Source organism: Novosphingobium sp. BL-S-20, assembly GCF_055521635.1.
On the sequence record NZ_CM145494.1, the window covers coordinates 2824495 to 2879006 of the forward strand.

Here is a 54512-nt window from a genome sequence, read left to right on the forward strand (position 1 = left end):
GGCTCGGGTCTGGTGAAGGCGCAGGCCGAGGCCGAGGGTCTCGACAAGATCATCATCGAAGCAGGCCTCGAATGGCGCGAACCGGGCTGCTCGGCCTGCCTCGCCATGAACCCCGACAAGGTTCCGGCGGGCGAGCGCTGCGCCTCGACCAGCAACCGCAACTTCACCGGGCGCCAGGGCCCCGGCAGCCGCACCCACCTGATGAGCCCCGCCATGGCCGCCGCCGCCGCGGTGACCGGCAGGCTCACCGATGTCCGCGAACTGGTAGGATAAGCAAGACATGTCGAACGATTCGGAAAACAATCTGGCCGGCAAGGCCGCTCTCGCTGCCGGTGCCGCCATCGGTTCCGCCGCGATCGCCGCCGCCCTGCTCTTCGTGAAGCGCCGCAAGGCCCGCCAGAACGAAAAGCCGCTGCACCCCGAACAGGCCCCCGAGACCGACTGATGAAGGCGATCTCCCACGTTGCCGGACGGGCCATCCCGTTCGGCCGCAAGAACGTCGACACCGACGTCATCATCCCGGCGCACTGGCTCAAGACCATCACCCGTGAAGGTCTGGGCAAGGGCGCGTTCGAGGCGGTGAAGAAGGAAGAGGGCAACGTCTTCGAGGACCCCGAGTTCTCGGGCGCGCCGATCCTGATCGCGGGCGACAACTTCGGCTGCGGCTCCAGCCGCGAACATGCCGCCTGGGCCCTGCTCGACATGGGGATCACCAGCGTGATCGCGCCGAGCTTCTCGGACATCTTCTCGGGCAATGCCTTCAAGAACGGCATTCTCACCGTGGCCCTGCCGCAGGAGGCGATCGACCGGCTGATGGAAGTGGCGCAGACCGATCCGATCGAGATCGATCTGGAGACCCAGACCGTCACCACCCGCTTCCAGGACCGCTACAGCTTCGAGATCGACCCCTTCCGCAAGCACTGCCTGCTTGGCGGTCTCGACGAAGTGGGCCTGACCATGGCGCAGGACGATGCGATCGCGGCCCACGAGGCCAAGGCGCGCGACGTCCTGCCGTTCCTCGCGAAGACGCCCGCGACCAACTGAAATTGCCACCCGCCCCGGACACGATCCGGGGCGGGTGCACAAAACGGCATTGCCCCCGCCCGCTTCGCCCCCTATCGGCAGGGTGAAGTCCTATTCCGAGGGTATCCGATGACGAGTTTCCAGGATCGCGAGCGCGCCGAAGAAGCGAAGTTCGTGCATGACGCCGACACCCAGTTCCGCATCCAGGCGCGCCGCAACCGCCTGCTGGGCGAATGGGCCGCCGCGCGCATGGGGCTCTCCCACGCCGAAACCGAGGCCTATGCCAAGGCCGTCGTCCAGGCCGACTTCGAGGAAGCGGGCGACGAGGACGTGATCCGCAAGCTGCTCGGCGACCTTATCGCCGCCGGTGTCGATGCTTCCGAACCCGAAATCCGCGCCGCACTGGATGCCAAGCAGGTCGAGGCGCGCCGCGCCTTCCTCGGCTGAATTCAAGGAACTGTTCCCATGGCCATGCCAGCCAGCGAAATCGAAGCGATGATCCGCGCTGCCCTCCCCGATGCAGTGGTCGAGATCACCGACCTTGCCGGAGACGGCGACCACTATGCCGCGCGCGTCACCAGCGCCGCCTTCGCGGGCAAGCCCCGCGTCGCCCAGCACAAGATGGTCTACGAAGCGCTGGGCGGCCGCATGGGCGGCGTGCTCCACGCCTTGCAACTCACCACCGCCGTCCCCAACTGATGTCGGCACAGCCTGAAGGTTTAACTGAAATGTCCGACGCCAACGCCCGTATCGACGAAATTGTAAAGAACAACGACATCGTCCTGTTCATGAAGGGCACCCCGCTGTTCCCGCAGTGCGGCTTCTCCAGCCGCGCCGTCGCCATCCTCGAACAGCTCGGCGCGCCTTACGAGAGCGTCGACGTGCTCCAGGACATGGACATCCGCCAGGGCATCAAGGCCTATTCGGATTGGCCGACGATCCCGCAGCTCTACGTGAAGGGCGAATTCGTGGGCGGCAGCGACATCATGATGGAGATGTACGAAGCCGGCGAACTGCACCAGCTCTTCATCGATACCGGCCTCGCCACCCAGGGTTAAGTCCTTGGGGCTGAACGGCCCGATGAAACGAAACGAACAAGGCGCCCGCGGGAAACCTCGGGCGCTTTTTCGTATCTGGCGTGAGGGCTGACAGCTCGGGAGAGACGGGGCCGGGAGACATTCGGCCCCGTCTCGATCGAGACTGCTCTCGGGGTACCTTCTCCTATAAGCACGAGCCGTGCCACTCGCGGAAATCGGCGAATTCCGAAGATGACCCCGCCTCCTTCAAGGGCGGACTGTAAAATCTGCCGACAGATGCCATGGTGCAATTCCGCTTGCCTCCACCGCCTCGCCGCGCAATCTCGCCGCCATGATCCTCTATCCTCCGAGCAACGAGCCGATGCCGACGGACGGCCCCAAGGTAATACCGGCAGCGACACTCGTGATCTTCCGCAATGCGGCGGACGGCGGACCTCCGGAACTGCTGATGGTCCAGCGCGCCCGCGAGATGCGCTTTGCCGGCGGCGCCGCGGTTTTCCCCGGCGGACGGGTCGATCCCGCCGACCGCGACCTTGCCGCAGCGCTCCTGCCGGACGAGCCGATCGAACTGGCCGCCGCCCGCATTGCCGCCATTCGCGAGACGCTGGAGGAGACCGGCCTGATGGTCGCGACCCGCCATCCGGTCAGCGCCGCCGAAGCCGCCGAGGGCCGTCTGCTACTGCTCGAACGCGGTGCGCTGGCGCCGGTGCTGGAGCGGTTCGGCTGGACTCTCATGCCCGAACGCCTCGCCCTCTATGCCCATTGGTGTCCGCCCTGGGACAGGGGGTTCGACACCCGCTTCTTCGTGACCGATCTCGGCACCGGCGCCGTCGACATAACGGTGGATGCCACCGAAAACACCCGCCTGTTCTGGGCATCTGCCGCCGAGGCACTGGATATGGCCGCGCGCGGGGAAATCGCGGTGATCTTCCCCACGCACCGCAATCTCGAACGCCTCGCCCGCTTCGCCAGCCATGCAGAGGCCCTGGCCGATATCACCCGCCACCCGGTTGAGCGCATCCACGCCTCTCTCGAAACGGTGGACGGCGAGGAGTGGCTGACGATCCCGGACGGACACGGCTATCCGGTGCTCGGGCAACCCAGAACGAGCGCCGACCGCGGCTGAATTATCCGACCGCGCGCCACTCGGGCGTGAAGGTGGTGTGGAGCCGCACCAGATGATCCACTACCGGCCCATAGAGCGGCCGGTCGAACTCGATACCGGCGCAATCCGCGCTGACCCAGCGGACGATGCCGGTCAGCCCTTCGAGCGTCTGCGGGCGAATCACCACGCGCATGCCGACGCCAAGCAGCAGGCCGCTGGTCCGCACACAGCAGCCTTCGGCGGTGATGTCGGAAATCTCGCCCTGATCGCGCAGCCCGTTGGCGGTTCGGCATTGCGCTGCCAGCGAAACCGGATGCCGTCTGGATCGGCGCGGAAGGAAGGGGCGGTTCATGCGCCGATCATGAGGCAAACCGGTTGATCAACCTTTAACCGTGTCGCCATTCTCAGGCCGTCGCCTGCTCGCCGAGCTTTTCCTCATGGTCCCGGCCCTGCGCCGCCAGCCTGCGGGCCAGCACCGCACAGACCATGAGCTGAATCTGGTGGAAGAACATCAGCGGCAGAATGATCGCGCCGACTTGTGCCGCCGGGAACAGCACGCCTGCCAGCGGCACCCCGGTCGCCAGGCTCTTCTTCGAACCGCAGAACAAGATCACGATGCGGTCCTCATGGCTGAAACCGAGCATCCGGCCCATGACATTGCCGATCACCATGATCGCCGCCAGCACCGCCAGCGAAAGCGCCGCGATCAGGCCCAGTTCGCCCAGCGTCACCTTCTGCCACAGACCTTCGAGCACGGCTGCCCCGAAAGCGGTATAGACCACCAGCAGGATCGAACCGCGATCGGTATAGCCCAGCACTTTCTTGTGCCGATGGACGAAGCCGCCGATCCACGGCCGCAACAGGTGTCCGGCCACGAAAGGCAGCAGAAGCTGCACCGATATCGAGATGATCGGGTCGGTCGAGAAGCCCTGCGTCTTGCCGGTGATGAACAGAGCCGTTAGCACCGGGGTGATGAAGATTCCGGCGAGGTTGGAGAACGACGCGCTGCATACCGCCGCCGCCACATTCCCTCCTGCAATCGCGGTGAAGGCGATCGAGGACTGGACCGTGGAAGGCAGCAGGGTCAGGAACAGCACCCCGGTCGCCAGCGAAGGTTCGAGTCCCGGAATAGCCCGCACGCCGAGACCCAGGATCGGGAAGATCACGAAAGTCAGGCAGGCGACCGTCAGATGCAGCTTCCAGGCCCGCGCCCCGTCGAGGATCGCCTCGCGAGAAAGCTTGGCGCCGTGGAGGAAGAACAGCAGCGCGATGGCCGCGTCGGCAACCCCGCCCGCGATTCCCGCCCATATTCCCCGCGCGGGCAAGACCGAGGCAAGCCCCACGGTCGCGAGCAGCAGGAGCAGATAAGGGTCGATGTTGAGGCGGGCGAGCAGACGGTTCATGCGCCTTGTCTAGGACCTCGCAGCCCGGAGCAAAAGCCCCCGGATCGGGCCGCCGACGCACAAAATCTTGAACTCTGGCGCGCACTTCCGCGAAGTCGGCCCGGTGTTTAGGGAATTGGCGCGCCCGACAGGGTTCGAACCTGTGACCCCAAGCTTAGAAGGCTCGTGCTCTATCCAGCTGAGCTACGGGCGCGCGTCGCGCTCCCCATAGCGCGGTTCGTCGCCCACGCAAACCGTGCATCCGATCGATCCCCAATGAACTTGAACGGCCGTCAACTTGTGCTTTCCCGAAAGTTCCCGGCAGGTTACCCATGGCCGCGATGAGCGAAGCACCTCTTTCCCGTATCGACGGCATGGCCGGCGCCCGGCGCCATTTCCGCTATTTCGACTATATGCTGGTCGCCTTCGTGGTCATCCTGCTGCTTTCCAACCTGATCGGCGCGGCCAAGCAGGCGGAAGTCTCGTTCCCCTTCGTCGGGTCGGTGACGTTCGGCGCAGGCGTGCTGTTCTTCCCGGTCTCCTACATCATCGGCGACGTGCTGACCGAGGTCTACGGCTATGCCAATGCACGCCGCTGCATCTGGGTGGGCTTCTTCGCGCTGCTGTTCATGGTGCTGATGAGCGTGGTCGTCGTGGCTATTCCCGCAAACCCGGAATGGGCGCTCGCCTCGGCGACCTACACCGTCGCCGGTCAGCAGGTGACGGCGCCGAACCAGGCGGCCTATTATGCGATCTTCGGCCAGACCCCGCGCATCGTCTTCGCCTCGGTCTGCGCGTTCTGGGCGGGCGAGTTCGTCAATTCCTTCGTGCTGGCGCGGATGAAGGTCTGGACCCAGGGTAGGCACTTGTGGACACGCACCATCGGCTCCACGGTGTTCGGCGAAGGCGTGGACAGCGCGCTGTTCTACCCGCTCGCCTTCCTTGGCGTCGCCGGGTTCACTCCGCATTCGATCGCGCTGCTGGCGCTGACCCAGTGGCTGATCAAGACCGGCTGGGAAGTCGTGCTGACCCCGGTGACTTACGTGGTCGTCGGCTGGCTCAAGAAGCGCGAGGGCGTGGACGTGTTCGACAGCAACGTCGACTTCTCGCCCTTCGCGAAAGCGCGCAAGGCAATCGCAACCCCGGAATAAAGCGCGCGCGCGAGCTTGGCAGGACCGGCCCGCCCCGGTAGGCCCCCGCAAACCATGCTCGACCGCATCCTCCTGTCCCGTTTCCGCAACCACCGCGAGACCGCGGTGGAAGGCACGGCGCAGTTCAACCTGCTGGTGGGCGAGAACGGCGCGGGCAAGACCAATGTGCTGGAAGCGATCTCGCTGCTCTCGCCGGGGCGAGGCCTGCGCCGCGCGGGTCTTGCCGACATGCCGGGGCAGGATTTCGACGGCGGCTTCGCGGTCAGCGCCGCGCTTATGGTAGCGGACGAGGAACCCGTGCAACTGGGCACCGGTGTCCTCGCCGAACGCCCCGGACGGCGCCTCGTCCAGATCAACGGGGCCGAGGCTCCCGCGGTGCGGCTGGCCGAATGGATGTCGATCGGCTGGCTGACCCCGGCGATGGACCGCCTCTTCGTGGAGGGTGCAGGCGCGCGGCGGCGCTTCCTCGACCGGCTGGTGCTGGCCGTCCGCCCCGACCACGCGGGCAACGCCACCCGCCTCGAAAGCGCCCTGCGCGAACGCAATCGCCTGCTGTCCGACGACCTGCCACCCGACCCGCGCTGGCTCGACGCAATCGAGATGCAGCTTGCCGAGGCCGGTTCGCTGGTCGCTGCGGCGCGAGCGGAACTGGTCGAGCGGCTCGAGCAAACCCTGGCGGCGCTACCGGAATCGCCTTTCGCGCGGCCCTCGCTCGCCTATCAGCCGGGCGGGCCTATCGAGGCCGAAGCGCTCGCCCAAGCCTTGCGCAGCGGCCGCCCCCGAGAACGCGCAGCGCAGCGTACCCTGACCGGGCCGCACCGCGACGAAATTCTGGTGACGATGGCAGGCAAGGGCCAGCCAGCCGCCGAATGCTCGACCGGCGAGCAGAAGGCGATGCTGATTGCGATCACCCTCGCCCATTCGCAGCTGCTGGAAGGCGGGTCAGAGCAGCGCCCGCGCCTGTTGCTGCTCGACGAAGTGGCCGCCCACCTCGATCCCTTGCGCCGCGAGGCTCTGTTCGACCGCCTGCGCGCAGGCTCGGCGCAAGTCTGGCTGACCGGCACTGAACTCGCCCCGTTCGACGCGATCGCGGATGAGGCGGCAGTGTGGGAAGTCAGCGCAGGCGCGGTGCGGCGGTTGGGTTAAACCTCCGCCCGCGCGACCTCCCAACCAATGCAAACACACCCTCCCCGTCATCCCCGCGAAGGCGGGGATCCCGCTTCTCTTGCGCCTCAGCGAGAGGTCGGAAGAAGAAAGCGGGGCCCCCGCCTTCGCGAGGGCGACGACGTGCCGTTTTGCCGATGAAAGATATGCAGGTTGATGTAGCGCCTTAAGACCGAGATTCACCCTGCTTCGGCAAAGCCTCGACCACATCGTCCACCGTGGCAGTCACGATCTCATCGATGCCGAGCGCAGTCGGATGGACATGATCCTTCTGCATCAGGTCCGGCTTGTCGATCACCGGCTGGAGGAAGAACGGCACCAAGGTCGCGCCATATTCCTGCGCGAGCTGCGGATAGATCGGGTTGAACTTCGCCGCATAGTCCTTGCCGAGGTTCGGCGCGGCCATCATGCCCAGCAGGACGACGCGGATATTGTCGCCCTTCAGCCGCTTGAGGATCGCCTCCAGATTGCGGCGCGTCTCGGCGGGAGGCAGCGAACGCAGCATGTCATTGCCGCCAAGGCTGATGATGGCGAGTTCCGGCTTGGGAGACTGGCTCGAAAGCGTGAAGTCCAGCCGCTCCAGACCCGCCGCCGTCGTATCCCCGGAGACCCCGGCATTGGCGATCTTCGCGTTCACACCCCGCGCGCGCAAGGCTTGTTCGAGCCGGTCCGGATAGCTTTCGCCGTCGTCCAGCCCATAGCCCGCCAGCAGCGAATCCCCGAAGGCGAGAATCCGCCGCTCCGGCCCCATGACCGGAATCGCGGGCGGTGCATCGACGGCACTCTGCGTCTGCTCGGGCGCCGGAGAAGCGGCTTGATCGCAGGCACCAAGCAGCAACGGCAGCAGCATCGCAGGGGCCAGCAGGACTTTCGCGTGGGCGCGCAAGGCTTTCTCCTTGAACTACGGGACTTTGACCACCCATATGGGGCAAGTGAGCGATCCTTCCCAGCCCCCCGCCCCGTCAATTCTTGCGCAGGACCTGCGCCTCACCCTCGGCAGCGGCGAAAGCGCGGTCGAAATCCTCAAGGGGATCGACCTCATGGTGCCGCAGGGGCAGACGCTGGCGCTGCTCGGCCCGTCCGGCTCGGGCAAGTCCTCGCTGATGTCGGTGCTTTCCGGGCTGGAGCGCGCGAGTTCCGGCGCGCTCAGCGTCGCCGGACAGGACTTCGCGGCGATGGACGAGGATGCCCTGGCCCGCGCGCGGCGGGGCCGGATCGGCGTCGTGCTCCAGGCCTTCCACCTGCTGCCGACGATGACCGCGCTTGAAAACGTGGCGACCCCGCTGGAACTTGCCGGACTCGAAAATGCCCGCGAGCGCGCCGAGGCGGAACTCGTCGCCGTCGGTCTCGGCCACCGGCTCTCGCACTATCCGGCCCAGCTTTCCGGCGGCGAGCAGCAGCGCGTGGCGATTGCCCGCGCCCTCGCCCCGCGCCCCTCGCTGGTCTTCGCCGACGAGCCGACCGGCAACCTCGACGCCGCCACCGGCGCCGCGATCGTCGACCTGCTCTTCGCCCGCCGCGCCGAGGCGGGCGCCACCCTGCTCATCATCACCCACGACGAAAGCCTCGCCCATCACTGCGAGCGCGTCGTGACTCTCGGCGACGGGCGGATCGCGAGCGACCGACTTGCCTGACCCCCGCGACACGTCCGCGCTTCCCTGGGCCACCGCGTGGAAACTCGCCCGGCGCGATCTTTCCGCGCGGTTCCGGGGCCTGCGCCTGCTGCTGGTCTGCCTGTTCCTCGGCGTCGGCGCGCTGGCGGCGATCGGCACGCTGACCGGCTCGATCGAGCGCGAACTGACGACGCGCGGCCGCGAAGTGCTGGGCGGCGACATCGAACTCAGGACCTGGCAGCGCAGCCTCTCGCAGGAGGAACTGAGCGCCCTCGCCCGCTACGGCAAAGTCTCGCCGGGGCTGCGCCTGCAAGCCATCGCGCGCAAGGGCGACCTCACCGCCCCGGTGGCGCTGAAGGCGGTGGATGCGAACTGGCCGCTCTACGGAAAGCTCGAACTCAAGGATGGCCGCAAGGTCGGCGCGCCGCCCGCAGGCACGGTCTGGCTCTCCGAGGGCACCGCCGCCCGCCTCGGCGTGAAGCCCGGCGACACGGTCGCGCTCGGCGGCGTGGAGCAGCGGGTCGGCGGGCTGATCGCCAGCGATCCGGAGAAGCTCTCCGAAGGCTTCGCGCTCGGCGATGCGGCGATTTCCACGCTGGACCTGCCCGAACGCGCCGGTCTCACCCAGCCCGGCGCGATGTACCGCAGTGCCACCCGCGTGAAGTTCGCTCAGGCCCAGCGCGATCCGGATGCCGTGGTGAAGGCCCTCGACAAGCGCTTCGGCGACGATGCCTTCGAGACCCGCACCCGCAAGTCCGCCTCACCTTCCACCGAGCGCTTCGTAAGCCGCATGGGCCAGTTCCTGTCGCTCGTTGGCCTCGCGGCGCTGGTCATTGCCGGGATCGGCATTGGCGGCGGGGTCTCGTCCTACCTCGAAGCGCGGCGCACCTCGATCGCCACGCTCAAGGTGCTCGGCGCCACGAGCCGCGACATTTCCCGCATCTACCTGCTGCAAGTGGGCGCGGCGGCGCTCGTCGGCAGCCTCGCCGGACTCTTGGCGGGGGTGCTGGTGACACCGTTGCTGGCGAGCGCACTCGGCGCGTTGCTGCCGGTCGATACCGGCTTCACCGTCTCGCCGGGGGCGCTGCTGACGGCGGCGGGCTATGGCCTGCTGGTCGCGCTGATCTTCGCCGCCCCGCCGCTCGCCAAGGCGCGGAGTTTCCCGGCGATGGCGCTGATGCGCGCGCAGGTCTCTCCCTTGGCGGCAAATCGCCGGGCCTGGCTGCTGCCCGTCGCGCTGGGCCTTGCCGCCGTAGTGGCGCTGGCCCTGCTGAATGCCGCGCAGCCGCTGGTGACGCTGGGCTTTCTCGGCGGCGCCGCGCTGATGCTCGCGCTGCTGGCGCTGATCGGGACCGGCATCCGCGGCCTCGCCGCCAGACTGCCCCGCCCACGCGATCCGATGCTGCGCGCCGGTCTCGCCAACCTCCACCGCCCCGGCGCCCAGACCGGCGCGCTGGTGACGGCGCTGGGTTTCGGCCTCTCCGCCTTCGTGCTGATCGCCGCGGTCCAGACCAGCCTCGACGCCAATATCCGCAGGACCGTGCCCGCCCGCGCGCCGGACTTCTTCGTGCTCGACGTGCCCAAGGACAAGGCCGGGGAGTTCCGCGATGTCGTCGCGCGGGAAGCACCGGGTTCGAGCCTGCGCATGGTCCCCAACATGCGCGGCCGCATCCTCGCCTATGGCCCGAAGGACCGCATGACCCGCGTGTCGGACCTCCAGGAAATTCCCGAGGACGCCTGGGCGCTCAAGGGCGAGCGCGGGCTGACCTACTCGGTCGGCGTGCCGGAGGGCAGCACCGTGACCTCCGGCCAGTGGTGGGGCGAATTCCATCGCGGCGAGCCGCTGGTCTCGGTGGACGAGAAATTCGCGCAGACCGTCGGCCTCAAGGTGGGCGACTATATAACCATCGGCCTGCTCGGCGTGGAGCGCACCGCGCGGGTCGCGGCGCTACGGCGGATCGACTGGGACACGCTCGGCTTCAACTTCGTGCTGGTGTTCTCGCCCAATGCCCTGGCCGATGCTCCGCACAATCTCGCCGCAACGATTGAGGTTCCACGTGGAAAATCCACGGCAGGGCTGCTGCCGCGCCTCGCCCGCGCCTTCCCGTCGAGTTCGGTGATCGAGACCGGCACCCTGCTGCGCGATGCCCGCGACCTACTGGACCAGATGACCCTGGCCATTCTCGCCGCCGCCTCGGTCGCAGTGCTGGCAGGCCTTGCGGTGCTGCTGGGCGCCATCGCGGCGGCGCGGGCCAGCCGCACTTACGATAACGTGATCCTGCGCGTGCTGGGCGCCAGCCGGGGCCAGCTCCTGCTGCTGCAAATCGCGGAATACGGGCTGATCGCGGCGGTTCTCGCCGTCGTCGCGCTCGGTGCGGGTAGCGCCATGGCTTGGGCCGTGATCGTCAAGCTCTTCGCGTTCGAATGGATGCCGGACTGGCCCCGCATTCTCGCGGTGCTCGGCGCCGGGATCGTGCTGATCCTGACATTCGCCCTCGCCGGTTCGCTGCCGCTGCTGCGGGCAAAACCGGCGAGGGCGCTTAGAGAGCTGTAATCAGGCGAAGACGTCGGCACCGGCGGGGTCGAGCGGGTCCGGACCGAAACGGTTGGGGCCGGGTGTGCCAGGCAGGCAGGTGATCACGAACGAGGCGATCGTCGCGATCCAGCCGACGAAGGGAATCACGCCGAGCACGATGAAGCCGAGATACCACCAGCCGCTCATGTCGCGGTCGTGATAGCGGCGCACGGCAACGGCGATGCTCGGGATGAAGACGGCAAGGGTATAGATACCGGCGAGACCGATGAGCACGAAGAAACCGGAGCCGAAAAGGGCCGAAGGATCGCCACCCTGCTCAATCTGCTGAAACGCACCGAGGGAAAAGCCCAGCACCATCGATACGGCGAGGATCGCGGCGTAGACGATGAAATTGAGCAGCGCGAAGCCCCAATATTCGATCCGAAGCGAGCGGCCGTTGAAGTCCGCGTAACGCTTGAACGGCATCACCATATAGTCGAGCATATCTTTCCCCTCGTGTTCAAGGCCTTGGGTTATAGGGACAGAAGGCTGAGGAGCAAGCGTGCGCGATGGTGAAGACACGGGTAAGGACACCTCGGGCGGAGCAAGGTGCGGCTACAGAAGCGGCGCAGGCGGAGGCCCCGCTTCTTCTTTGCAACGTCTCGCCAACACGAAATAAAAGCGGGATCCCCGCCTACGCGGGGATGACGGGTTTGAGGGGCGCGTATTCATATTGGGCATTATCGTCGCGCCCATCTCACCGCCCGAGTACGGCACTCCGAATAGAGCACCCAGAATACTGCTGCCCGAACGCAAAGGAAAAGGGACGCGCAGGTGTGCCCGCGCGTCCCTGGCTGAGTTTGCGGTGCCTGCGACTCCTCCCCTGCGCCGTCACCGCTTTTCACGCTCCGGCTGTGCGCCGGTAACGCGCCGCCACGCCCGTAAAGGCACGGCTGGATCTCTGTTCATCGGTATGGCGAAGTTCCGCCCGTCTGGGAAAAACCCAATCCGGGAAAACCTGGCGCATCCTCTCTCCGGCGGCGGTGAATTCTTCGATTCACCGTCTCGCTCTGATTACGGGACCGACACTAAGCGATTAAGGCGGCCAAAACAATAACTCATGCGGATTCCGCGCAGGCTCCGTCCGGATGTGACACAAGCGCCACAATTGCAGAAGACGCCTTGCACGCTTGCCGAAATTGCCGGGATCGGTTAAGGGCGCGCCAATTTTGCGGCGCAGCAAGCGCTGCTGGCCAACTCCTCGAACCGATAGGCAACGCATGTCCGCCCCGCTTCCCTTGCGCAATATCGCAATTATTGCGCACGTCGACCACGGCAAGACCACCCTCGTCGACCAGCTTTTCCGCCAGTCCGGCACCTTCCGTGAGAACCAGCGCATCGAAGAACGCGCCATGGACTCGAACGACCTCGAAAAGGAACGCGGGATCACCATCCTTGCGAAGCCGACTTCGATCGAGTGGAACGGCTACCGCATCAACATCGTCGACACCCCCGGCCACGCCGACTTCGGCGCCGAAGTGGAACGCATTCTCTCGATGGTCGACGGCGTCGTCCTGCTGGTCGACTCGTCGGAAGGCGCGATGCCGCAGACGAAGTTCGTCACCGGCAAGGCACTGGGCCTCGGCCTGAAGCCGATCGTCGTCGTCAACAAGATCGACCGTCCTGACGGCCGTCACGCCGAAGTGCTGGACGAAGTGTTCGACCTCTTCGTCAGCCTCGACGCCAACGACGAGCAGCTCGACTTCCCGACCCTCTACGCGTCGGGCCGCAACGGCTACGCCAGCTACGATCCGGACGCCCGCGAAGGCAACCTGACCCCGCTGTTCGAAAAGATCGTCGAGCACGTCCCCGCGCCCGACCTCGACCAGGACGCGCCGTTCTCGTTCCTCGCCACCCTGCTCGACCGTGACAACTTCATGGGCCGCGTCCTCACCGGCCGCGTCCAGTCCGGCAAGCTCAAGGTCAACGACCCGATCCGCGCCATCGACGCCGACGGCAAGGTCATCGAAGTCGGCCGCGCCACCAAGGTGCTGTCGTTCCGCGGCCTCGATCGCGTGCCCGTGGAAGAAGCCCGCGCCGGTGACATCATCGCGCTGGCCGGCCTCGAAAAGGCCACCGTGTCGAACACCATCGCCGATCCCTCGGTTTCGGTGCCGATCAAGGCCCAGCCGATCGATCCGCCGACCCTGGCGATGCGCTTTGCCGTCAACGACTCGCCGCTCGCGGGCCGTGAAGGCGACAAGGTGACCAGCCGCATGATCCGCGACCGCCTGATGCGCGAAGCGGAAACCAACGTCGCCATCCGCGTCACCGAATCGGCCGACCGCGACAGCTTCGAAGTGGCCGGTCGCGGCGAACTTCAGCTGGGCGTCGTGATCGAAACGATGCGCCGCGAAGGCTTCGAGCTGGGCATCAGCCGCCCGCGCGTGCTGTTCGGCAAGGACGAGAACGGTGGCCGCACCGAACCGTACGAAACCGTCGTGATCGACGTGGACGACGAATTCTCGGGCACCGTCGTCGAGAAGATGCAGCGCCGCAAGGCCGAGCTTACCGACATGCGTCCTTCGGGCGCCGGCAAGACCCGCATCACCTTCTCGGCTCCTTCGCGCGGCCTGATCGGCTACCACGGCGAGTTCCTTTCGGACACCCGCGGCACCGGCATCATGAACCGCCTGTTCGAGAAGTACGACAGCCACAAGGGTCCGATCGAAGGCCGCCAGAACGGCGTGCTGATCTCGAACGGCACCGGTGAAGCCGTCGGCTACGCGCTGAACAGCCTCGAAGATCGCGGCATCCTGTTCGTGAAGCCGCAGGAAAAGATCTACGAGGGCATGATCATCGGCGAAAACGCCAAGCCCGACGATCTCGAAGTGAACCCGATGAAGTCGAAGCAGCTGACGAACTTCCGTTCGACCGGCAAGGACGACGCCATCCGCCTCACCCCGCCCCGCGTGATGACGCTGGAACAGGCGATCGCCTATATCGACGACGACGAAATGGTCGAAGTGACCCCGCAGTCGATCCGTCTGCGCAAGGCCTTCCTCGACCCGAACGAGCGCAAGAAGCAGAGCCGCAAGAAGGACGCCTGATCCTTCGGCAGCTTCGGCTTGCACGAAAAACAATAAAGGGGCGGCAATCTCGCGATTGCCGCCCCTTTACGTTTTGGAGCCGTTTTCGGCCCTCTCCCAAAACGTAATCGGTTTGGAAAAATGCCCGGAAAGGGCATTTTTCAGGCGGCACCGGCCCTCTCCCCCACCCGACCTCCCACGAGTGTACCCTGATGGGTGGTCGGGTGGGGGAGAGGGCCGGTGCCGCCAAAATTCGCCTTCAGCGAATTTTCAAACTCAGAACCGGTAACCCACCGTCGCGCGCAGCGAGTGGTAGTCGAAGTTCTTGTTCGAACCCTTGATGCTGGTCGAGCCCGAATCGATCAGGAACGGATTGGTCGCAGGCGCCGTGCCCGGTCCGACCTCGACGTTGTACTTGTTGTCGCTGTAGCGATTGTAGAGATATTCGAGGCCGAGGCTGACCTTGTTCGTCACCATGATCTCGGCGCCGCCACCGGCCTGCCAGCCCCAGGTCAGGCTGTTGCTGCGCTGCGGGTCGAACGAGTTGGCTGTGTTGGTGGTGAGGAAGTCGTGGTCGATCTTGGCCACGCCGCCGCCGCCGGTTACATAGAACAGCGCGCCGCCGTTCGGGGTGTAGCCCGCGCGGACACGGCCTGAGAGGCCGTAGTCGAGCTTGCGCTGGATCACGTAGCTGGCCGGGGTCGTGCTGAAGCCAGAGGTCGCATCCTTGGCCTCGCTCTTCACGCCCTCGACGAGGCCGCCGACCACGAAGTTGCCCATACGCTTGTCGTAACCGAAGCGCACACCGTATTCCGCGCCGTCCTTGTCGTTGCGACAACCGTCGGCAGGTGTCGCACCGCGCGCGCCGCCGCTGCAGAAGCCGGGGCTGAAGGCGTTGTCTCCGGCAGCGGTGTTGACGGTGTTGTCGTAGCGACCGTCGCCATCGGTATCGAAGCGCAGGCTGTCGCCGCCGTCGTTGCCGCGCGTCGAGAGACCGCCGAAGGCCTGGACGTAGGGGCCGTTGAAGTGGCTGTCCCGTTCGGGCGTGGAAGTCGCGATTTCCTGCGCACCGGCGGGAAACGCCGCGGCGACTGCGGCAAGGCCGAGGGCCGTCGTGGCGAGGTGGGCAAATTTCATTGTAATATCCCTGTCGTTTTTAGGATCTGGCCCTCCCCGAAGTCTAAGTGACGGATTTGGTTTCCTTTCCTGCGATGAGTCGAGGTCCGTTCCGGGGCAGGGCGAGACACAGGCCCCGCCGCACCCGCTCAATGTTCATATAATTTCAGACAAACCTGAACGAAAGCTGCTCGATCCGCTCCGATCCGGTTAAGCCGGGCACGCCTAGAAGAAACTCATACAGGGACGAGACCCCGGCCTCACCGGAGCCCCTTCCCAGCAAGGAGTTTCGAACAATGGCTTTCTTCCGTAACGCGACCTTTCGTAGTGCAATCGGCGCAACCGCCCTCGCCGCCACCGCACTCGCCAGTGCGACCCCGGCCATGGCCCGCGACTATTACCGCCACAACGACAATACCGCCGCCGTCGCTATCGGTGCAGGCGTGGTCGGCCTGGCACTCGGCGCGATCATCGCGTCGAACAGCAACGACCGCGACCGTTATCGGGATCGCGACCGTTATTACGACAGCAGCTATGCCTACGATAACGGCTGGCAATATCGCGACGGCTGGTACTGGGACCGCGACGGCGGCCGCCACAGCCGCGACGATTACAACCGCTACCAGCGCGGCCGCAACGAATGGCGCGGAGATCACGGCGACTGGCGCCGCGGCTACGATCACGACCGGGGCGACTTCCGCCGCGGCTACTGATCCACCGAAGCCGGTCGGATAACCCCCGCTCCGACCGGCAAAAAGGACGCCCGGCTCCCCTCCCGGCCGGGCGTCCTTCCCCTGCTGCGGAGACGCGGGCATTTCGGCGCCGCCGATGGGCGGCCCGTCGCAGGTAGCGTCAAATTCACGTCAAGTTCACGGCGGGAAGCGGATTTTGAAGGTCCAACGTGCCCACCGATTCCGCCGTAACTTGGTTGGCTTGGAAAGGAGTGCGAAATCATGAAACTGAACTGGAAGTCCCTGGGCCTCGCCACGGCCCTGGCCGCCTCCGCCCTAACGGCCTCCGCGCCGGCCATGGCGCGCGATTACTACGACCGACGCGGCGGCGGCAACGACGCGGCCATCGCCATCGGCGCGGGCGTAATCGGCCTGGCCCTGGGCGCGGCGATCGCCGATCGCGGCGACGATCGCTATTACGATCGCGACTATTACGATCGCCGCCGCTACGTGACCGTGCGCGACCGTCCTGGCTACTATTACTACTACGACGGCGCTCCGAACCGCTATTACCGCGATCGCTACTACGACCGCTATTACGCGCCCTACTACCGCGAGCGCTGGGGCGGACGGGACCGCTGGCGCGACGGCCGTCATGCCTGGCGGGACGATCGCCGGGGCTGGCGCGATGACCGCCGCGGCTGGCGTGATCGCGACCGCTGGGATCGCGGCCGCCACGACTGGCGCGACGACCGCAGGCGTGACTGGCGCCGATAAGCCCTGATCCCGGCGCGTAACCTACGCGCCGGGATGTCATTTTCTCTCGAAAGACAGGAGCGTTTCCCGGCCATGGGCAAGCGCTCCTGTCGGTTTTCCGCAATAACGGGCGCGCATCTGTGAAGCCCACTCGCCAATCGCGGCGGGGAAGGCTATGGGGCGCCCACCATGGAAACCGCCGACCTGCGCATTGCCCTGTTTTCGGGCAACTACAACTATGTCCGTGACGGTGCCAACCAGGCGCTCAACCGCCTCGTCGGCTATCTCCTGCGCCAGGGCGCGCAAGTGCGGGTCTATGCGCCCGTCGTCAAGAATCCCGCCTTCGAACCGACCGGCGACCTGATCGGCATCCATTCGCTGCCGATCCCGAACCGTCCCGAATACCGCGTTCCCATCGCCATTTCCGGCAAGGCCCGCCGCGACCTCAAGGAATTCGCGCCGCACGTCGTGCACGTTTCCTCGCCCGACCCTGTCGGCCATCAGGCGGTGACCTGGGCGCGGGCGCGCAAGCTGCCAGTGCTCGCCTCGGTCCACACCCGGTTCGAGACTTACCTTCGCTATTACAACATGGCCTGGGGCGAGCCGGTGATCGAGGCGATCCTGCGCCGCTTCTACCGCCGCTGCGACGCGCTGGTGGCGCCTTCGGAATCGATGGCCCAGCTGCTGCGCGAGCAGCGCATGAACTACGACGTGTCGATCTGGTCGCGCGGCGTGGACCGCGAGATTTTCCACCCCGACCGCCGCGACCTCGCCTGGCGCCGCGCCCAAGGGATCGCCGACCATGAAGTGGTGGTCGGCTTCCTCGGCCGCCTCGTGATGGAAAAGGGCCTCGACGTGTTTTCCGACACGCTCGACGATCTCACCCGCCGGGGCGTCGCCCACCGCGTGCTCGTCGTCGGCGAGGGACCGGCGCGCGAATGGTTCCAGGCCCGCCTTCCGCAGGCCGCCTTCGTCGGCTTCCAGCAGGGCGCCGACCTCGCCCGCGCGGTCGCCAGCATGGACATGCTCTTCAACCCCTCTGTCACCGAGACGTTCGGCAATGTCACGCTTGAGGCGATGGCCTGCCGCCTGCCGGTCGTCGCCGCCGCCGCCACCGGCAGCCAGAGCCTTGTCGACGATCACGTCTCCGGACGGCTGATCCCGCCCGGTGCGATCCACCAGTTCGCCGAGGCGCTGAAGGCCTATATCGAGAACCCCCAGCTACGCGCCGCCCACGGCCTCGCCGGGGAAGCCCGCGCGCTCGACTTCAGCTGGGACCGCATCAACCAGGCCGTTGCCGACACCTACCTGCGCCTGATCCGCCAACGCGCGCGCGGCTGAGCGGTCAGCGCAGCACGCCCCTGTTACGCATCCGCACCGCATACCAAAGCAGCGACACCGCCACGATCCAGATCACCAGGGTAATCCCAATGCTGGCCGGACTGGTCAGCATCCCCGGCACCTCGGAGATGAACGGATAGATCTGGTTCACCGCCAGCCCCAGCAGCGAGACGGTAAACGCCGCCACCGCCCAGCGCGAGCGCAGGAGCAGCAGCAGCGCCCCCGCCAGCCCGCCCCAGACGCCCAGCGCCCATGTCGCCACGGCCCAGCTCGGCGAGGCGTCCAGCCAGTCGATCATTTCCGGAGAGAGCGGCGCCAGCCATTCGGGATTGCGCGTCACGGTCATTGTGAAATCGGTGCAGCCGAAGGCATTCCACACGAGCGCCAGCACGCCGACGATCCACAAGTGACGCGGGGTCCTCACCCCCAGAGTTCCGATCATCGCGCAACCTCCCTTAGCGGTCGCAAGAATAGGCCCGCGGCCAAAACGATGCAATTCCCCGGAACAATGGCTAGATAAGCCCCATGGCCGACCTCTTTGCCGACGACCTCCCCCCTGCCCCCGCGCCCGGTGAGCCGCGCGAGGATGCCCCGCTGGCCGACCGCTTGCGCCCGCGCACCTTGGACGACGTGGTCGGGCAGGAGCACCTGACCGGCCCCGAAGGCCCGATCGGCCGCATGGTGGCGGCGGGCCGCCTGTCTTCGATGATCCTCTGGGGACCGCCCGGCACCGGCAAGACCAGCACCGCGCGCCTGCTCGCCGATGCGGTGGGCATGCGCTTCACCGCCGTCTCCGCGGTGTTCTCCGGCGTCGCCGACCTCAAGAAAGCCTTTGCCGAGGCCGACCTCGCCGCGCGGGCCGGGCAGCGCACGCTGCTCTTCGTGGACGAAATCCACCGCTTCAACCGCGCCCAGCAGGACGGTTTCCTGCCGTTCGTCGAACGCGGCACCGTCACTCTCGTCGGCGCGACCACGGAAAACCCCAGCTTCGCCCTAAACGCCGCCCTGCTCAGCCGCGCCCAGGTACTGATCCTCCACCGCCTCGGCCCGGAAGCCCTGAGCAACCTGCTGGACAAGGCCGAAGCGCTGGAAGGCCCGCTGCCGCTCGACGCCGATGCCCGCGCCGCGCTAGTCGCCTCGGCCGATGGCGACGGACGCTTCCTGCTCAACCAGGCCGAGACGCTCTACGCCGCGCAGATTTCCGAACCACTGGACCCCGCCGGGCTCGGCCAGTTCCTGCAACGCCGCGTGGCGGTCTACGACAAGGACCGCGACGGCCACTACAACCTGATTTCGGCGCTCCACAAAGCGGTGCGCGGCTCGGACCCGCAGGCGGCGCTCTACTACCTCTCCCGCATGCTGACGGCGGGCGAGGAACCGCTGTTCCTGCTGCGCCGCCTGGTGCGCATGGCCAGCGAGGATATCGGTCTCGCCGACCCGCAGGCTCTGGTGCAGTGCCTCGCCGCCAAGCAGGCCTACGAATTCCTCGGCTCACCGGAAGGCGAACTGGCGATCGCCCAGGCCTGTCTCTACGTCGCCACCGCGCCGAAATCGAACGCCGCCTACAAGGCCTACAAGGCCGCCGCCCGCTCCGCCCGCGAGACCGGCTCGCTTGTCCCGCCCGCCAATATCCTCAACGCGCCGACCAAGCTGATGAAGGACATCGGCTACGGCAAGGACTACGCCTACGACCACGACGCCTCGGACGGCTTCTCCGGCGACAACTACTGGCCGGACGACATGGCGCCCGAGACATTCTACGAGCCGGTGGAACGCGGCTTCGAACGCGATATCCGCAAGCGCATCGAATGGTGGGACCGCAAGCGGGCCGAGCGGCGCGGCGAATAGCGGCGCAAGGGATGCCCCGCTTCCGGCACTTCATGGCCATCGACTGGTCCGGCGCGCTCGGCCCGCGCCAGAAAGGGATTGCCCTCGCGCTCTGCGGGCTTGAGGGCGCGCCGCGCCTGCTGCGCCCGGCAGGCCATGCCCACTGGTCCCGCGCGGAAGTGCTCGACCTGCTGCTGCACGGCTTGCCCCTGGATACGCTGGTCGGCCTCGACCTCGGCATCTCGCTGCCTTTCGTCGATGCCGGGGCCTTCTTCCCGGACTGGGCGGACAACCCCGCCGACGCCCGCGCGCTCTGGGCGCTGATCGACACGATCTGCGCGACCGACGACCATCTCGCCGCCGCCAGCTTCGTCGACCACCCAGAACTCAGCGTCTATTTCCGGCGCCACGGTGGCCGCGAGGGCACACGCTTCCATCTCCCCGGCGCAGACCATCGCCGGGGCCGCATGCGCGTGACCGAGGAGGCGCAAGCCCGTGCCGGGTGCAAGCCCTATTCCAACTTCAACCTCGTCGGCGCCGCGCAAGTCGGCAAGTCCAGCCTTACCGGCATGCGGCTGCTGCACCGCCTCGGCGGCAGGGTGCCGGTCTGGCCGATCGATCCCCTGCCCGAGACCGGATCGGTGGTGACGGAAATCTACACCACCCTCGCCGCCGTCGCCGCCGGACGGAAGCCCGGTCGGGCGAAGATGACCGACTATGCAGGACTCAATGCCGCCCTCGCTGCGCTAGGATCACCGCCGGTCGAGGGCATCGGCGCCATCGACGACCACAGCGCCGACGCCCTCCTCACCGCCGCCTGGCTCCGCACCGCCGCCCCGCGCACGGAATTGTGGCACCCCGCCGACCTCACGCCGGAACTGGCCCGCACAGAAGGCTGGACCTTCGGCGCACCTTGAACCTCGCTCTCGCGCCCTACTCCCAACCCCACCAAACCTCCCCCGTCATCCCCGCGAAGACGGGGATTCCGCTTCTTGCGCGCTCGACGAGACCTCGCAAACAAGCGGGACCCCCGCCTGCCCTCCGGGCAGTTCATCCTGAGCGGCCGGCCTGCCGGCCAGTCGAAGGGCGGGGGCGACGAGGATGTGGGCTTCAGGGATTCGCTCCCTGTCCCCTCGAAGCTGTTGAAAGTCGGCCAATCCTGCCGCACAACCTGCGCCATCGAGACGCGCACAACGCGCCTCCAAAACGACCGACAGGGACAGCTCCACTCATGAAACACGCCTTGCTGGCAGGTATCGCCTGCCTCGCCCTCAGCTTCGGTGCCCAGACCGCGCAGGCCAAAGCCGCACCCCAGCCCAGCCCGCTGGCCATCGCACTGGGCAAGCCGACCACCCCGTGGAAAGCCTACGTCAACCGCACGATCGAGGCCTGGATGGCGCAGGACCCCGCCTTCGCGATCTACCAGGGTGCCCACCAGTTCGACGGCAGGCTCCCCGACTGGAGCCCCGCCGGCCTCAAGGCGCGCGGCGCGTTCCTGAAGAAGGTGATCGCCGATGCCAGCGCTTTCACCGGCCTCTCCGCCGAGGACAAGTTCGAGCGCGACTATCTGGTGCAGGTCGCCAAGGGCCAGCTGTTCTGGCTGGAGGACGCCGACAAGCCGCACAACAACCCCGGCTACTACATCGAGAACGGCCTCGATCCGAACGTCTATGTCAGCCGCGCCTATGCCGACAAGCCGACGCGCATGAAGGCCATGATCGCCTTCTTCAAGGCCGTGCCGAACGCCGCCGCGCAGATTCGCGGCAACCTCAAGACGGCGATGCCCGCCAGCTTCATCAAGCTCGGCACCGCGGGCTTCGCGGGCTTCGCGGAATACTACCGGGGCGACGCCCGCGCCGCTTTCGCCGACGTGCAGGACGCCAAACTCCAGGCCGAGTTCAAGGCCAGCTCGGAAAGCGCGGCCAAGGCCATGCAGGACCTCTCGGACTGGCTCGCCAAGGCCACGCCGACGCAAGACTTCGCGATGGGCGCCGAACGCTTCTCGCGCATGCTCGCCGCGACCGAGGCCGTCGATGCCCCGCTGAGCGAACTGGAAGCCGTGGGCCGCGCCGATCTCAAGCGCAACCAGGACCTGCTGAAAGCCGCCTGCGCCGAATATGCGCCGGGCAAGGACATCCAGGGCTGCTTCGACAAGATGCGAGCCGACAAGCCGGAAGGCGGCCCCGTCGCCGCCGCGCGTCTCCAGATACCCGAACTGACCGCCTTCGTGCGCCAGCACGACATCGCCACGATCCCCGGCACAGAACAGGCACTGGTCGAGGAAAGCCCGCCCTACAACCGCCAGAACTCGGCCTACATCGATCCGGCCGGGCCGCTGGAGAAGGGCATTCCCTCGGTCTACTACATCTCGCCGCCCGACCCCTCGTGGTCGCAGCAGATGCAGCAGGACTACATCCCCGGCAAGAACGACCTGCTGTTCACTTCGGTCCATGAAGTGATGCCGGGGCACTTCCTGCAATTCCTCCACTCGAACCGCTCGCCTTCGTGGATCGGGCGCCTCTTCGTGGGCTATGCCTATGCCGAAGGCTGGGCGCATTACGCCGAGGAAATGATGTGGGACGCGGGCCTCGGAAACGGCGATGCCGGCGTCCATGTCGGCCAGCTCTCGAACGCGCTGCTGCGCAACTGCCGCTATCTCTCCGCGATCGGCCTTCACGCGCGCGGCATGACGCAGGAGCAGTCCAAGCGCATGTTCATGGACGAGTGCTACCAGGACGAAGGCACCGCCGAGCAACAGGCCGCGCGCGGCACTTACGATCCGGCCTATCTCAACTACACGCTGGGCAAGCTGATGATCCGCAAGCTGCGCGACGACTGGACCGCCTCGCGCGGCGGCCGCGCGGCGTGGAAGCCCTTCCACGACCAGTTCCTCAGCCACGGCGGCCCGCCGATCCCGCTCGTGCGACAGGCAATGATGCAGGAAGACGCCCCCCACGCGATTTTCTGAGAGGATATTTCACAAAAGCAACTGGACCGGCGCCCCTTCCTCGCGGTAAGGGCGCCGGACTTGTTTCGCGCATCGCGACGTTTCGATGCGCCGGGCCGGCTTAGCTCAGTTGGTAGAGCACCTGATTTGTAATCAGGGGGCCACGGGTTCGAATCCTGTAGCCGGCACCACTCCCGATATCGCCTGAACGTTCAGAACGGGACCACCTCCAGGGCGGCGATCTCTTCAAAGTAGCGCGCGAGGCGGCCTGCAGCGTCGTCCGTCAGTTCGATGAAGGCGCGGCGGCGGTCGGTTTCGTCGCAGACGCGCTGGAACAGGTCGGCCTGGACGAGCGCGCCGATCCAGCGCAGCGCCGTCGTCGGCGGGACGCCCGAGGCGATGCAGAGCGAGGTGACCGAGACCTGCTTGCCCTCCACCCGCGCCGCGGCCAGGTCGAGCAGCATCTCCCAGGCCGGGTCCGCGAAGAAATCGCCCTCGATGAAGCGCGCGCGCAACTGCCGCTGGCGGATCATCCGGCGGATCAGCCGCGCCTCGGGCAGAGTGGCCGCAGCGGCCAGGGGAACGGCGCGGGCAGGCTTCGGGAGTGGCGCGGAACCGGGAGCCAGACGGTCGATATGACCCGCGATCTGGCCGACCTGCTCGGTCAGGCGCAGCAGCATCAGGCGGTCGGCTTCGGACAGTTCGCGCAGGCGCGCCGCCGGAAAACCCGCAAGCACCTGCCCCAGCGCGATCACCCGTTCGGCACGGTTCGGATCGACCAGCAGCAGCGGCGCGGACATGTCCATACAGGCGAAGATGTCGTCCAGCCCCTCCACCGAAGTCGAGACGATTAGCCGGGTGCCCCGCTGCGATGCCCGCAAGTCCAGCCCGGCGAGCGCGGCCATCGTCGCGGCATCGACAATCGGGCAATCGAGCAAGACAACATCGGCCAGCGGCCTGCCGCCCGGTTGCAGGAGATCGCCGAGCGGCCCGGCCTGAGCAACCTCCAGCCCGGCGCCCGCCGCATCCTCGCGCATCGTGGCCCGCACGTGCGCCCTGTCCGCAAATATCGCCAGCGAAACCGCTGCCCCGCCCGGCGCGCCCTGCGACGCGCCATAGGAGAAATCGGCAAATTCCGTGTCCTGCATGATCGTTCGCCCCCCGGCTTCTGCAAGAGCCTCTAGGGGTACGTCGCAGCCCGCGGGAGTCAACGAAAGCCTTGGTTAAATCCTTGTTACCATCCGGAAAGCTCCCGCGTTACAAGCGCTTGGAGCATCGCCATACCTGCCGCACCGTCATTCAGGCAGGCTAGCACGGCGAGGCGCTGCCCGCCGCTTTCCGCGAAGACTTCCGCGCCGCGAATCGCGAGTTCCTCCAGCGTCTCCACGCAGTCCGCCGAGAAGCCCGGCGCCGCCACCGCCATGCGCCGCGTTCCGCTCTTGGCCTCACGGGCCAGCACGTCCTCGGTGGAAGGCTCTAGCCACTTCGCCCGGCCAAAGCGCGACTGGAAGCTGGTCTCGATCCGCAGATTCGGGCGAGCCTGAGCGAGCCGCTCGGTCAGCAGGCGCGAGGTTTCCAGGCAGTGCCGGTAATAAGGGTCGCCGAGGTCCGCCGTGCGCTGCGGCATGCCGTGATAGGACAGCAGCAGCACTTCGGGCACGAAGTCCAGCGCCTCGATCTGGCGCAGCAGATCGCTCTCCAGCGCATCGATATAGGCGGGGTCGTCGAAGTAGGGTGGCAGGGTGCGGATCGCGGGCTGGGCGCGCATCGCCGCCAGCGCATCGCCCAGCTTGTCCATGACCGAGGCGGTCGTCGCCCCCGAATATTGCGGATAGAGCGGCGCGATCAGAATGCGGTCGCACCCGGCATCCCTCATCGCCTGGAGCCGCGCGGGGATCGCGGGATTGCCGTAGCGCATGGCCCAATCGACCTTCGCGCGCGTGCCCAGCAGGTCCTGCAAGCGCGCCGCCTGCACCTTTGTGATCGCAGCGAGCGGCGAACCTTCCTCGGTCCAGACCTGCTGATAGGCATGGGCGGACTTGGCCGGGCGGGTGCGCAGGATCACGCCGTGAAGGATCGGCTTCCAGGCGATTGCCGGAATTTCCACCACGCGCGGGTCGGACAGGAACTCCGCGAGATAGCGCCGCACCGCCGGGGCCGTGGGCGCGTCGGGCGTACCGAGATTGACGAGAAGGACGCCGATCCCCCCGGTTTGGGCGAGCGGCTGTTCACGGACGGGCATTACATATCCTCGGCAAAGAGCGGCAAACGCCGGAAACGCAGTCCGGTTGCCGAATAGAGCGCATTGGCGACGGCGGGCGCAACGACGGCCACGCCGAGCTCCCCCGGATCGGCAGGATCGGCGGTGCTTTCGATGAAATCGACCTCGATCTCCGGACAGTCCGCGAGCGTCGGCAGGGCGAGATCGGAGAGCCGCTCGCCGTCCGGCCTGCCGCCCGCGTAGTTCGGGCTGCATCCGAGCGCGAGGCCGAGGCCGAAGACCAGACCGCCCTCGATCTGCTGGCGGGCAATGTCGAAGTTCACGATGCGGCCGATGTCGGCGACGGCGCTCAGCTTGTCCACCCGCACCCCGTTCTCGTCGCGGCGGGCGCTGGCGACGACGGCGATGCGGCCCTCGCCGATGACGTGGCAGGCGATGCCTTGCCCGCTGTTGTCGCCGCCCCCGCCCCACTGCGCGAGGCTTGCGGCGCGCTGGAGGCATTCGGCAAGGCGCGGGTCGTGGCCGAGCATCGCCATGCGAAAGGACAGCGGCTCGCGACTGGCCTGATGGGCGAGTTCGTCCACGAAGCTCTCGGTGAAGAAGGCGGTGTAGCCATGGGCATTGCCACGCATCCGCCCGGTCGGCAGGCCGATCGCGGCGGGGATGTGGTCGACGGCGAGATTGGCCACGGCATAGGCGGCGATAGCACCTTCCACCGAGATCGGATCGGCAGTCCCGGCCACGGCATCGAGCGCGTCGAACGGGGCATCGCCGGAGAACAGGCGGCGGCCGAATTCGCGCGCGGTGGCGGGCGCGGCGATGCGGGCGCGCCAGCTTGTCGGCCTGCCCTCGGCGTCGGGGCGGGCGGCCATCACGGCGACGGCGGGCGCACGGGGGAAGGTCGCGAAATGCTCCTGCCGCCGCGAATAGGTGAGCTGCACCGGGCGCCCCGCTTCCTTCGCGAGGACAGCGACCTGCGCGGCATGGGTGCATTCCAGCCGCCGGTCGAAACTGCCGCCGATCGGCATCGGATAGAGCACGACATCGGCAGCCCGCATCCCCAGCGCTTCGGCAGCCGCTGAACGGGCGGCCTCGGGCGCCTGGGTGCCGATCCAGAGTTCGAGGCGGCCGTTCTCCAGCCGCGCGGTAGCACTGGCGGTCTCGATCGTCGCATGGACCGCCGGGGCGACTTCGTAGCGGATCTGGAGCGGCAGCGCGCCTTCGAGGGCGCCTGCATCGCCCGCAAGGTGGATGCGGGTGGGCGTGCCATGCGCCATGGCTTCGTCCAGCGCGCCATCGATCTCGCCGCTGTCGCTGCCGCGCGCGACACGGAAGCGCGGGGCGGCGCGGGTGAGCGCGGTTTCCGCCGTCCACCAATCCTGTGCCAGCGCCGCCACCCAGTCCGGTCCCTGTACGAACCGGACAAAGCCGCGCAGGCCCTTGGCGGCGTTCTCGTCGAGACCCGAGACCGTGGCCTTGCCGATCGGCGCCTGACGGATCGCCGCGCGCAGCATGTCGGGCAGGCGCACGTCGCCTGCAAACGTCCACGATCCGTCCACTTTCGATGGCAGGTCGAGGCGCGGATAGCGCAAGGGCGCGCCGGGCAGGAACTCGCCGGGCTTCTCGGCCATCGGTTCCGGGCGCAGCGGCGGCGGATCGGGCGGCAAGAACGTGGCCGCTTCCGCCGCCAGCGGGCCGAAGTTCAGGCGCTTTTCGCCGTGGAGCACGAGACCGCCCAAGACCTCGCACTCTTCCGGCGCGACCTTCCAGCGCGCCGCGGCAGCCTGGACCAGCAGCGCGCGGGCCGAGGCGGCAGCGGCGCGGGCCGGTCCCTCGTAGGCGGCCAGCGCGGTGCCGTCGGCAGTGACGTTGAAGCGGTGATCCTCGGCCCAGCGCCGTGCGATCAGGCCGTCCGGTGCTTCGGCAAGGCCTGGCATGACCGGCATCCACAGCGGCGCCCACTTCGCGGCCAGCACGGCATTGGCATAGAGCGCGCTGACCGGCGCCGGTTCGACCGCCACCTGCCGCCAGTCCGCGCCGAGTTCGTGGGCGACGATCTGCGGCAGGAGCGTCGTCACCCCCTGCCCCATCTCGACTTGCGGCACGGCGACGCTGACCACGCCGTCCGCCGCGATCTTGATCCAGGCACCGAAGGCATATTCGTCGCGGCCGGGTTCGAGCGGCAGCGGAAAGCGGCGCGGGCGCAGCAGATAGCCCACCGCCAGCCCGCCGCCCGCCAATGCGCCGATCAGGACTCCCCGGCGCGACAAAGCCATCAATGCGTGTCCAGCCAGTCCGAAACCTGGGCGGCGAGCGCGGCGAAAGCCTCGGCCTGCGGGCCGTCCCCGGCGGCGGGCGGCTTGCCCGCGTCGCTGTCGCGGCGGATGACGATATCGAGCGGAATGCGGCCGAGGAACGTCTGCCCCATGTCCCTCGCCGCCGCCTCGGCCCCGCCCGCGCCGAAGGGATCGCTCACTTCGCCGCAGTGCGGGCAGGCATAGCCCGCCATGTTCTCGACCACGCCGACCACCGGCACGCCGCTCTTCTCGAACAGCTCGACCGCGCGGGTGGCGTCCATCAGCGCGAGGTCCTGCGGCGTCGAGACGATCACCGCGCCTGCGGGCTTGAACTTCTGGAGCATCGTCAGCTGGACGTCACCGGTGCCGGGCGGCAGGTCCACCACCACGATCTCGGCATTGTCCCAGTGTCCTTCGAGCATCTTGGTGAGCGCGCCCGCCACCATCGGCCCGCGCCAGGCGATCGCCTGACCCGGCTCCAGCAGATTGGCCATCGACAGCACCGGCACGCCGAACGCGCTGGCGACGGGAACGAGGCGGCTCTCGTGCGCGACCGGGCGCTGGCCCTCGGTGCCGAGCAGACGGGCCTGCGAGGGTCCGTAGATATCCGCATCGACCAGCCCGACCTTGCGCCCCATGCGCGAGAGCGCCACCGCAAGATTGGCCGCCAGCGTCGACTTGCCGACCCCGCCCTTGCCCGATCCGACTGCGAGGATGCGCCGCAAGGGCTTGTCCGCCATGACCGCCACGCGCACGTCGGTGATCCCCGGCTGGCCTTCGAAGGCGCCGGAAACCACCTGCTCCAGCCCGGCGCGGTCCTGCACCGAAAGGCCGGTGGCGTCGATCACCACGCTCGCCATGCCGCCCGCAAGCCGCAGCGACTGCACCCTTTGGGCCACCTCGACCGGCAGGAGCGCTTTCAGTCGATCGGCGTCGGGACTTGTCATCGGATCCTTTTCCAGAGTTTGGATGTGAGAGGGGAATTTGCGGTTCAGGTGGAGCACTGCGCGAAAAAGGGCAAGAGAGGCACTGTTTTTGTGCGAATAGCGCACCTATAGATATACGGATGAAAGCAATTGGTGATGCAATCTCGCCCGAAGGTCTTGCCATGAGCGGGCGTCAGAGCCCTTGGGGCGGCGGCGGGAACTCTGATGGAGCTTCAGGCGGGGGTTCAGGTGAAGAGCCTGACAAAAGCGGTCCCGAGGACGCCGCAGATACCGGCCCGGAAACGGATGGCGAGAAGAACGAAAGCCCTGATCGCAAACCGGAGGACCGCGCCCCCGACCGAAAAGGTCCCCGCAACCCCTGGCTGCCCAGCGGCGACACCCCGCCGCGTCGTTCAGCCGGTCTCGACGACATTTTCCGCCCGCGCGATCCGCGCCGCCCCAGCGGCGGCGGCGGAGGCGGCGGTTTCGGCGGCGGCTTCCCCAATATCCCGCGTCGCCCGGACGGCAAGTCGTGGCTGCCACTCGGCATCGGCATCGCGGTCGTGGCGGTTCTCGGCATTTCGATGGTCCACATGCTCGGCCCCAAGGACCAGGGCATCGTCACCCGGCTCGGCGGCTATTCGCGGACCATCGATTCCGGCCTTTCGGTGACCTTGCCCTGGCCGATCGAATCCGTCGACGTGACCGACGTGCGCAGCTTCAACGTCGATACCATCCCGGACGGCGAAGGCGAGAAGCTGATGCTGACGAGCGACAAGAACCTTGTCGATCTCAGCTATCTGGTGCGCTGGAACATCAAGAACCTGAAGGATTACAGCTTCCGTCTGACCGATCCGAAGGAGACGGTGCGCGAAGTGGCCGAAGCCGCGATGCGCGCCTCGATCGCGCAAGTCACGCTGAACCAGGCGCTCTCGGGCGCCGGTCGCGCGACGGTGGAGCAGGACGTGCGCGAGCGCACCCAGCGCATTCTCGACCAGTATCACGCCGGGATCTCGATCCAGGGCGTGGAGATCAAGAAGGCCGACCCGCCCGCCAAGACCCGCGAGGCCTTCGACCAGGTCAACGTCGCCCAGCAGGAAGCCGACCGCGACCGCTCCAAGGCCCGCGCCTGGGCGCAGCAGACCCTGGCCCGCGCGCAGGGCGCCGCGGCCTCGTTCGACAAGGTCTACGAACAGTACAAGCTGGCGCCCGAAGTGACGCGCCGCCGCATGTATTACGAAACGATGGAGAGCGTGCTGCGCGACAACGATGTGGTCGTCAGCGATTCCAGCAACATGACGTCCTACCTGCCCCTGCCCGAAGTGAAGCGCCGCCCGCGCGCCAGCGACGAGACCGTGGTGACGGTGCCTGCCGGAGCTGCAACCGGCACCGCGACCGCCACCCCTGCCGCCAAGGGAGGCCAGTAAGATGAGCAGCTTCTGGCAGGACTACAGGGTTCCCCTCAGCCTCGGCGGCGCCGCGCTGGTCGCGCTCATGCTGAGCGTGATCGTGGTTCCGGAAACCGAGCAGGCCGTCGTGGTCCGCACCGGGCGTCCGGTCGCGGTCTACAACCAGTTCAATCCCAAGGCCGACTACGGCAGCACCGGCGCGGGCGTGCACTTCCGCATCCCGGTGGTCGACCGCGTGATCCGCATCGACAAGCGCCTACTCTCGCTCGACATGCAGCAGCAGCAGGTGCTCTCCACCGACCAGCTGCGCCTGAACGTCGATGCCTATGCCCGTTACCGCATCATCGATCCGATCAAGATGGTCGAGACCGCCGGAACCACCGAACGCGTGACCGAGCAGCTCGAACCGATCCTCTCCTCGGTCCTGCGTCAGGAGCTGGGCAAGCGCACGTTCGAATCCCTGCTCACCGCCGAGCGCGGCAAGGCCATGGAGAACATCCGCGACGGCCTCGACCGCGAGGCACGGGAATACGGCGCCCAGGTGGTGGACGTGCGGATCAAGCGCGCCGACCTTCCCGAAGGCGCCCTCGAAAGCGCCTTCACCCGCATGCAGGCGGCACGTACCGAGGAATCGCGCACGATCGCCGCGCAGGGCCAGAAGGACGCGCAGATCATCCAGGCCGATGCCGAGGCGCAGGCCGCCAAGATCTATGCGGAAAGCTTCGGCAAGGACCCGAAGTTCTATGACTTCTATCGCTCGATGCAGAGCTATTCGGTGACTTTCGGCAAGGGGGATACGGAAAAGACGATCCTGCTTTCGCCCAATAACGCCTATCTCAATCACTTCAGGGAACCCTGACCGACTCCAGGCGCTGAATTGGCCGTCTATTCAAATCCGGTTAAGCTCTTGAGGGTTCAATCGGGACAAGACGGCGGAGAGTTCCGCAGCACTGCCAAGATTGAAGGAATCAAAGGACGTGAAGCCCGTGCGATACGCTTATGGACTGACCACAGCGCTCCTGCTGGGGGGCGCGACCGCCACTTTGGTGACAGGCTTCCCCGCCGGAGCCCAGGTCGCCCAGAACGAAGCCAGCCAGATGGCCCGCGTGGCACCCCGCGCCGGCGCCCCGGCCAGCTTCGCCGACCTCACCGAGCAGCTTCAGCCTGCGGTGGTCAACATCTCGACCCGCCAGCGCGTGCAGGTGGCCGGCGGCGGCAACAACCCCTTCGCCGGCACGCCTTTCGAGGGCTTGTTCGGCGGCGGCGGCGGCACCTCGCCGCAGACCCGCGAGGCACAGTCGCTCGGCTCGGGCTTCATCGTCTCGGCCGACGGCTACATCGTCACCAACAACCACGTCATCACCGCCGAGGGCAAGGGCGAGATCGAATCGATCACCGTCATCATGCCCGACGGCACCGAGTACCCCGCCAAGCTGATCGGCAAGGATGCGCAGTCGGACCTCGCGGTGCTCAAGATCACCGCCTCCAAGCCGCTGCCCTTCGTGAAGTTCGGCGACAGCTCGAAGGCCCGCGTGGGCGACTGGGTGCTGGCGATCGGCAATCCCTTCGGCCTCGGTGGCACCGTGACGGCGGGCATCATCTCGGCCGTCTACCGCAACACCGGCGCGGGCGGCGCCTATGACCGCTATCTCCAGACCGATGCCTCGATCAACCGCGGCAACTCGGGCGGCCCGATGTTCGACATGAACGGCCAGGTGATCGGCATCAACAATGCGATCTTCTCGCCGACCGGCGGCAGCGTCGGCATCGGCTTCTCGATTCCGGCCGAGATCGCCTCGCCGATCGTCGAGAAGCTGATGAAAGGCCAGGCGATCGAGCGCGGCTACCTCGGCGTGACGATCCAGGCGCTCAACGAGGACCTCGCGGACTCGATGGGGCTGGAGCACAACAAGGGCGAGTTCATCCAGAGCGTCGTTCCCGACGGTGCGGGCGCCAAGGCCGGCATCCAGGCGGGCGACGTCGTGGTGAAGGTCAACGGCAAGGAAGTGACGCGCGACCAGACGCTCTCGTTCCTCGTCGCCAATACCGCGCCGGGCACCCGCATCCCGATCGAACTGATCCGCAACGGCCGCCGCCAGACGCTGACCGCCACGGTCGCCAAGCGTCCGTCGGACGACGAGCTTCAGCAGAGCTTCGATCCGAGCACCGACCAGGACGGCGATGCCTACAACAACCCGCCCAAGCAGCAGGGCGAGAGCGCAGTGCAGAAGGCACTGGGCCTCTCGGTCACGCCGCTGACCTCGCAGATCGCCCGCCAGATCGGCGCGGCGGAAGGCACGCGCGGTCTGGTGATCGTGGGTGTCGACCCCAGCTCGGACGCCGGACAGAAAGGCCTCGCCCGTGGCTTCGTGATCCTCTCGGCCAACAATGCGCCGGTGACGACGCAGGCCGACCTGGAGAACGCCATCAAGGCCGCCAAGGCCGACGGCCGCTCGGCAATCCTGCTGCGCATCCAGCCGCGCGGCCAGCAGGCGGTCTACATGCCGGTTCGCCTGCGCTAAGGCTCAGCCCTTCGCGAACATGAGAAACGCCCGCCGGATCGCTCCGGCGGGCGTTTTCTTTTGCCTGCTTCGGGCAAGCTCAGGATGAGCGGGTTGGGAGAGGGAAGAAAATCCAACCCCGCCCCACTCCCTCGTCATCCCCGCGAAGGCGGGGACCGCGCCTCCGCGTGAAACCAGAGAAAGCGGGGTCCCCGCCTTCGCGGGGACGCCGGATAGGATGTGGGGGCCGGCAAATGAGATTTAGTGCCCCGCAACTGAGAGCAGGGTGGCTGCAACGAAAAACGCCCGCCGAGATACTCAGCGGGCGTTTTCATTTCACCTCAACGTCGGGATCAATCCCCCGGCGTGCGGCTCGGCGTCGGACGCGGGCCGGGAGCGCTCTGGCGGTTCCCCAGCCCCTGCCCCGCACGCAGCCCCGGATCGTCGCTGCGCGAACGGCCGGTGGCGCGGTCGAGGAAGTCCTCGTTCGCCGCCGGCGGCGCCTGGCCGGGGCCATAGTCCGGCATCTGCGGCTGGCCCGGACCCGAACCCGGCCCGGTGGTGCCGTCCTCGTAGCGCGGCTGTCCGTCGGGCGCCTGCGCGCCGCCTTCCGGCCGCACGATATTGCCGTTCTCGTCGACGTAGTAATAGTCGTCGGGATTGCCCTGCATAGCCTCGTCGTCGGGTTCGAGCTGCCATTCGGGAAGCTTCACTTCCGTCTGGAACTGCTCGACCGGGCGCTTAGCCACCGCCACCTTCATGTAGTCCGAGAAGGCGCGCGCGGGGGCATGGCCACCCGAGAGGCCGGGCACCGGACGGGCATCGTCGCGGCCCATCCAGACGCCGGTGGTGATACCGCTGGAGAAGCCGAGGAACCAGCCGTCCTTGTTCGAGCTGGTGGTGCCGGTCTTGCCCGCGACCGGACGACCGATCTGCGCGGCGCGCCCCGTGCCAGTGGCGACGGTGGTCTGGAGCAGGTCGGTGATCCCCGCCGCGACATTGGGCGGCACCAAGACCTGACCGCGGGTGGACTTGTGCTCATAGAGCACTTCGCCCGAGGCCGCCGTCACCTTGACGATGCCGTAAGGCTCGACCGAAGTGCCGCCCGCCGAGATCGCCGCGAACGCGCGGGTCATGTCGATGACGTGGACTTCGGAAGTGCCCAGCACCATGGCGGGCTTGGTGTTGATCGGGGTGGAAATGCCGAAACGCCGCGCCATCGAGGCGACGGTGCCAAAGCCCACCTCGTTGCCGAGCTGCGCGGCGATGGTGTTCTTCGAATAGGCGAAGGCGGTGCGAATATCGATCTGGCCCGCGAAGTTGCGGCCGTCGTTCTGCGGGCTCCAGCCGTCGATCGTCACCGGCTCGTCGACCACGCGGTCGTCGGGCGTGTAGCCCGCCTCCAGCGCGGAGAGATAGACGAACAGCTTCCACGCCGAGCCGGGCTGGCGCAGCGCGGTGGTGGCGCGGTTGTAGTTCGAATTCACGTAGTCGGTGCCGCCGACCATCGCCAGCACCGCGCCGTCACGGTCGAGGCTGACCAGTGCGCCCTGCGCGCCCTTGGGCGCATTGGCGGTGATCGCGTTGGTCGCGGCCTGCTGCATCTTCGGGTCGAGCGTGGTCCAGACCTCGATCGGCTCGTTGGTGTCGGGCAGCAGCATGTCGAGCTGGGGCAGCGCCCAGTCGGTGAAGTAGCGAACCGCGTTCTGGCCCTTTTCCTTCACGACCTTGACGTCGGCGATATCGGCCTGGTCGGCTTCGGACTGCGAAATCGCGCCGTTCTTGACCATGAGGCCGAGCACGACCTCGCCGCGATCCTTGGCCGCCTCGACGTCGGCGGTCGGCGAATAGTTCGAAGGCGCCTTCACGAGACCGGCGATGATCGCCGCCTCGGCGGTCGAAAGCTCGGTGGCCGGGTGGCCGAAGAACTTGCGGCTCGCCGCGTCGATGCCATAGGCGCCGCCGCCGAAGTAGACCTTGTTGAGGTAGAGTTCGAGGATCTGGTCCTTGCTGAACTTGCGTTCCAGCGCCAGCGCGAGCACCGCCTCGCGCGCCTTGCGCGTGAAGGAGCGGCTGTTGTTCAGGAACACGTTGCGTGCCAGTTGCTGGGTGATCGTCGAAGTCGCTTTGGCACGCCCACCCGTCGTCGTCGAGACGTAGACGGCGCGCAGCAGGCCGAGGGCATCGACGCCGATGTGCTCGCGGAAGCGGCGGTCTTCCACGGAAACCATGGCGCCCTTCATCACTTCGGGAATCTGGTCGTAGCTCAGCCATTTGCCGTAGCTCGGCCCGAGCGAGACCAGTTCGGTGCCGTCGCGCGCGCGCACGACGATCATCTGGCCGTTCTGGCCGCTCTTGAGCGAATTGTATTCCGGCAACTCGCTCATCGTGAAGACGACGGCGGTGCCCAGGAAAATCACGCCCAGGACGACGAGAGCGGAACCCCAGATCAGGACGCCGCGAACGATTCGGCGCCAGAGGGGTTTCTTCTTGGCAGGAGAGGAAGGCCCGCTGGTCGAGCGGCGCCGGCCGGAATCATTGGCCATTTTCTAGGTACAAATCCCTTAAGCAGGCCGAGCGGCCCGAGCGCTTCCTACACCGTGGACGCGGCTATTGTAACCCGGCGTTAACGGGGAAATGACGGTTGCGACACAGTGACGCCCTACAACGTTGCATAGAGCGCCAGCATCCGCTGCCACGCCTTGTCCGCCGCATCCGGGTCCCAGGCGGGAGAATCGGGCACGCACCAGCCGTGGTCGGCAGGATAGACTTCCACTTCAGCGGGGCGCCCGGCGGCGGCAGCGGCGTTCTTCAGTTCGGTCTTCTGCGCGGGCTGCTTGGCGTCGTCGTTGCGGGCAATGGCGAAGAGATAGGAGGCCTGCGTGCTCGCCAGCAGGCGGTGCGGGCTGTCCGGCCGGTCGGTGACAAGCCCTGCCCCGTGGAACGAGGCCGCCGCGCGCACCCGGCCCGGCACCGCCGCTGCCGTGCGCACGGTAAACGGCCCGCCCATGCAGTAACCGTTCGAGCCGATGCCGCGCTTCGTATCGACCGCCTTCTGGTCGTCGAGGAAAGCGACATAGGCCTTGGCGTCGCGGGTGATCGCCTCGGGCGTGAGCGCGGCGCGCAGCGGTTCGACCTTGGCCTGCCCTTCCGGGGTGCGAAAACCGGCGAAGCTCTCGAACACCGGGGCGGGCTGTCCGCGATAGTAGGGATTGACCACGAGGACCGCATAGCCCTCCGCCGCCAGCGTCCGGGCCATGATCTTCTTGGCCTCGCGCAGGCCCGCGATATCCGGCCAGAGGATCACGCCGGGATGAGCGCCCTTGGCGGGATGGACGAAGAAGGCATCGGCCACGCCGTCCGCCGTGGTGATCGATACCATCCGCTCCTGCACCGAATTGGCGGGATGCGTCTTCATGATCCCCGCGCATCCGGCGAGCGCGGCACTGGCGCCGAGCGCCGTGAAAGCGCGCCGATCCAGCCCGCGCCGGGCCAAGTTGGCGTCTTCGGCCTCCGCCGTGAAGTCATCGCACATCGAAAGGCGCTCCAGTCTCTGGAAAATCAGCTTGTTGCCGCAAGGCTACCGAACCGGGGGCCGGATGGCGAGCCTTTCAATCGCCCGCGAAGTTGAGTTCCAGATTCACCGCATTGGGATCGACCAGAAAAACCTGCCGCAGGCCCAGCGCCGGGTGCTCGGCCACGCGGTGGGTGAGGCCGAGCTGCTCGATCGTCGCGACGGTCTCGGCAAAGCCGGTGCAGCGCAGGGCGAAGTGGTGGAGCGCATTGGTCGGCTGGCCGGGGCGGTAGGCCGCGTAGCGGTCCTTGGCGGTAGTGCGGTCCACGAGATGGACGATGGCATTGCCCGCCGCGTCGCGCATCCAGTACCCGGAGGTGCCCTTGCCGATCGTCGAATTCGGACTGCGGGTGAGGCCGAGGACCTGCTCGTAGAACGAGGCGGTCGCTTCGAGATCGTCGGTAAGGATATTGACGTGATCGACGCCGTTGACGGGCATGGCGCTCTCCCATGGTTAGAGCGGCAGCATCGACCGATGCATGCCGCTCTGCAAGTCTCAGCTGCGGAAGACCACCGTGCGCGAACCGTTCAGCAGCACGCGGTCTTCGAGGTGCAGGCGAACCGCCTCGGCCAGCACCCGGCGCTCGATATCGCGGCCCTTGCGAACCATGTCCTCGGGCGTGTCCGAATGAGTCACGGCCTCGACGTCCTGATGGATGATCGGGCCTTCGTCGAGGTCGGCGGTGACGTAGTGCGCGGTCGCGCCGATCATCTTCACGCCGCGCGCATGGGCCTGGTGATAGGGCTTGGCACCCTTGAAACCCGGCAGGAACGAGTGGTGGATATTGATGCAGCGGCCCGAGAGGAACGCCGCCATCTCGTCCGAAAGGATCTGCATGTAGCGCGCCAGCACCACGAGTTCCGCACGGGTCTCCTCGACCAGCGCGCGGATCTGCGCTTCCTGCTCGGCCTTGCTGTCCTTGGTGATCGGCAGGTGATGGAACGGGAAATCCCCGATCATCAACGAGTTGATCGCCTCCCGCGGGTGGTTGGAGACGATGCCGACGACTTCCATCGGCATCTCGCCGATGCGCTGGCGATAGAGCAGGTCGGCCAGGCAATGGTCGAACTTGCTGACCAGCAGCAGCACCCGGCGCGGCCGGTCGCGGCGGGTCATCGACCAGGCCATGCCGTATTCGTGGGCGATCGCGCCGAAGCCCTCGCTGAATGCCTCGCGCTCAGCGGTACCCGGATCGAAGGCCACGCGCATGAAGAACTTGTCTTCCTCAAGGTCGTTGAACTGCTGCGCCTCGATGATGTTGCCGCCCGCCTGCGCGAGGTAGCCCGTCACACGGGCGACGATGCCGGAGCGGTCGGCACAAGACAGGGCAAGGATCAGCGGACTTATCAGCGGTTCGGGCATCGATCGAGTCCCTCAGGCAGCGCGGTTGGAAAGCGCGGCCTCGGATTCGGCCATGAGCGCGGCGATGATGTCCGTCACCGGCTCTTCCTTGCTGACCATGCCGACCGACTGGCCCGCCATGACCGAGCCGCTCTCGACATCGCCATCGATCACCGCGCGGCGCAGCGCACCGGCCCAGAAATGCTCGATCTTGAGCTGGGCCTCGCCCATGTCGACCTCGCCGGAGTCGAGCAGGCGCGCGACTTCGATTTGCTTGGCGGTGAATTCCTCGGTGCCCTTGTTCTTGAGCGCACGCACCGGGATCACCGGCAGGCGCGGGTCGACCTGCACCGAGGCCACGGCATCGCGGGCATTGGCGCGGAAGAAGGCCTTCTTGAAGTCCGGGTGGGCGATCGATTCGGTGGCGCAGGCAAAACGGGTGCCGAGCTGCACGCCCGCAGCGCCCATTTCGAGATAGCCCGCCATCGCCTCGCCGCGGCCGATGCCGCCGGCGACGAACACCAGGTGCTCCTCGGCCAGCGCGGGCAGGATTTCCTGCGCCAGCACCGAAGTCGAGACGGGGCCGATGTGGCCGCCCGCTTCCATGCCCTCGATCACCAGCGCGTCCGCGCCCGAGCGCAGCAGCTTCTTGCCCAGCGCCAGCGTCGGCGCGAAGCAGATGACCTTGGCGCCCGCTTCCTTGATCGCCTCGACGCTGCCCTTGGGCGGAATGCCGCCCGCCAGCACGACATGGCCGACCTTGTGCTTCGCGCAGACCGCGATCAGGTCGAACAGCTGCGGGTGCATGGTGATGAGGTTCACGCCGAACGGCTTTTCGGTCAGCGCGCGGGTGGCCGCGATTTCCTTGTCGAGCAGCTCGGGGTTCATCGCCCCGCAGGCGATCACGCCGAAGCCGCCCGCATTGCTGATCGCCGAGACGAGGTTACGCTCCGACACCCAGGACATGGCGCCGCACAGGATCGCATATTCGGTACCGAGAAATTCGCGTCCGCGCGTCATCAGTGCGGAAGTCTTGGAGGTGGCCATCGATGCTCCCATAGCCGGCAAATTCGAGAATGAGCGTGCGCCATAGATGGGCGCAGCCCCGCGCACAAGCGCCCCGCCTTGGCGGTCTTTCCCTGTAACTAATCGGTTATGCCGATTACACATACGCTTTGGTATAGTTTCACCGATCGCCTTCCCTGCGTTAAACCCTTTGCACAGGCGGGAAATAACCCCGTCACCGACATGACATAGGAGTGAGACCATGACCGAGACCCCACCCAGCGGCGGCAAGTGCCCCTACGCCCACGGCGAAACCTCGCTCACTCCCACCCCGCTCACCACCGCGTTCGGTGCGCCGGTCGTCGATGCCTCGAACTCGCTGACCGCCGGTCCGCGCGGGCCCCTGTTGATGCAGGACGTCTGGCTGCTGGAGAAGCTGGCCAACCTCAACCGCGAAGTGATCCCCGAACGCCGCATGCATGCCAAGGGTTCAGGCGCCTTCGGCACCTTCACCGTCACCGGCGACATGTCGAAGTACACCCGCGCGAAGTTCCTCCAGCCCGGCAAGCAGACCGAACTCTTCGCCCGCTTCACCACCGTTGCCGGTGAGCGCGGCGCGGCGGATGCAGAGCGCGACATTCGCGGCTTCGCGGTGAAGTTCTATACCGAGGAAGGCAACTGGGACATGGTCGGCAACAACACGCCGGTCTTCTTCGTGCGCGATCCCCGCAAGTTCCCCGACCTCAACAAGGCGGTGAAGCGCGACCCCCGCACCAACATGCGCAGCGCCACCAACAACTGGGACTTCTGGACCCTGCTGCCCGAAGCTTTCCACCAGGTCACCTACGTCATGGGCGACCGCGGCATTCCCAAGTCTTACCGCCACATGGACGGCTTCTCCAGCCACACCTACTCGTTCTACAACGAGGCGGGCGAGCGCTTTTGGGTGCAGTGGCACTTCAAGACCCAGCAGGGCCATGCCCACCTGACCGACGCCGAAGCCGCTGATATCGTCGCCGGTGACCGCGAATCGCACCAGCGCGACCTCTACGAGGCGATCGAGCGCGGCGAATTCCCCAAGTGGAAGGTCATGGTCCAGATCATGGGCGAAGAAGAAGCGGCGACCTGCGGCTTCCACCCCTTCGACCTCACCAAGGTCTGGTCGCAGAAGAAGTACCCGCTGATCGAAGTCGGCATGATGGAACTGAACCGCAACCCGGAGAACTTCTTCGCCGACGTGGAACAGAGCGCCTTCTCGCCTTCGAACCTCGTCCCCGGCATCGGCGTCTCGCCCGACAAGATGCTCCAGGCGCGGCTCTTCGCCTACTCGGACGCACAGCGCTACCGCCTCGGCGTCAACCACCACCAGATTCCGGTGAACGCCGCGCGCTGCCCGGTGTTCAACAACCATCGCGACGGCCAGGGCCGGGTCGACGGGAACTACGGCGGCCTGCCCCACTACCACCCGAACTCGTTCGGCCAGTGGCAGGGCCAGCCCGAGTTCCGCGAACCGCCGCTGAAGATCGACGGTAACGCCGATTTCTGGAACTTCCGCGAGGACGACCACGACTACTTCAGCCAGCCGCGCGCGCTGTTCGAACTGATCGACGCCGACCAGAAACAGCGCCTGTTCGACAACACCGCCCGCGCCATGGGCGACGCGCCGGACTTCATCAAGCAGCGTCACATCGACAACTGCACCCGCTGCCACCCGGCCTACGGCGAAGGCGTGGCCAAGGCACTCGGCATGAGCGTGAACCCCGCACTCTCACCGGAACCCGAAACCGCCGACTGACCCCTCGGCCGTCGCACTTCCCCCCTCCCTGCCCTCGCGACGGCCTCGATCCCGCCCCCAATGCCCCCGGGGGCGGGATCTTTTTTTCGGAATTGAGGAAGTCCTGGGGGATGATCCCCCAGACCCTCGGAATTGGCGACGTTGCGCGCCGCCTATCGGTAGTGCGCTCCTTGCGGCGCAGCCAATAAGTCTCCCGACGCAGCCATGGGCGCACGACGGACAGGTCGCACCTGACCTCGACAGTAACGGGGTGCAGGGGCGATGGCCCCTGCTTTCATCCTTCCCCTTCTTTCCTCCCGATGGCACACCCACCCCGCAGGACAACGCGAGTGGGACCATGGACGCCAGCCAGATCTACGCCGCAAAGCTGACTTCCGCCGACGAGGCGGTCATGGCCATCACCAGCGGCAGCGACCTTGCCATGGGCATGGCCGTCGGCGAGCCGCCCGCGATCCTCGCCGCCCTTGCCCGCCGTGCCGAGGCAGGCACGCTCAGCGATTTGCGGGTCTGGTATCTGCTTTCGCAGGTCCACTCGGGATCGACGATCCTGCGCCGCGAATTGCTCGGGGCGATCCGCCCCCGCTGCCTGTTCATGAGCGGTGTCGAGCGTGCCCTCATCAAGGCCGATCCTGGCGCCGAGGCGCTGATCGATTTCGTCCCTTGCGCCTTCAGCGGCTCGCCCCGGCTGCTGCGCGACGAGATCGACCTCGATGCCTGCGTGCTCACGGTCTCGCCGATGGACGCGGACGGCTATTTCAGCTTCGGCGCGGCCAACGACTATACCTCGGTCGCCGCGCATTGTGCGAAGACGGTGATCGTCGAGGTGAACCCGGCGATGCCCCGCGTCGCCTGTTCGACGCCGCTGCACGTCTCGCAGGTATCCGCCATCGTCGAGAACGCCGTCCCCCTGCTCAGCTTCGGGGAAGGCGCCGCTTCTGCAGAGGACGAGGCGATTGCCGCGCTGATCGCCGGGATGGTCGATGACGGCGCCTGCCTGCAGATGGGCATCGGCAACCTGCCAGCCGCCGTCTGCCGCCGCATCGGCAACCGCCGCGACCTCGGTATTCACACCGAACTGCTCACTCCGGCGATGGCGGGGCTGGTCCATTCCGGCGCCGTGAGCAATCGGCTGAAAACGACGCATCCGGGCCGCAGCGTCTATTCCTTCGCGATGGGCGACGAGCCGTTTTACCGCTGGATGGACGGCAACCCGGAACTCTATTCGCTGCCGGTGGACGTCGTGAACGATGCTGCCGAGATCGCCCGGAACGATCGGGTGGTCTCCGTCAATGCGACGATCGAGATCGACCTGCAAGGTGCCTGCAATTCGGAGTTCATGGGCGGACGGCAGCATTCGGCGGCAGGCGGTCAGCTCGATTTCGTGCGCGGGGCCTATGGATCGAAAGGCGGCATTTCGGTGATCGCCTGCCGCTCGACCGCGCAAGGCGGGACGGTCAGCCGGATCGTGCCGAAGCTGGGCGGCCCGGTGACGACGCCGCGCAACGACGTTCACTGGATCGTCACCGAACACGGCGCCGCCAACTTGCGCGGCAAGAGCCTGCGCGAACGCGCCGAACTGCTGATCGGCCTCGCCGACCCGAAGTTCCGCGACAGCTTGGCGAAAGCCCTTTAGAGCATTTTCTAATCAGGTGGAATCACCTGATAACTCGGAAAATGCGGCAAACCAAAATCTTAGAGCAGTTGATCCGATGCAATCGGATCGGAAACTGCTCTAGATCGCGGCCGCTTCCAGCCGCTCCACCCATTCGGCGTGACGGCGCTTCATCTCGCGGCCCAGGCCCACCCCCAATTCCTTCGCATCCAGAACTTCCAGCACCTCGAACGCGAAGGCTTCCGCGCCGTGCTCCTTCCACGCGGCCTGCAGGCCGGCGTGAGGACAACCGCCATGGCGCAGGCTGAAGAATATGCGGTTGCCGATCGTGGCGAGGTCCGGCGCACGCCCCACCCATACCAGCCCGGCACCCTCGCAGCGCACCGCGTAAATGCCCGGCTCCGGCTTGCGCTCCCGATATTCCGCGATTGCGGCCTTGCGATCCGTCCGTTCCATCGTTCGATCCCCTGAACCTGTTTTTACCCGGATAAATTGACTAACTCATGAAATCAATTTATCCGGGTAAAAATATTTACGGAGCATCCATGACCCGGAACTGCACGGCCTTCCTCGGCATGAACCGCATTGCACGCGGCACGCCCGCCGAACTCGTCGCCATGCTGCGCGGACGCGAGGAAGGCGTGCTCGTGTTCGACGATGCGAATGGAAGGCAGGTCGATCTCGACTGGCGCGGTGTCTTCTCGCTGCCGGAAGACGAGGCTCCCCGGCGCCGCGGCCGGCCCAAACTGGGCGTCACCGCCCGCGAAGTGACTCTTCTGCCGCGCCAGTGGGACTGGCTGTCCCGGCAGCCCGGGGGCGCCTCCCAGGCACTGCGCCGCCTTGTGGACGAGGCGCGCAAAGCGGACGGCGGTCGCACCGCGCGCCGCACGGCGCAGGAACGCGCCTACCGCGTCCTTTCCGCGCTCGGCGGCGATCTGCCCGGTTTCGAGGAAGCCAGCCGCCTGCTCTTTGCAGACAAGCTGGAGGACTTCGCCGCCGCCATGGCCGCATGGCCCGCCGACTTGCGCGACCATGTCCTCGAACTCGCGCAGCCGTCTCTGGAAGACTGATATGAAAAAGGCGGCGCTCACCGCGCCGCCTTTCTCCAATTCACACTGTTCCGACCGCCCACCCTGAGCCTGTCGAAAGGTCAGGCAGCAGCGTCGAGCCCGTAAGCCGTGTGCAACACGCGCACGGCCAATTCCGTCTCGTCGGTATCGATCAGGACCGAAACCTTGATCTCGCTGGTCGAGATGGCGATGATGTTGATCCCGCGATCGGCCAGCGTCTTGAACATGGTCGAGGCGACACCGGCATGGCTGCGCATGCCGACGCCGACGACGCTGATCTTCGCGACATTGCTGTCGGCGATCATGCGGTAGTAGCCGATCGCTTCCTTGCGCTCTTCCAGCAGTGCCTGCGCACGGACGAGGTCTGCCTGCGGCACCGTGAAGGTGACGTCGGTCTCGCCTTTGTCCTTGGCGACGTTCTGGATGATCATGTCCACGTTGATGTTCGATTCCGCGAGCGGCGCGAAGATCGCGGCCACGGCGCCGGGACGGTCGGGCACGCGGGTCAGCGTGACCTTGGCTTCGTTCTTGTCAGCGGCGATGCCGGTGATCAGCTGGCGTTCCATATCGCTTCCTTCAAGTTCTTCGTCGCTGACGATCATCGTTCCGGGGAGGGTGTCTGCGGCCGGGGCGTTCTCGTCGATGAACGAGGAGAGCACCTGCACGCGCACGTTTTCCTTCATCGCGAGAGAGACCGAGCGGGTCTGCAGCACCTTCGAGCCGACCGAGGCCAGTTCGAGCATTTCTTCATAAGTCACCAGCGGCAGCTTGCGCGCCTTGGCGACGATGCGCGGATCGGTGGTGTAGACGCCGTCGACATCGGTATAGATATCGCAGCGGTCGGCCTTGACCGCAGCCGCCACGGCCACCGCCGAAGTGTCCGAACCGCCACGGCCCAGCGTGGTGATGCGGTTATCCGGCGAAACGCCCTGGAAACCGGGGATCACCGCGATCTCGCCCGCCGCCATCGAGGCCAGCAGCGCGTCCGAATCGAAGTCTTCGATACGGGCCTTGGCATGGGCATCGTCGGTCTTGATCGGCAGCTGCCAGCCGAGCCACGAACGCGCCTTGCAGCCCATCGCCTGAAGCGTCAGCGCCAGAAGGCCGGACGTGACCTGCTCGCCCGAGGCGACGACTACGTCATATTCCGCCGGATCGTAGAGGGCATTGGCTTCGCGGCAGAAGTTCACGAGGCGGTCGGTCTCGCCGGCCATGGCCGATACGACGACCGCGACTTCGTGGCCCGCTTCCTGCTGGCGTTTGACAATGCCCGCCACGCGCCGGATTCGCTCGGTTCCGGCCATGGAAGTGCCGCCGAATTTCATCACGATACGTGCCAAGGTGCCACTGCTCCCCGTCGGTTGTTGCGCAAAGATAGACATGCGCGTGTGGATAAGAGTCGGGCGCGCTGTTAGGGGGGAGCGATGGACAATGCAACTGCTTCGAACACACCTTCCCGCGCAACAATCGATCCGAAAGAGGCCGCTCACTTCGGTTCGCTGGCCGCGGAATGGTGGGATCCCAAGGGTTCCTCGGCCATGCTGCACAAGCTGAACCCGGTGCGCCTGGCCTTCATCCGCGCCGAGATCGACCGGCATTTCTCCACCGACTCGCGCATGCTGCGCCCGCTTGCAGGCAAGCGCGCGCTCGATGCGGGTTGCGGTGCAGGCCTGCTCTGCGAACCCCTCGCCCGCCTCGGCGCGGCAGTGACGGGCGTGGACGCGGCGGCGGAAAATATCGCGGCGGCCAGCGCCCATGCCCAGGCCATGGGCCTTGCCATCGACTACCGCCACGGTGAACTGGGGCAGCTCGGCCTTTCGGGCTACGACCTCGTCTGCTCGCTGGAAGTGATCGAGCACGTCACCGACAAGGCGCTGTTCATCGGCCAGCTTGCCGATGCTCTGGCGGACGACGGACTGATGCTGCTGTCCTGCCCTAACCGCACCCCGGCCTCGCGCCTGCTGCTGGTCGAGGCCGCCGAACGCCTCGGCAAAGTACCGCGCGGCACGCACGACTGGAACGCCTTCGCCACGCCCGACGAACTGCGCGATCTCGCAGACGGCGCCGGGCTGGTGCTGGGCGAACCCAAGGGTATTGCCTGGTCGCCGACGGCAGGGCTGCACCTGTCGGACGATCTCTCGCTGAACTTCATCGCGACGGCTACGAAGAAGAAGTGAGGGATAAAGCAGGGGAGCACAGCCCCCCTGCACCCCCAATACCGTCTAGGTCACGCGGACCAACAGCGTCGTGCGCCCATGGCTGCGTCGGGAGACTTATTGGCTGCGCCGCAAGGAGCGCACGCCGGATAGGTAGCGCGCAAGGTAGACATTCCGAGGGTCTGGGGGATCATCCCCCAGGACTTCCTACTTGAAACCCTCAATAACTGCCCGAGCCTGCCCCTCCCGCTCATCCCACGAACCGCCGACCCGCGAGAACGGCACCCCGGCCCGCACCAGCATCTCTTCGGCCAGCGCCGCAAACCGCGCGCGCCTTTCGTCCGAGCCGAAGAAGCGCGTGCCGTCCTCCCGCCAGGGAACGTCGGGCGCGAAGAGCAGATAGTGGTCCGCCTTGGGGTAGTTCAGCAGCACCTCCGGCACCTCACCGAAGAGCATCTGCGCCCAGGCCGCCGTCATGAGCTGGTCGGTGTCGAGCAGCAGCACCGGTGGACGCGCCGCCATGGCCTTGCGATTTTCCTCGGCCTGACCCTCGGCGATGGCGAGGAGGTCCGCCATCGTCAGGTCGGTGCCATGTTCCTCGCAGTACGTCCGGCCATATTCCGGCACCCAGGGATAGCCGAGCCGTTCGGCCAGCACCGACTTGCCGGTGCTTTCCGCGCCGTGGAGGCAAACGGTAATCACGCCTCTTGCGCCTTCTCCGCCGCGATCCATTCGCGCAGGCCGAGCACCGACATTGCCAGCAGCACCACGTAGAGCGCGGCGGTCGGCCAGAGTTCCTTGTAGAGATACACGCCGATCGAGGCGGCATCGATCGCGATCCACAACACCCAGTTCTCGATGCGGCGGAAGCCGAGCAGGATCTGCGCGGCGATGCTCGCTCCGGCGATGGCAGAGTCCGCATAAGGCAGCGAGGCATCGGTGAACCGGTGCATCACCCAGCCGAGATTGAGTGCCAGCGCCGCCGTGGCCATCAGCCAGAGCAGCCTTGCAAAATTGCCGAGCCGCCGCACCGGCACCCGGCTCTCGCCGCCGCCCGCACGCACCCAGAGCGCCCAGCCCCAGACTTGTGCGGCGAAGAAGAACACCTGCAGCCCGGCCTCGCCGTAGAGCTTCGCCTCGCGGAACACGACGAAGTAGAGCGCCACCATCGCCATGCCGAACGGGTAGTTCCACACGCTGCGCCGCACGAGCAGCGCGATATTGGCAAGGCCCAGGCCCGCCGCCACCCATTCGACCGTGTTCATATCCCCCCGTTCAGCCCAGCGCGGCTTCCCATTCCTGCTCCTTGAAGCCGACCAGCAGCCCGTCCGGATATTCAACAACCGGCCGCTTGATGCAACTGGGGTTGGCTGCCATGATCGCCACTGCCTTGGCGGCATCGATATCGGCCTTGTCCTCGTCCGGCAGCTTCTTGAAGGTCGTCCCGGCGCGGTTGAGCACTTTCTCCCAACCGGCCTCTGCCACCCACTTTTCGAGCCGCGCGGCGTCGGCGCCTTCCTTCTTGTAGTCGTGGAAGGTGTAGTCGCTGCCGCGCGCTTCCAGCCACTTGCGCGCCTTCTTCACGGTGTCGCAGTTGGGGATGCCGTAGAATTCAAGGCTCACGATTCGGTTTCCCTTTCGAAGTGGCGCACCCGCGGTTCGTTGCAGGCGAAGGCGGTGTAGCTCTGGTAGTAGTGCTCGCGGCCCTTGGCCTGCACTTCGGCATGGGCGGCGACGCGGCGCCATGCAAGTGCGGCGGCCTCGTCCTGCCATTCGGACAGCGCGATCACTTCGCCGTCCTCGCTGGTGTAGCTCTTGAAGGAGAGGAAACCGGGCTGTGCCCGGGCGAGCCTGTCCATAGCCTCGGCATCGGCGGAATAGGCGGCGGCGTCGATATCGGCGCGCTTGCGATTACGGAAGACTACCAGGAACATGGGCGCGCTCATGGGCCTTCGCGGATCGTTCCGCAAGCATGTGACCGCACCCCCGTGCTGGACAATCCGAAGATTGCGCGCCAAGGCGCGGAGCATGAGCGTGAACACTTTCGGCCGCCTTCTGCGATTCACCACCTGGGGCGAGAGCCACGGCCCGGCCATCGGCGCCGTCGTCGACGGGTGCCCGCCGGGCCTCGCCATCGACGAGAGCGTGATCCAGCCCTTCCTCGACGCGCGCCGTCCCGGCCAGTCGAAGTTCACCACCCAGCGGCAGGAGCCGGACCAGGTCCGCATTCTTTCGGGCGTGTTCGAGGGCAAGACTACCGGCACGCCGATCAGCCTGATGATCGAGAACGTCGACCAGCGCTCGAAGGACTATTCGGACGTCGCCAAGGCCTATCGCCCCGGCCATGCCGACTATGCCTATGACGCCAAGTACGGCTTCCGCGACTATCGCGGCGGCGGCCGCAGCTCGGCGCGCGAGACCGCGAGCCGGGTGGCGGCGGGCGGCGTGGCACGGCTCGTGATCCCGGAAACGACGATCCTCGCCTATGTGTCGGAGATCGGCGGCGACGCCATCGACATGGCCAACTTCGATCCCGCCGAGATCGCCAACAACCCGTTCTTCTGCCCCGACGCCGAGGCCGCGAAGCGCTGGGAGAAGATCGTCGACGATGCGCGGCTGGCCGGGTCTTCGGTCGGTGCGGTGGTCGAGTGCGTCGCTACCGGCGTTCCCGCCGGTTGGGGCGCGCCGCTCTACGGCAAGCTCGACGCCGATCTGGCCGCCGCGATGATGGGCATCAACGCAGTGAAGGGCGTGGAGATCGGCGACGGTTTCGCCGCCGCGCGCCTGACCGGCGAGCAGAATGCCGACCCGATGCACCCCGGCACGAATGGCCCCGAGTTCAGCGCCAACCATGCTGGCGGCATTGCCGGAGGCATCTCGACCGGCCAGCCGGTGGTGGTGCGCGTGGCGTTCAAGCCGACCAGCTCGATCCTCACCCCGCAACCCACCATCAACCGTGAAGGAGAGGCGACCGAGCTGTTCACCAAGGGCCGTCACGACCCCTGCGTTGGCATCCGCGGCGTGCCGGTGGTCGAGGCGATGATGGCGCTGGTGCTCGCCGACCACAAACTACTCCACCGCGGCCAGTGCGGCTGAGCGCAGTGGCTGAGGCGATCGCCCTGCGCCCCGAGCGGGACGGTGACGCCGCAGCCATCCGCACGCTCGTGACCGCCGCGTTCCTCGGCGCCGAACATTCGAGCGGTAGCGAAGGCGCTATCGTCGATGCCTTGCGCTCCTCGGACATGCTCGCCGTTTCGCTGGTGGCGGAGGAGGACGGCGAAATCGTCGGGCATGCCGCCTTCTCGCCCGTCACGGTCGATGGCGCAGACCTTCATTGGTTCGGCCTCGGGCCGGTGGCCGTCGCCCCCGACCATCAGCGCAGAGGCATCGGAGTCCGGCTGATCGAAGCCGGGCTGGCACAGCTAAAGGACAAGGGCGCTCAAGGCTGCGTGGTGCTGGGCGATCCCGCCTACTACGCCCGCTTCGGCTTCGAGAGCGATCCCACTCTCGCCTATCCCGGCGTCCCGGCCGAATACTTCCAGCACCTGACGCTGGCAGGCCCGACGCCCGCAGGCACCGTAGCCTATCACGCGAGCTTCAACGCCGCTTCCTGAGCACCACGTAGATCGCGCCCTGCCCGCCGTGGCGGCGATGGGCGCCGCGAATCGCGACGATGTCGTGCGCGTGGTCGCTGGCGCCCAGCCAGTCGGTGATCTTGGCGCGGATCGCGCCGCGCGCCGTGCCCCGGTCCATCGCATCGACCGGCCGGGGTTTGCCCGTCACGATCAGCACCACCCGCGCGCCCATGGCCTTGGCCTGGGTCAGGCCATGCATCAGCCGCACATAGGCCTGATCGAGGTTCGAGCCGTGGAGATCGAGGCTGAAATCCGGCGCCAGCGTGCCCTTGGAGATGCGCTTTTCCCAGGACCCGTCGAGATGAAGCGGCGCGTCGGCCTTCGGTTTCTGCACGACCGTCTTGGGCGGAAGCGGTGCCGGTACTCGGCCTTTCACTTTCTTCGGCGGCGAGATCGGCGCCACAACAACCGCCTTCGGGGCCGCCACCAATGCTGCAGCCTGCGCGGCGGCACGGCGCTTTTCGAGCGGCGTAACCGTACGGGCGACTTGCGCCCACACTTCGGCTTCCTCCGCCGTCAGTCGCCGCGCCGGTCGTCGCATCCTATCGTACGCCGAGACGCGCGAGCGTGCCCTTGGGCACGAGGATCAGCGCCTCGCCCCGGCCGCTCATGCCGCCTGCCGTGTGCCGCGCCTGATCGCCCGAGCCCCAGAAGGTGTCGAAGCGGTTGGCGCCCTTGATCGCGCCGCCGGTATCCTGCGCCACCCACAGACCGGTCGCCTCGCGGCGGTCGAGCCGCAGCCAGACCGGCGCGCCAAGCGGCACGAAGCGCGGGTCCGCCGCCACCGAGGCATGGGCGCGCACCGGCACGCCGAGCGCCCCGAGCGGGCCGTCGCCCTTGAGTTCCTTGAAGAAGACCCACGACTTGTTCTCGCGCATAAGCGCGGCGCCGTCGTTGGGGTTGTCGTGGATGTACTGGATGATGCCCTGCATCGAGCCGGAATATTGCCCCGGTCCCGAACCCACGAGGCCGCGATCGCGCATCACCCCGCCGATGCCGGTGTAAGGCAAGCCATTCTGCCCGGCATAGCCGATCCGCATCACGCTGCCGTCCGGCGCGCGCAACCGGCCCGACCCCTGGACCTGGAGGAAAAAGAACTCGATCGGGTCGGCAACCCAAGCGATCTCCAGCCCCTGGCCGGAGAGCGCGCCCTGCTCGATCGCGGCGCGGTCGTAATAGGGCACGAAGACCCCGCTTACGTCGTAGCGGCCGAGCGGCATGCGTCCGTTGGAAGTAGGCGTAGCATCGCCCGGTTTCGCACGCACTAGGTCACCCGGCATGGAATAGACCGGCACCGTGTAGCCCGGCACCGGCAGGCGCGACCCGGCAATTTCCGGTTCGTAGTATCCGGTCGCGAAGCCCCTGCCGTCGCCGATGCGCGCGGTCTCGAAATAGGTCTGGAAGAACTGCGCGGCAGGCTTACCGCCCCAGCTTGCAGCGGCGGCACAAGCCGCGCGCCAGTCGGCGGGACGGGTAAGGCCGCTGGCATCGTTGCGCACGGTGACGCGCGGGCAGCTCTCGCGGAACGAGGCGAGCGCCGCGGCGGCATCGCTGCCACCCAGTGGCAAGGATGAAACCGCAGGCCCGGCCTTCACTCCTGCGGCAACGGCACTGCCTGCCTGCGGCTGGGCGGACTGGCTCGGCGTCGGCTTCTGCACGGGCGGCCTTGTCGGAGGGCGCGAAGGCCCCTTCGGTCCGGGCACGACCTGCACGCAGGCGGCCAGCAGGACCGGTAGGACGAAGGCGGGCAATCGGCGCCATGGGAAACGCAGTCCCTGCCGCCGCGACATGCTTTCTCCCCGCAAAATCGATCTCCGCAAACTTACAACAGCGCCAAGAAAAACGCCGATAACAACAAGGCCGGACCTTGCGGCCCGGCCTGTCGATCCTTGTGGGATCATGGGTGCGAAATCAACCGCGCGGAGCGGTCAACCGGCGTCGGTTTCGTCGAGCAGCCAGTCGGGACCGGACGAGTTGAGCGAACGGCTGAAGGTCCAGACGTCCACCGCCTCGATCGCATCGTTGAGCGAACCGGCGATCACATGGCCTTCGGCATCGCGGGTGACGGCGGCAATATCCGAACGGAAGCGCAAGGTGATGCGGGCATAGCCGCCTTCCACGCCCGCCGAGACGATCGCCACGTCCTCGATGCGGATCAGGCGGTTGTCCATGGTTTCGCCAGCCGCGACGCGGACATCGATGGCAGCGGCGAAGCTGTCGTAGACGTCGCCATCGCAGAGCGCGCGAAGCTCGGCCTTGTCGCCCTTCCAGAACGATTCCAGGATCAGGCGATAGGCACTGCGCGCGCCTTCGAGAAACGCATAGGCGTCGAAGCGGCGATCGGCGCCGGAGATTTCGGCAAGGCCGCGCTCGACCGAGGGCGGCGCCAGCGGCATTTCGCGCAGGCGCTGGGGCTGACCGATACGGCCGCGCTCGTCGCCCTTTGCCTCAGCCCGGCTGTCGGTCTTGCCATCTGCCTTCGGAGCGGGGACGCGCGGCGCACCGGGCTGGCCCTGGCGGCCTTCGAAGCGCCCCTGGATCGGCTCTTCCTCATGCTCGGCGCGGCGGCCGAGTACCGAATAGAGCCGCAGGCCGAGGAAGGCTGCGATCATGGCCAGGATCACGATTTCCGGTGTCACGTTCCTTTGTCCATCCTTGTGTTGGACGCTTCGGGGGGTTCGGGTGGAGCTTTTCGCCATCCGCCCGAAGGCGCCATCATAGACCCAGATAGGTACGGTTTTCAAATGAACAACGTATGAGCGCCGATTACGGCGTTTTATCCGGTGTTTTTCGGCCGATATCCGGAGCCGGATTTCCGCCTTGGAACCAGCAACGCTTCACGCGCCCGGCTGTTCCATCTGCCTCGTCCGCTGCCGACGGTTCGCGGCGAATCACCCAGACCCGATCCTTCGCCTGCCGTGATGCTCGCCGTTTTCGAACAATTTACGATAGCTGGGGAGTTCCACAGGCCCGCAAAATGCTTTAGGCGCGCGGCCAGACTTTCCATGCGCAGGCCCGCTCGGGGCGATCCGCGTGTTTTTACGGGAACGAAGCAAATGGCCGACGAAGGCAACGTCATCTCCGACCTCAACCTCGGCAACGGCGAGGATTCCGCGCCGGCCGCCGGCATCATCTCGCAGTACGTCAAGGATCTCTCGGTCGAGAATCCGAACGCGCCGCAGAGCTTCTCGTGGCAGGACCAGCCGCAGATCGAAGTGCAGTTCAACATCGGCGCGCGCCAGATCGACGGCGAAGTGCACGAAGTCGAACTGAAGATCACCTGCGCCTCGAAGGGTCCGCAGGGCACCGCCTTCGCGGTCGAGCTGGCCTATGGCGCGCTCGTCGGCATGCGTAACCTCGAAGAAGGCCAGGCCCACGCGTTCCTCTACGCCGAAGCCCCGCGCATCCTCTTCCCCTTCGCCCGCCGCGTGGTGGCCGATGCCGTGCGCGACGCCGGCTTCCCGCCGCTGATGCTGGAGCCGATCGACTTCAACGGCCTCTACATCCAGCAGCTCCAGGCGCAGCAGCAGGCCGACGCCACCCAGGGCGAGCCGGTCGGCCACGCCTGAGCGTCCGCTTGAACGCCAGCTCGAACGGGGCATGACGCACGTTCCTGCAACATCGGCCCGTGCCTCCAGACCGGAGGCGCGGGCCGTTGGCGTATCAGGGCCTTCCCTTTCGGCGATCATCAGGAGCCTGCGGGCATGAACCTTACCAAGGCGCTGGCCAGCGTCGGCGGCCTCACTCTTGCCAGCCGCGTGCTCGGCCTCGTCCGCGACAGCCTCTTCGCCCGCTTCGTCGGCGCGGGTTTTGCCTCGGACGCCTTCCTGATCGCCTTCCGCCTGCCGAACATGTTCCGCGCGCTTTTCGCGGAAGGCGCCTTCGCCTCGGCCTTCATCCCGATGTTCAACCAGAAGGTCGCCGACAAGGACGGGCCGGGGCTGCCTGCGGGCATCGCTTTTGCCGAGCAGGCTCTCGCCGTCCTGCTGCCGATCCTGCTGGCCATGACGGTAGCGCTCGAAGTCTTCGCCTGGCCGGTGACGATCCTGCTTTCCGGCGGCTTCAACGATGTCAGTCACGAGCAGTTCGCCTATGCGGTGACGCTCAGCCGCTTCACCATCCCCTATCTCGCGCTGATCAGCCTGGTCTCGCTGCTCGGCGGCATTCTCAATTCGCTGAACAAGTTCTGGGTCAATGCCGCCGCGCCGATCCTGCTGAACCTCACGCTGATCGTGGCGCTGCTCGGCTTCCATTCGGACGACGCGCTGGTGACGGCGCGCAATCAGGCGATCGGCGTCTCGGTCTCGGGTGCGCTCCAGCTGCTCTGGCTCATGTGGGCCTGCCGCGCCAACGGCGTATCGATGCGCCTGCGCATGCCCAAGTGGAACGCGGACGTGAAGCAGCTGATGAAGCTGATCCTTCCCGCCGCCGCCGGAGCGGGCGCGGTACAGATCAACCTCGTGATCTCGACCGCGCTGGCCGCCAAGCTGCTGGCCCACGGCTCGGTCACTTATATCTACATGGCCGACCGCCTGAACCAGTTGCCGCTCGGGCTGATCGGCATCGGCCTCGGCACCGTGCTGCTGCCGACGATCTCGCGCCAGCTCGGCGGCGGCGAGCACGCGGCGGCGATGGACACGCAGAACCGCGGCATGGAACTCGCCCTACTGCTGACCCTGCCCGCCGCAGTCGCGCTGATCGTCTGCGGCCGGCCGATCGCCGCCGCGCTGTTCGGCTACGGCAAGTTCGACGCGGGCGACGTCGCCCGTACCGCCGAAGCGCTCGCCGCCTTCTCGGTCGGCCTGCCCAGCTACATCCTCGTGAAAGTTCTGACCCCCGGCTTCTACGCCCGCCAGGACACGAAGACGCCGGTGCGCTATGCGATGATCTCGATGGCGGTGAACCTGATCGGCAACCTCGCGCTGATCGTGCCGCTCCAGCACACGGGGCCGCCGCTGGCGACCGCCATCGCCTCCTCGGTCAATGTCGCCATGCTCTACTGGACCTTGGTGAAGCGCGGCCATTTCCAGGCCGATGCCCGCCTGAAACGCCGCGCGCCGCGCCTTGCACTCGCTGCCGTCGCGATGGGCGTGGTGCTGTGGTTCGGCCAGGACCTGCTCACGCCCTACCTCCACGGCACCTGGCTGGTGCGCGGACTGGCCCTCGCCATGCTGGTCTCGGCAGGCGGCGCGGTCTACGCGCTGGCGACGCTGGTGACGGGCGCCTTCACCCGCACCGACCTCGCCCTGCTGCGCCGCCGCCGCGCGGCGTCGTGAGGCTTCCATCCATGTGTGTTTGTGGTATGAGCCCGGCCCATGCAGGACCTTTCGTTCCCGAAGTCTGCCTTTGCTCGCCTCACCTGGCGATGGCGTACGCTCGCGCGCAAGCCGCGCTGACCGCACCTGCATCCGCGCCTCCACGGGCGCCAACTCCACATCCCTGACAACTCACAACTCGCGAAGGACGCATCCATGCGTATCGTCTCCGGCATCCAGCCTACCGGCAACCTGCACCTCGGCAACTATCTCGGCGCGATCCGCAATTGGGTGAAGATGCAGGACGATGTCGCCGCCGAGGGCGGTGACAGCCTCTACTTCCTGGCCGATCTCCACGCGATCTCGATGCCGCACGATCCCGCAACGCTCTCCGCCAATACCCGCGAGATGGTGGCGGCGCTGGTCGCCTGCGGCGTCGATCCCGACCGCTCGATCCTGTTCAACCAGACCCAGGTGCCCCAGCACGCCGAACTGCAATGGCTGCTCAACGGCACCGCCCGCATGGGCTGGCTGAACCGCATGACCCAGTGGAAGGACAAGGCGGGCAAGAACCGCGAAGGCGCTTCCGTGGCGCTGTTCACCTACCCCGTGCTCCAGGCCGCCGACGTGCTGCTCTACCAGGCAACCCACGTTCCGGTGGGCGAGGACCAGAAGCAGCACCTCGAACTCGCCCGCGACATCGCACAGAAGTTCAACAACGATTTCGCTTCGGAAGATGCCCCGGTCTTCACCCTGCCCGCGCCGATCATCCCGCCCGAAGCCGCCCGAATCATGAGCCTGCGCGACGGGTCCTCGAAGATGAGCAAGTCAGACCCCTCGGACATGGCGCGCATCAACCTCACCGACGATGCCGACACGATCATGCAGAAGGTCAAGAAGGCCAAGACCGACCCCGAGCCGCTCCCTTCCGAAAAGGAAGGCCTCGAAGGCCGCGCCGAAGCCCGCAATCTCGTGGG

Annotated in this window: 54 protein-coding genes and 2 tRNA genes (2 of these 56 only partly in view); 31 read left to right on the forward strand and 25 right to left on the reverse strand. The window is 66.9% G+C overall.

The genetic code is table 11. The features are described 5' to 3' along the window. The 7 genes from leuC to ACZ1II_RS20980 all read left to right on the forward strand — a co-directional run. Positions 1-273, forward strand: partial view of a 3-isopropylmalate dehydratase large subunit gene (leuC, locus tag ACZ1II_RS20950; RefSeq protein ID WP_465145501.1) — the 3' end only. Its footprint begins 1161 nt before the window's first position; only the last 273 of its 1434 coding nucleotides appear in the window; its start codon lies off the left edge, out of view; it ends in the stop codon at positions 271-273. Positions 274-280: 7 nt separating this feature from the next. Continuing rightward, on the forward strand, positions 281-445 hold the full coding sequence (locus ACZ1II_RS20955) for a hypothetical protein (protein ID WP_021232333.1): 165 nt from the start codon (positions 281-283) through the stop codon (positions 443-445). Then, positions 445-1044 carry a 3-isopropylmalate dehydratase small subunit gene (gene leuD, locus ACZ1II_RS20960; protein WP_465145502.1) on the forward strand — a complete coding sequence of 200 codons (600 nt, stop codon included), beginning with the start codon at positions 445-447 and terminating at the stop codon, positions 1042-1044. Before ACZ1II_RS20955 ends, leuD begins: the two co-directional genes overlap by 1 nt. A gap of 108 nt (positions 1045-1152) precedes the next feature. Continuing rightward, a complete protein-coding gene (locus ACZ1II_RS20965) occupies positions 1153-1470 on the forward strand; it encodes a DUF1476 domain-containing protein (RefSeq protein WP_465145503.1) in 318 nt (105 codons plus the stop codon). 18 nt (positions 1471-1488) lie between these two features. Further along, positions 1489-1722 carry a BolA/IbaG family iron-sulfur metabolism protein gene (locus tag ACZ1II_RS20970; RefSeq protein WP_465145504.1) on the forward strand — a complete coding sequence of 78 codons (234 nt, stop codon included), beginning with the start codon at positions 1489-1491 and terminating at the stop codon, positions 1720-1722. Between the two features lie 29 nt (positions 1723-1751). Further along, positions 1752-2081, forward strand: a complete 330-nt coding sequence (gene grxD / locus ACZ1II_RS20975) for a Grx4 family monothiol glutaredoxin (RefSeq protein WP_465145505.1) — start codon at positions 1752-1754, stop codon at positions 2079-2081. Between the two features lie 310 nt (positions 2082-2391). Continuing rightward, complete coding sequence (locus tag ACZ1II_RS20980; protein ID WP_465145506.1) at positions 2392-3186, forward strand: NUDIX hydrolase; 795 nt, start codon at positions 2392-2394, stop codon at positions 3184-3186. 1 nt (position 3187) lies between these two features. Here ACZ1II_RS20980 and ACZ1II_RS20985 read toward each other — a convergent pair whose 3' ends face one another. The 3 genes from ACZ1II_RS20985 to ACZ1II_RS20995 all read right to left on the reverse strand — a co-directional run bounded on the left by ACZ1II_RS20985 (position 3188) and on the right by ACZ1II_RS20995 (position 4761). Then, positions 3188-3517 carry a PilZ domain-containing protein gene (locus ACZ1II_RS20985; protein ID WP_465145507.1) on the reverse strand — a complete coding sequence of 110 codons (330 nt, stop codon included), beginning with the start codon at positions 3515-3517 and terminating at the stop codon, positions 3188-3190. Between the two features lie 52 nt (positions 3518-3569). Next, positions 3570-4568, reverse strand: coding sequence for a bile acid:sodium symporter family protein (locus ACZ1II_RS20990; RefSeq protein WP_465145508.1), 999 nt, complete (start codon positions 4566-4568; stop codon positions 3570-3572). Positions 4569-4684: 116 nt separating this feature from the next. After that, positions 4685-4761 (reverse strand) — tRNA-Arg (locus ACZ1II_RS20995). Positions 4762-4879: 118 nt separating this feature from the next. Between ACZ1II_RS20995 and ACZ1II_RS21000 the strand changes: the two genes are divergently transcribed. Together ACZ1II_RS21000 and recF are read left to right on the forward strand one after the other, a co-directional pair. After that, complete coding sequence (locus ACZ1II_RS21000; RefSeq protein ID WP_465145509.1) at positions 4880-5698, forward strand: queuosine precursor transporter; 819 nt, start codon at positions 4880-4882, stop codon at positions 5696-5698. Positions 5699-5752: 54 nt separating this feature from the next. Beyond that, positions 5753-6844 (forward strand): DNA replication/repair protein RecF, encoded by a 1092-nt coding sequence (gene recF / locus ACZ1II_RS21005; RefSeq protein WP_465145510.1) that lies wholly within the window; start codon positions 5753-5755, stop codon positions 6842-6844. 184 nt (positions 6845-7028) lie between these two features. On the opposite strand, the gene ACZ1II_RS21010 is transcribed toward recF, so the two are convergent. Continuing rightward, on the reverse strand, positions 7029-7748 hold the full coding sequence (locus ACZ1II_RS21010; RefSeq protein ID WP_465145511.1) for an arylesterase: 720 nt from the start codon (positions 7746-7748) through the stop codon (positions 7029-7031). Between the two features lie 37 nt (positions 7749-7785). Between ACZ1II_RS21010 and ACZ1II_RS21015 the strand changes: the two genes are divergently transcribed. Both ACZ1II_RS21015 and ACZ1II_RS21020 read left to right on the forward strand, forming a co-directional pair. Further along, entirely contained in the window at positions 7786-8496 is a 711-nt protein-coding gene (locus tag ACZ1II_RS21015) for an ABC transporter ATP-binding protein (RefSeq protein ID WP_465147354.1), read from the forward strand. Further along, positions 8489-11029, forward strand: a complete 2541-nt coding sequence (locus tag ACZ1II_RS21020; protein ID WP_465145512.1) for an ABC transporter permease — start codon at positions 8489-8491, stop codon at positions 11027-11029. The genes ACZ1II_RS21015 and ACZ1II_RS21020 overlap by 8 nt, the downstream gene beginning before the upstream one ends. On the opposite strand, the gene ACZ1II_RS21025 is transcribed toward ACZ1II_RS21020, so the two are convergent. Continuing rightward, the gene (locus tag ACZ1II_RS21025) at positions 11030-11494 is read right to left on the reverse strand and encodes a DUF805 domain-containing protein (RefSeq protein WP_465145513.1); all 465 of its coding nucleotides are present in this window, start codon (positions 11492-11494) and stop codon (positions 11030-11032) included. Between the two features lie 776 nt (positions 11495-12270). Between ACZ1II_RS21025 and typA the strand changes: the two genes are divergently transcribed. Beyond that, a complete protein-coding gene (gene typA / locus ACZ1II_RS21030) occupies positions 12271-14100 on the forward strand; it encodes a translational GTPase TypA (RefSeq protein WP_021232318.1) in 1830 nt (609 codons plus the stop codon). 255 nt (positions 14101-14355) lie between these two features. Here the strand turns inward: typA and ACZ1II_RS21035 are convergent, their stop codons facing one another. Continuing rightward, positions 14356-15216: an outer membrane protein gene (locus ACZ1II_RS21035; RefSeq protein WP_465145514.1), complete on the reverse strand. Its 861-nt coding sequence runs from the start codon at positions 15214-15216 to the stop codon at positions 14356-14358. Positions 15217-15491: 275 nt separating this feature from the next. Here ACZ1II_RS21035 and ACZ1II_RS21040 point away from each other — a divergent pair, with 275 nt between their 5' ends. The 3 genes from ACZ1II_RS21040 to ACZ1II_RS21050 all read left to right on the forward strand — a co-directional run bounded on the left by ACZ1II_RS21040 (position 15492) and on the right by ACZ1II_RS21050 (position 17963). Beyond that, positions 15492-15908, forward strand: a complete 417-nt coding sequence (locus tag ACZ1II_RS21040; RefSeq protein WP_465145515.1) for a hypothetical protein — start codon at positions 15492-15494, stop codon at positions 15906-15908. Positions 15909-16148: 240 nt separating this feature from the next. Then, the gene (locus tag ACZ1II_RS21045) at positions 16149-16643 is read left to right on the forward strand and encodes a hypothetical protein (RefSeq protein WP_465145516.1); all 495 of its coding nucleotides are present in this window, start codon (positions 16149-16151) and stop codon (positions 16641-16643) included. 168 nt (positions 16644-16811) lie between these two features. Then, entirely contained in the window at positions 16812-17963 is a 1152-nt protein-coding gene (locus ACZ1II_RS21050; protein ID WP_465145517.1) for a glycosyltransferase family 4 protein, read from the forward strand. 4 nt (positions 17964-17967) lie between these two features. Here the strand turns inward: ACZ1II_RS21050 and ACZ1II_RS21055 are convergent, their stop codons facing one another. Then, positions 17968-18405, reverse strand: coding sequence for a hypothetical protein (locus ACZ1II_RS21055; protein WP_465145518.1), 438 nt, complete (start codon positions 18403-18405; stop codon positions 17968-17970). A gap of 83 nt (positions 18406-18488) precedes the next feature. Between ACZ1II_RS21055 and ACZ1II_RS21060 the strand changes: the two genes are divergently transcribed. From ACZ1II_RS21060 to ACZ1II_RS21075, 4 genes are all read left to right on the forward strand, one after another. Continuing rightward, on the forward strand, positions 18489-19811 hold the full coding sequence (locus tag ACZ1II_RS21060; protein ID WP_465145519.1) for a replication-associated recombination protein A: 1323 nt from the start codon (positions 18489-18491) through the stop codon (positions 19809-19811). 11 nt (positions 19812-19822) lie between these two features. Continuing rightward, positions 19823-20707 (forward strand): hypothetical protein, encoded by an 885-nt coding sequence (locus tag ACZ1II_RS21065; RefSeq protein ID WP_465145520.1) that lies wholly within the window; start codon positions 19823-19825, stop codon positions 20705-20707. A 314-nt stretch (positions 20708-21021) separates the two neighbouring features. After that, the gene (locus ACZ1II_RS21070) at positions 21022-22758 is read left to right on the forward strand and encodes a DUF885 domain-containing protein (RefSeq protein ID WP_465145521.1); all 1737 of its coding nucleotides are present in this window, start codon (positions 21022-21024) and stop codon (positions 22756-22758) included. Between the two features lie 94 nt (positions 22759-22852). Beyond that, positions 22853-22928, forward strand: a tRNA-Thr gene (locus tag ACZ1II_RS21075). Between the two features lie 21 nt (positions 22929-22949). On the opposite strand, the gene ACZ1II_RS21080 is transcribed toward ACZ1II_RS21075, so the two are convergent. From ACZ1II_RS21080 to ACZ1II_RS21095, 4 genes are all read right to left on the reverse strand, one after another. Further along, complete coding sequence (locus ACZ1II_RS21080) at positions 22950-23885, reverse strand: MarR family transcriptional regulator (protein WP_465145522.1); 936 nt, start codon at positions 23883-23885, stop codon at positions 22950-22952. A gap of 86 nt (positions 23886-23971) precedes the next feature. After that, entirely contained in the window at positions 23972-24979 is a 1008-nt protein-coding gene (gene hemH, locus ACZ1II_RS21085) for a ferrochelatase (protein ID WP_465145523.1), read from the reverse strand. After that, positions 24979-27234, reverse strand: a complete 2256-nt coding sequence (locus tag ACZ1II_RS21090) for a molybdopterin cofactor-binding domain-containing protein (RefSeq protein ID WP_465145524.1) — start codon at positions 27232-27234, stop codon at positions 24979-24981. Before ACZ1II_RS21090 ends, hemH begins: the two co-directional genes overlap by 1 nt. Continuing rightward, positions 27234-28202, reverse strand: coding sequence for a P-loop NTPase (locus ACZ1II_RS21095; protein WP_465145525.1), 969 nt, complete (start codon positions 28200-28202; stop codon positions 27234-27236). The genes ACZ1II_RS21090 and ACZ1II_RS21095 overlap by 1 nt, the downstream gene beginning before the upstream one ends. 119 nt (positions 28203-28321) lie before the next feature. Here ACZ1II_RS21095 and hflK point away from each other — a divergent pair, with 119 nt between their 5' ends. From hflK to ACZ1II_RS21110, 3 genes are all read left to right on the forward strand, one after another. After that, a complete protein-coding gene (gene hflK / locus ACZ1II_RS21100) occupies positions 28322-29608 on the forward strand; it encodes a protease modulator HflK (protein WP_465145526.1) in 1287 nt (428 codons plus the stop codon). 1 nt (position 29609) lies between these two features. Beyond that, positions 29610-30449, forward strand: coding sequence for a protease modulator HflC (gene hflC, locus ACZ1II_RS21105; protein ID WP_465145527.1), 840 nt, complete (start codon positions 29610-29612; stop codon positions 30447-30449). 127 nt (positions 30450-30576) lie between these two features. Further along, positions 30577-32112, forward strand: a complete 1536-nt coding sequence (locus ACZ1II_RS21110) for a Do family serine endopeptidase (protein WP_465147355.1) — start codon at positions 30577-30579, stop codon at positions 32110-32112. Positions 32113-32444: 332 nt separating this feature from the next. Here the strand turns inward: ACZ1II_RS21110 and ACZ1II_RS21115 are convergent, their stop codons facing one another. From ACZ1II_RS21115 to ACZ1II_RS21135, 5 genes are all read right to left on the reverse strand, one after another. Then, the gene (locus ACZ1II_RS21115; RefSeq protein WP_465145528.1) at positions 32445-34637 is read right to left on the reverse strand and encodes a transglycosylase domain-containing protein; all 2193 of its coding nucleotides are present in this window, start codon (positions 34635-34637) and stop codon (positions 32445-32447) included. A gap of 116 nt (positions 34638-34753) precedes the next feature. Continuing rightward, complete coding sequence (locus ACZ1II_RS21120; protein WP_465145529.1) at positions 34754-35626, reverse strand: dienelactone hydrolase family protein; 873 nt, start codon at positions 35624-35626, stop codon at positions 34754-34756. Positions 35627-35702: 76 nt separating this feature from the next. Next, on the reverse strand, positions 35703-36104 hold the full coding sequence (locus ACZ1II_RS21125) for a VOC family protein (protein ID WP_465145530.1): 402 nt from the start codon (positions 36102-36104) through the stop codon (positions 35703-35705). 57 nt (positions 36105-36161) lie between these two features. Continuing rightward, positions 36162-37016, reverse strand: coding sequence for a formyltetrahydrofolate deformylase (gene purU / locus ACZ1II_RS21130; RefSeq protein ID WP_465147356.1), 855 nt, complete (start codon positions 37014-37016; stop codon positions 36162-36164). A gap of 24 nt (positions 37017-37040) precedes the next feature. Continuing rightward, positions 37041-38054: an NAD(P)H-dependent flavin oxidoreductase gene (locus ACZ1II_RS21135; RefSeq protein ID WP_465145531.1), complete on the reverse strand. Its 1014-nt coding sequence runs from the start codon at positions 38052-38054 to the stop codon at positions 37041-37043. A 220-nt stretch (positions 38055-38274) separates the two neighbouring features. On the opposite strand from ACZ1II_RS21135, the gene ACZ1II_RS21140 reads away from it, so the two are divergent. Beyond that, on the forward strand, positions 38275-39807 hold the full coding sequence (locus ACZ1II_RS21140) for a catalase (RefSeq protein WP_465145532.1): 1533 nt from the start codon (positions 38275-38277) through the stop codon (positions 39805-39807). Positions 39808-40144: 337 nt separating this feature from the next. Continuing rightward, positions 40145-41440, forward strand: a complete 1296-nt coding sequence (locus ACZ1II_RS21145) for an acetyl-CoA hydrolase/transferase family protein (protein ID WP_465145533.1) — start codon at positions 40145-40147, stop codon at positions 41438-41440. A 99-nt stretch (positions 41441-41539) separates the two neighbouring features. On the opposite strand, the gene ACZ1II_RS21150 is transcribed toward ACZ1II_RS21145, so the two are convergent. After that, positions 41540-41875 carry a GIY-YIG nuclease family protein gene (locus tag ACZ1II_RS21150; RefSeq protein WP_465145534.1) on the reverse strand — a complete coding sequence of 112 codons (336 nt, stop codon included), beginning with the start codon at positions 41873-41875 and terminating at the stop codon, positions 41540-41542. Between the two features lie 89 nt (positions 41876-41964). Between ACZ1II_RS21150 and ACZ1II_RS21155 the strand changes: the two genes are divergently transcribed. Continuing rightward, a complete protein-coding gene (locus tag ACZ1II_RS21155; RefSeq protein WP_465145535.1) occupies positions 41965-42489 on the forward strand; it encodes a DUF2239 family protein in 525 nt (174 codons plus the stop codon). Positions 42490-42569: 80 nt separating this feature from the next. Here the strand turns inward: ACZ1II_RS21155 and ACZ1II_RS21160 are convergent, their stop codons facing one another. After that, positions 42570-43829 carry an aspartate kinase gene (locus ACZ1II_RS21160; protein ID WP_465145536.1) on the reverse strand — a complete coding sequence of 420 codons (1260 nt, stop codon included), beginning with the start codon at positions 43827-43829 and terminating at the stop codon, positions 42570-42572. 84 nt (positions 43830-43913) lie between these two features. Here ACZ1II_RS21160 and ubiG point away from each other — a divergent pair, with 84 nt between their 5' ends. Continuing rightward, complete coding sequence (ubiG, locus tag ACZ1II_RS21165; RefSeq protein ID WP_465145537.1) at positions 43914-44666, forward strand: bifunctional 2-polyprenyl-6-hydroxyphenol methylase/3-demethylubiquinol 3-O-methyltransferase UbiG; 753 nt, start codon at positions 43914-43916, stop codon at positions 44664-44666. A gap of 186 nt (positions 44667-44852) precedes the next feature. Here the strand turns inward: ubiG and ACZ1II_RS21170 are convergent, their stop codons facing one another. Genes ACZ1II_RS21170 through ACZ1II_RS21185 form a run of 4 tightly spaced genes read right to left on the reverse strand, consistent with a single transcriptional unit; the run spans position 44853 to position 46579 of the window. After that, positions 44853-45347, reverse strand: coding sequence for an AAA family ATPase (locus ACZ1II_RS21170; protein ID WP_465145538.1), 495 nt, complete (start codon positions 45345-45347; stop codon positions 44853-44855). Further along, positions 45344-45910, reverse strand: coding sequence for a nicotinamide riboside transporter PnuC (pnuC, locus tag ACZ1II_RS21175; RefSeq protein ID WP_465145539.1), 567 nt, complete (start codon positions 45908-45910; stop codon positions 45344-45346). The genes ACZ1II_RS21170 and pnuC overlap by 4 nt, the downstream gene beginning before the upstream one ends. Before the next feature lie 10 nt (positions 45911-45920). Next, positions 45921-46268, reverse strand: coding sequence for an arsenate reductase (locus ACZ1II_RS21180; protein ID WP_465145540.1), 348 nt, complete (start codon positions 46266-46268; stop codon positions 45921-45923). After that, complete coding sequence (locus tag ACZ1II_RS21185; RefSeq protein ID WP_465145541.1) at positions 46265-46579, reverse strand: antibiotic biosynthesis monooxygenase family protein; 315 nt, start codon at positions 46577-46579, stop codon at positions 46265-46267. The genes ACZ1II_RS21180 and ACZ1II_RS21185 overlap by 4 nt, the downstream gene beginning before the upstream one ends. Positions 46580-46673: 94 nt before the next feature. Between ACZ1II_RS21185 and aroC the strand changes: the two genes are divergently transcribed. Further along, positions 46674-47741, forward strand: coding sequence for a chorismate synthase (gene aroC / locus ACZ1II_RS21190; protein WP_465145542.1), 1068 nt, complete (start codon positions 46674-46676; stop codon positions 47739-47741). 5 nt (positions 47742-47746) lie between these two features. After that, a complete protein-coding gene (locus ACZ1II_RS21195) occupies positions 47747-48259 on the forward strand; it encodes a GNAT family N-acetyltransferase (protein ID WP_465145543.1) in 513 nt (170 codons plus the stop codon). Here ACZ1II_RS21195 and ACZ1II_RS21200 read toward each other — a convergent pair. The 3 genes from ACZ1II_RS21200 to ACZ1II_RS21210 form a co-directional block, all read right to left on the reverse strand. Further along, on the reverse strand, positions 48243-48821 hold the full coding sequence (locus tag ACZ1II_RS21200; protein WP_465145544.1) for a Smr/MutS family protein: 579 nt from the start codon (positions 48819-48821) through the stop codon (positions 48243-48245). The two genes, ACZ1II_RS21195 and ACZ1II_RS21200, sit on opposite strands and share 17 nt — an antisense overlap. A gap of 1 nt (position 48822) precedes the next feature. Next, positions 48823-50070 (reverse strand): murein transglycosylase A, encoded by a 1248-nt coding sequence (gene mltA / locus ACZ1II_RS21205; protein WP_465145545.1) that lies wholly within the window; start codon positions 50068-50070, stop codon positions 48823-48825. A gap of 138 nt (positions 50071-50208) precedes the next feature. Beyond that, positions 50209-50919: a Tim44/TimA family putative adaptor protein gene (locus tag ACZ1II_RS21210; RefSeq protein WP_465145546.1), complete on the reverse strand. Its 711-nt coding sequence runs from the start codon at positions 50917-50919 to the stop codon at positions 50209-50211. Between the two features lie 417 nt (positions 50920-51336). Between ACZ1II_RS21210 and secB the strand changes: the two genes are divergently transcribed. The 3 genes from secB to trpS all read left to right on the forward strand — a co-directional run. Then, positions 51337-51849: a protein-export chaperone SecB gene (gene secB, locus ACZ1II_RS21215; RefSeq protein WP_465145547.1), complete on the forward strand. Its 513-nt coding sequence runs from the start codon at positions 51337-51339 to the stop codon at positions 51847-51849. 135 nt (positions 51850-51984) lie between these two features. Further along, positions 51985-53556, forward strand: a complete 1572-nt coding sequence (gene murJ / locus ACZ1II_RS21220; protein WP_465145548.1) for a murein biosynthesis integral membrane protein MurJ — start codon at positions 51985-51987, stop codon at positions 53554-53556. Between the two features lie 195 nt (positions 53557-53751). Further along, positions 53752-54512: the 5' portion of a tryptophan--tRNA ligase gene (gene trpS / locus ACZ1II_RS21225; protein WP_465145549.1), read on the forward strand. The gene runs 256 nt beyond the window's last position; 761 of the gene's 1017 nt are visible here — the first part of the coding sequence; it begins with the start codon at positions 53752-53754; its stop codon lies beyond the right edge, outside the window.

What these genes read in the sequence shown, in the direction of transcription:
- ACZ1II_RS21185 (WP_465145541.1), bottom strand. Translation starts at nt 46,579, where the DNA reads ATGTTCCTGGTAGTCTTCCGTAATCGCAAGCGCGCCGATATCGACGCC.
- ACZ1II_RS21115 (WP_465145528.1), bottom strand. Translation starts at nt 34,637, where the DNA reads ATGGCCAATGATTCCGGCCGGCGCCGCTCGACCAGCGGGCCTTCCTCT.
- leuD (WP_465145502.1), top strand. Translation starts at nt 445, where the DNA reads ATGAAGGCGATCTCCCACGTTGCCGGACGGGCCATCCCGTTCGGCCGC.
- ACZ1II_RS21200 (WP_465145544.1), bottom strand. Translation starts at nt 48,821, where the DNA reads ATGCGACGACCGGCGCGGCGACTGACGGCGGAGGAAGCCGAAGTGTGG.
- ACZ1II_RS21055 (WP_465145518.1), bottom strand. Translation starts at nt 18,405, where the DNA reads ATGATCGGAACTCTGGGGGTGAGGACCCCGCGTCACTTGTGGATCGTC.
- ACZ1II_RS21060 (WP_465145519.1), top strand. Translation starts at nt 18,489, where the DNA reads ATGGCCGACCTCTTTGCCGACGACCTCCCCCCTGCCCCCGCGCCCGGT.
- murJ (WP_465145548.1), top strand. Translation starts at nt 51,985, where the DNA reads ATGAACCTTACCAAGGCGCTGGCCAGCGTCGGCGGCCTCACTCTTGCC.
- ACZ1II_RS21025 (WP_465145513.1), bottom strand. Translation starts at nt 11,494, where the DNA reads ATGCTCGACTATATGGTGATGCCGTTCAAGCGTTACGCGGACTTCAAC.
- ACZ1II_RS21125 (WP_465145530.1), bottom strand. Translation starts at nt 36,104, where the DNA reads ATGCCCGTCAACGGCGTCGATCACGTCAATATCCTTACCGACGATCTC.
- ACZ1II_RS20970 (WP_465145504.1), top strand. Translation starts at nt 1,489, where the DNA reads ATGGCCATGCCAGCCAGCGAAATCGAAGCGATGATCCGCGCTGCCCTC.
- ACZ1II_RS21155 (WP_465145535.1), top strand. Translation starts at nt 41,965, where the DNA reads ATGACCCGGAACTGCACGGCCTTCCTCGGCATGAACCGCATTGCACGC.
- ACZ1II_RS21150 (WP_465145534.1), bottom strand. Translation starts at nt 41,875, where the DNA reads ATGGAACGGACGGATCGCAAGGCCGCAATCGCGGAATATCGGGAGCGC.
- hflK (WP_465145526.1), top strand. Translation starts at nt 28,322, where the DNA reads ATGAAAGCAATTGGTGATGCAATCTCGCCCGAAGGTCTTGCCATGAGC.
- ACZ1II_RS21080 (WP_465145522.1), bottom strand. Translation starts at nt 23,885, where the DNA reads ATGCAGGACACGGAATTTGCCGATTTCTCCTATGGCGCGTCGCAGGGC.
- ACZ1II_RS20990 (WP_465145508.1), bottom strand. Translation starts at nt 4,568, where the DNA reads ATGAACCGTCTGCTCGCCCGCCTCAACATCGACCCTTATCTGCTCCTG.
- ACZ1II_RS21000 (WP_465145509.1), top strand. Translation starts at nt 4,880, where the DNA reads ATGGCCGCGATGAGCGAAGCACCTCTTTCCCGTATCGACGGCATGGCC.
- ACZ1II_RS21140 (WP_465145532.1), top strand. Translation starts at nt 38,275, where the DNA reads ATGACCGAGACCCCACCCAGCGGCGGCAAGTGCCCCTACGCCCACGGC.
- mltA (WP_465145545.1), bottom strand. Translation starts at nt 50,070, where the DNA reads ATGTCGCGGCGGCAGGGACTGCGTTTCCCATGGCGCCGATTGCCCGCC.
- ACZ1II_RS21090 (WP_465145524.1), bottom strand. Translation starts at nt 27,234, where the DNA reads ATGGCTTTGTCGCGCCGGGGAGTCCTGATCGGCGCATTGGCGGGCGGC.
- hemH (WP_465145523.1), bottom strand. Translation starts at nt 24,979, where the DNA reads ATGCCCGTCCGTGAACAGCCGCTCGCCCAAACCGGGGGGATCGGCGTC.
- recF (WP_465145510.1), top strand. Translation starts at nt 5,753, where the DNA reads ATGCTCGACCGCATCCTCCTGTCCCGTTTCCGCAACCACCGCGAGACC.
- grxD (WP_465145505.1), top strand. Translation starts at nt 1,752, where the DNA reads ATGTCCGACGCCAACGCCCGTATCGACGAAATTGTAAAGAACAACGAC.
- ACZ1II_RS21035 (WP_465145514.1), bottom strand. Translation starts at nt 15,216, where the DNA reads ATGAAATTTGCCCACCTCGCCACGACGGCCCTCGGCCTTGCCGCAGTC.
- ACZ1II_RS21145 (WP_465145533.1), top strand. Translation starts at nt 40,145, where the DNA reads ATGGACGCCAGCCAGATCTACGCCGCAAAGCTGACTTCCGCCGACGAG.
- ubiG (WP_465145537.1), top strand. Translation starts at nt 43,914, where the DNA reads ATGGACAATGCAACTGCTTCGAACACACCTTCCCGCGCAACAATCGAT.
- ACZ1II_RS21095 (WP_465145525.1), bottom strand. Translation starts at nt 28,202, where the DNA reads ATGACAAGTCCCGACGCCGATCGACTGAAAGCGCTCCTGCCGGTCGAG.
- ACZ1II_RS21065 (WP_465145520.1), top strand. Translation starts at nt 19,823, where the DNA reads ATGCCCCGCTTCCGGCACTTCATGGCCATCGACTGGTCCGGCGCGCTC.
- typA (WP_021232318.1), top strand. Translation starts at nt 12,271, where the DNA reads ATGTCCGCCCCGCTTCCCTTGCGCAATATCGCAATTATTGCGCACGTC.
- ACZ1II_RS20965 (WP_465145503.1), top strand. Translation starts at nt 1,153, where the DNA reads ATGACGAGTTTCCAGGATCGCGAGCGCGCCGAAGAAGCGAAGTTCGTG.
- pnuC (WP_465145539.1), bottom strand. Translation starts at nt 45,910, where the DNA reads ATGAACACGGTCGAATGGGTGGCGGCGGGCCTGGGCCTTGCCAATATC.
- ACZ1II_RS21135 (WP_465145531.1), bottom strand. Translation starts at nt 38,054, where the DNA reads ATGGCCACCTCCAAGACTTCCGCACTGATGACGCGCGGACGCGAATTT.
- ACZ1II_RS20980 (WP_465145506.1), top strand. Translation starts at nt 2,392, where the DNA reads ATGATCCTCTATCCTCCGAGCAACGAGCCGATGCCGACGGACGGCCCC.
- hflC (WP_465145527.1), top strand. Translation starts at nt 29,610, where the DNA reads ATGAGCAGCTTCTGGCAGGACTACAGGGTTCCCCTCAGCCTCGGCGGC.
- ACZ1II_RS20955 (WP_021232333.1), top strand. Translation starts at nt 281, where the DNA reads ATGTCGAACGATTCGGAAAACAATCTGGCCGGCAAGGCCGCTCTCGCT.
- aroC (WP_465145542.1), top strand. Translation starts at nt 46,674, where the DNA reads ATGAGCGTGAACACTTTCGGCCGCCTTCTGCGATTCACCACCTGGGGC.
- ACZ1II_RS21050 (WP_465145517.1), top strand. Translation starts at nt 16,812, where the DNA reads ATGGAAACCGCCGACCTGCGCATTGCCCTGTTTTCGGGCAACTACAAC.
- ACZ1II_RS21040 (WP_465145515.1), top strand. Translation starts at nt 15,492, where the DNA reads ATGGCTTTCTTCCGTAACGCGACCTTTCGTAGTGCAATCGGCGCAACC.
- ACZ1II_RS20985 (WP_465145507.1), bottom strand. Translation starts at nt 3,517, where the DNA reads ATGAACCGCCCCTTCCTTCCGCGCCGATCCAGACGGCATCCGGTTTCG.
- secB (WP_465145547.1), top strand. Translation starts at nt 51,337, where the DNA reads ATGGCCGACGAAGGCAACGTCATCTCCGACCTCAACCTCGGCAACGGC.
- ACZ1II_RS21045 (WP_465145516.1), top strand. Translation starts at nt 16,149, where the DNA reads ATGAAACTGAACTGGAAGTCCCTGGGCCTCGCCACGGCCCTGGCCGCC.
- ACZ1II_RS21070 (WP_465145521.1), top strand. Translation starts at nt 21,022, where the DNA reads ATGAAACACGCCTTGCTGGCAGGTATCGCCTGCCTCGCCCTCAGCTTC.
- ACZ1II_RS21015 (WP_465147354.1), top strand. Translation starts at nt 7,786, where the DNA reads ATGGGGCAAGTGAGCGATCCTTCCCAGCCCCCCGCCCCGTCAATTCTT.
- ACZ1II_RS21120 (WP_465145529.1), bottom strand. Translation starts at nt 35,626, where the DNA reads ATGTGCGATGACTTCACGGCGGAGGCCGAAGACGCCAACTTGGCCCGG.